At 63.4% G+C, this 57671-nt stretch carries 50 protein-coding genes and 1 tRNA gene (1 of these 51 running past the window's edge); 37 read left to right on the top strand and 14 right to left on the bottom strand.

Going from position 1 to position 57671, the window contains the following annotated elements:
* From AWB66_RS03295 to ftsB, 7 genes are all read left to right on the top strand, one after another.
* Positions 1-1093 carry the 3' portion of a DNA internalization-related competence protein ComEC/Rec2 gene (locus AWB66_RS03295; protein ID WP_159462874.1) on the top strand. It extends 1448 nt beyond the left edge of the window, so only the last 1093 of its 2541 coding nucleotides appear in the window; its start codon lies beyond the left edge, outside the window; its stop codon occupies positions 1091-1093.
* A gap of 40 nt (positions 1094-1133) precedes the next feature.
* Positions 1134-1955, top strand: a complete 822-nt coding sequence (locus AWB66_RS03290) for an alpha/beta fold hydrolase (RefSeq protein ID WP_087628855.1) — start codon at positions 1134-1136, stop codon at positions 1953-1955.
* Between the two features lie 124 nt (positions 1956-2079).
* The gene (locus tag AWB66_RS03285; protein WP_087628854.1) at positions 2080-3789 is read left to right on the top strand and encodes a CTP synthase; all 1710 of its coding nucleotides are present in this window, start codon (positions 2080-2082) and stop codon (positions 3787-3789) included.
* Complete coding sequence (gene kdsA, locus AWB66_RS03280) at positions 3786-4640, top strand: 3-deoxy-8-phosphooctulonate synthase (RefSeq protein WP_087628853.1); 855 nt, start codon at positions 3786-3788, stop codon at positions 4638-4640. Before AWB66_RS03285 ends, kdsA begins: the two co-directional genes overlap by 4 nt.
* Before the next feature lie 83 nt (positions 4641-4723).
* Complete coding sequence (locus AWB66_RS03275; protein WP_087628852.1) at positions 4724-5011, top strand: DUF1330 domain-containing protein; 288 nt, start codon at positions 4724-4726, stop codon at positions 5009-5011.
* A gap of 110 nt (positions 5012-5121) precedes the next feature.
* On the top strand, positions 5122-6405 hold the full coding sequence (gene eno / locus AWB66_RS03270; protein WP_087628851.1) for a phosphopyruvate hydratase: 1284 nt from the start codon (positions 5122-5124) through the stop codon (positions 6403-6405).
* Positions 6406-6493: 88 nt separating this feature from the next.
* A complete protein-coding gene (gene ftsB / locus AWB66_RS03265; protein WP_087628850.1) occupies positions 6494-6949 on the top strand; it encodes a cell division protein FtsB in 456 nt (151 codons plus the stop codon).
* 69 nt (positions 6950-7018) lie between these two features.
* On the opposite strand, the gene AWB66_RS03260 is transcribed toward ftsB, so the two are convergent.
* The 3 genes from AWB66_RS03260 to AWB66_RS03250 form a co-directional block, all read right to left on the bottom strand.
* Positions 7019-7381, bottom strand: coding sequence for a hypothetical protein (locus AWB66_RS03260; RefSeq protein ID WP_087628849.1), 363 nt, complete (start codon positions 7379-7381; stop codon positions 7019-7021).
* Between the two features lie 138 nt (positions 7382-7519).
* Positions 7520-8470: an Hsp33 family molecular chaperone HslO gene (gene hslO, locus AWB66_RS03255; protein ID WP_087628848.1), complete on the bottom strand. Its 951-nt coding sequence runs from the start codon at positions 8468-8470 to the stop codon at positions 7520-7522.
* Between the two features lie 46 nt (positions 8471-8516).
* Positions 8517-9041 (bottom strand): gamma carbonic anhydrase family protein, encoded by a 525-nt coding sequence (locus tag AWB66_RS03250; protein ID WP_087628847.1) that lies wholly within the window; start codon positions 9039-9041, stop codon positions 8517-8519.
* 183 nt (positions 9042-9224) lie between these two features.
* Here AWB66_RS03250 and AWB66_RS03245 point away from each other — a divergent pair, with 183 nt between their 5' ends.
* The 10 genes from AWB66_RS03245 to AWB66_RS03200 all read left to right on the top strand — a co-directional run bounded on the left by AWB66_RS03245 (position 9225) and on the right by AWB66_RS03200 (position 18477).
* Entirely contained in the window at positions 9225-10061 is an 837-nt protein-coding gene (locus tag AWB66_RS03245; RefSeq protein ID WP_087628846.1) for a ferritin-like domain-containing protein, read from the top strand.
* A 60-nt stretch (positions 10062-10121) separates the two neighbouring features.
* Entirely contained in the window at positions 10122-11015 is an 894-nt protein-coding gene (locus tag AWB66_RS03240; RefSeq protein WP_200818919.1) for an alpha/beta fold hydrolase, read from the top strand.
* Between the two features lie 60 nt (positions 11016-11075).
* Complete coding sequence (locus tag AWB66_RS03235) at positions 11076-11906, top strand: 3',5'-nucleoside bisphosphate phosphatase (protein WP_087628844.1); 831 nt, start codon at positions 11076-11078, stop codon at positions 11904-11906.
* A gap of 205 nt (positions 11907-12111) precedes the next feature.
* Positions 12112-12741 (top strand): L-threonylcarbamoyladenylate synthase, encoded by a 630-nt coding sequence (locus AWB66_RS03230; protein WP_087629097.1) that lies wholly within the window; start codon positions 12112-12114, stop codon positions 12739-12741.
* A gap of 213 nt (positions 12742-12954) precedes the next feature.
* Positions 12955-13620 (top strand): site-2 protease family protein, encoded by a 666-nt coding sequence (locus AWB66_RS03225; RefSeq protein ID WP_087628843.1) that lies wholly within the window; start codon positions 12955-12957, stop codon positions 13618-13620.
* A 4-nt stretch (positions 13621-13624) separates the two neighbouring features.
* A complete protein-coding gene (locus tag AWB66_RS03220; RefSeq protein ID WP_087628842.1) occupies positions 13625-14827 on the top strand; it encodes a tryptophan--tRNA ligase in 1203 nt (400 codons plus the stop codon).
* On the top strand, positions 14827-15420 hold the full coding sequence (locus AWB66_RS03215; RefSeq protein WP_235020970.1) for a class I SAM-dependent methyltransferase: 594 nt from the start codon (positions 14827-14829) through the stop codon (positions 15418-15420). Before AWB66_RS03220 ends, AWB66_RS03215 begins: the two co-directional genes overlap by 1 nt.
* 42 nt (positions 15421-15462) lie before the next feature.
* On the top strand, positions 15463-16368 hold the full coding sequence (gene dapA, locus AWB66_RS03210; protein WP_087628841.1) for a 4-hydroxy-tetrahydrodipicolinate synthase: 906 nt from the start codon (positions 15463-15465) through the stop codon (positions 16366-16368).
* Positions 16369-16550: 182 nt separating this feature from the next.
* A complete protein-coding gene (gene bamC, locus AWB66_RS03205) occupies positions 16551-17693 on the top strand; it encodes an outer membrane protein assembly factor BamC (RefSeq protein WP_087628840.1) in 1143 nt (380 codons plus the stop codon).
* 10 nt (positions 17694-17703) lie between these two features.
* Entirely contained in the window at positions 17704-18477 is a 774-nt protein-coding gene (locus AWB66_RS03200) for an MBL fold metallo-hydrolase (protein WP_087628839.1), read from the top strand.
* Positions 18478-18588: 111 nt separating this feature from the next.
* Here AWB66_RS03200 and AWB66_RS34225 read toward each other — a convergent pair whose 3' ends face one another.
* Positions 18589-18843, bottom strand: a complete 255-nt coding sequence (locus AWB66_RS34225; RefSeq protein ID WP_165829915.1) for a hypothetical protein — start codon at positions 18841-18843, stop codon at positions 18589-18591.
* Positions 18844-19076: 233 nt separating this feature from the next.
* Positions 19077-20285 carry a cupin domain-containing protein gene (locus AWB66_RS03185; protein WP_087628837.1) on the bottom strand — a complete coding sequence of 403 codons (1209 nt, stop codon included), beginning with the start codon at positions 20283-20285 and terminating at the stop codon, positions 19077-19079.
* 33 nt (positions 20286-20318) lie between these two features.
* Between AWB66_RS03185 and AWB66_RS03180 the strand changes: the two genes are divergently transcribed.
* Entirely contained in the window at positions 20319-20870 is a 552-nt protein-coding gene (locus tag AWB66_RS03180) for an FKBP-type peptidyl-prolyl cis-trans isomerase (RefSeq protein WP_087628836.1), read from the top strand.
* A gap of 58 nt (positions 20871-20928) precedes the next feature.
* Here AWB66_RS03180 and AWB66_RS03175 read toward each other — a convergent pair whose 3' ends face one another.
* The 5 genes from AWB66_RS03175 to AWB66_RS03155 all read right to left on the bottom strand — a co-directional run bounded on the left by AWB66_RS03175 (position 20929) and on the right by AWB66_RS03155 (position 27993).
* Positions 20929-22200: a hypothetical protein gene (locus AWB66_RS03175; RefSeq protein ID WP_143328346.1), complete on the bottom strand. Its 1272-nt coding sequence runs from the start codon at positions 22198-22200 to the stop codon at positions 20929-20931.
* 1 nt (position 22201) lies between these two features.
* Entirely contained in the window at positions 22202-24907 is a 2706-nt protein-coding gene (gene mutS, locus AWB66_RS03170) for a DNA mismatch repair protein MutS (protein WP_087628834.1), read from the bottom strand.
* A gap of 198 nt (positions 24908-25105) precedes the next feature.
* Entirely contained in the window at positions 25106-25474 is a 369-nt protein-coding gene (locus AWB66_RS03165) for an ElaB/YgaM/YqjD family protein (protein ID WP_087628833.1), read from the bottom strand.
* A gap of 210 nt (positions 25475-25684) precedes the next feature.
* The gene (lplT, locus tag AWB66_RS03160) at positions 25685-26983 is read right to left on the bottom strand and encodes a lysophospholipid transporter LplT (RefSeq protein ID WP_087628832.1); all 1299 of its coding nucleotides are present in this window, start codon (positions 26981-26983) and stop codon (positions 25685-25687) included.
* Positions 26984-27189: 206 nt separating this feature from the next.
* The gene (locus tag AWB66_RS03155; RefSeq protein WP_087628831.1) at positions 27190-27993 is read right to left on the bottom strand and encodes an inositol monophosphatase family protein; all 804 of its coding nucleotides are present in this window, start codon (positions 27991-27993) and stop codon (positions 27190-27192) included.
* A gap of 304 nt (positions 27994-28297) precedes the next feature.
* On the opposite strand from AWB66_RS03155, the gene AWB66_RS03150 reads away from it, so the two are divergent.
* Both AWB66_RS03150 and cysE read left to right on the top strand, forming a co-directional pair.
* Positions 28298-29080: an RNA methyltransferase gene (locus AWB66_RS03150; RefSeq protein ID WP_087628830.1), complete on the top strand. Its 783-nt coding sequence runs from the start codon at positions 28298-28300 to the stop codon at positions 29078-29080.
* 216 nt (positions 29081-29296) lie between these two features.
* On the top strand, positions 29297-30085 hold the full coding sequence (gene cysE / locus AWB66_RS03145; protein ID WP_087628829.1) for a serine O-acetyltransferase: 789 nt from the start codon (positions 29297-29299) through the stop codon (positions 30083-30085).
* A gap of 25 nt (positions 30086-30110) precedes the next feature.
* Here cysE and AWB66_RS03140 read toward each other — a convergent pair whose 3' ends face one another.
* From AWB66_RS03140 to AWB66_RS03125, 4 genes are all read right to left on the bottom strand, one after another.
* Positions 30111-30911, bottom strand: a complete 801-nt coding sequence (locus tag AWB66_RS03140) for a UDP-2,3-diacylglucosamine diphosphatase (protein ID WP_087628828.1) — start codon at positions 30909-30911, stop codon at positions 30111-30113.
* Positions 30911-31405, bottom strand: a complete 495-nt coding sequence (locus tag AWB66_RS03135; RefSeq protein WP_087628827.1) for a peptidylprolyl isomerase — start codon at positions 31403-31405, stop codon at positions 30911-30913. Before AWB66_RS03135 ends, AWB66_RS03140 begins: the two co-directional genes overlap by 1 nt.
* Before the next feature lie 61 nt (positions 31406-31466).
* Positions 31467-32060, bottom strand: a complete 594-nt coding sequence (locus tag AWB66_RS03130) for a peptidylprolyl isomerase (protein WP_087628826.1) — start codon at positions 32058-32060, stop codon at positions 31467-31469.
* A 124-nt stretch (positions 32061-32184) separates the two neighbouring features.
* A complete protein-coding gene (locus tag AWB66_RS03125) occupies positions 32185-32970 on the bottom strand; it encodes a tetratricopeptide repeat protein (RefSeq protein WP_407642259.1) in 786 nt (261 codons plus the stop codon).
* Positions 32971-33256: 286 nt separating this feature from the next.
* On the opposite strand from AWB66_RS03125, the gene cysS reads away from it, so the two are divergent.
* The 17 genes from cysS to tssF all read left to right on the top strand — a co-directional run.
* Positions 33257-34657: a cysteine--tRNA ligase gene (gene cysS, locus AWB66_RS03120; protein ID WP_087628824.1), complete on the top strand. Its 1401-nt coding sequence runs from the start codon at positions 33257-33259 to the stop codon at positions 34655-34657.
* 46 nt (positions 34658-34703) lie between these two features.
* Positions 34704-35750, top strand: a complete 1047-nt coding sequence (locus AWB66_RS03115) for a DNA-3-methyladenine glycosylase family protein (RefSeq protein WP_087628823.1) — start codon at positions 34704-34706, stop codon at positions 35748-35750.
* Between the two features lie 137 nt (positions 35751-35887).
* A complete protein-coding gene (locus tag AWB66_RS03110; RefSeq protein ID WP_087628822.1) occupies positions 35888-36859 on the top strand; it encodes an acetyl-CoA carboxylase carboxyltransferase subunit alpha in 972 nt (323 codons plus the stop codon).
* Positions 36860-36875: 16 nt separating this feature from the next.
* Entirely contained in the window at positions 36876-38303 is a 1428-nt protein-coding gene (gene tilS, locus AWB66_RS03105) for a tRNA lysidine(34) synthetase TilS (protein WP_087628821.1), read from the top strand.
* Between the two features lie 384 nt (positions 38304-38687).
* Complete coding sequence (locus tag AWB66_RS03100) at positions 38688-39938, top strand: aspartate kinase (RefSeq protein WP_087628820.1); 1251 nt, start codon at positions 38688-38690, stop codon at positions 39936-39938.
* A 176-nt stretch (positions 39939-40114) separates the two neighbouring features.
* A tRNA-Ser gene (locus AWB66_RS03095) sits at positions 40115-40208 on the top strand.
* A 387-nt stretch (positions 40209-40595) separates the two neighbouring features.
* The gene (vgrG, locus tag AWB66_RS03090; protein WP_327353521.1) at positions 40596-43016 is read left to right on the top strand and encodes a type VI secretion system tip protein VgrG; all 2421 of its coding nucleotides are present in this window, start codon (positions 40596-40598) and stop codon (positions 43014-43016) included.
* Between the two features lie 5 nt (positions 43017-43021).
* Positions 43022-45331, top strand: coding sequence for a M23 family metallopeptidase (locus AWB66_RS34220; RefSeq protein WP_235020969.1), 2310 nt, complete (start codon positions 43022-43024; stop codon positions 45329-45331).
* A gap of 94 nt (positions 45332-45425) precedes the next feature.
* Positions 45426-46076, top strand: a complete 651-nt coding sequence (locus tag AWB66_RS03080; RefSeq protein WP_200818918.1) for a hypothetical protein — start codon at positions 45426-45428, stop codon at positions 46074-46076.
* A 261-nt stretch (positions 46077-46337) separates the two neighbouring features.
* Complete coding sequence (locus AWB66_RS03075; RefSeq protein WP_143328345.1) at positions 46338-46880, top strand: hypothetical protein; 543 nt, start codon at positions 46338-46340, stop codon at positions 46878-46880.
* 630 nt (positions 46881-47510) lie between these two features.
* Positions 47511-47867, top strand: coding sequence for a DUF2345 domain-containing protein (locus AWB66_RS03070; RefSeq protein WP_087628816.1), 357 nt, complete (start codon positions 47511-47513; stop codon positions 47865-47867).
* 77 nt (positions 47868-47944) lie between these two features.
* Positions 47945-50098 carry a M23 family metallopeptidase gene (locus tag AWB66_RS03065; RefSeq protein ID WP_143328344.1) on the top strand — a complete coding sequence of 718 codons (2154 nt, stop codon included), beginning with the start codon at positions 47945-47947 and terminating at the stop codon, positions 50096-50098.
* Positions 50095-50571, top strand: coding sequence for a hypothetical protein (locus tag AWB66_RS32780; protein ID WP_125469653.1), 477 nt, complete (start codon positions 50095-50097; stop codon positions 50569-50571). The genes AWB66_RS03065 and AWB66_RS32780 overlap by 4 nt, the downstream gene beginning before the upstream one ends.
* Before the next feature lie 19 nt (positions 50572-50590).
* Positions 50591-50854, top strand: coding sequence for a PAAR domain-containing protein (locus AWB66_RS03060; protein ID WP_087628814.1), 264 nt, complete (start codon positions 50591-50593; stop codon positions 50852-50854).
* Positions 50806-52182 carry a hypothetical protein gene (locus AWB66_RS03055; RefSeq protein WP_235020968.1) on the top strand — a complete coding sequence of 459 codons (1377 nt, stop codon included), beginning with the start codon at positions 50806-50808 and terminating at the stop codon, positions 52180-52182. The genes AWB66_RS03060 and AWB66_RS03055 overlap by 49 nt, the downstream gene beginning before the upstream one ends.
* Positions 52148-55849 (top strand): ImcF-related family protein, encoded by a 3702-nt coding sequence (locus tag AWB66_RS03050; protein ID WP_087628812.1) that lies wholly within the window; start codon positions 52148-52150, stop codon positions 55847-55849. The genes AWB66_RS03055 and AWB66_RS03050 overlap by 35 nt, the downstream gene beginning before the upstream one ends.
* A partial coding sequence (gene tssF / locus AWB66_RS03045; RefSeq protein ID WP_125469652.1) for a type VI secretion system baseplate subunit TssF occupies positions 55846-57671 on the top strand: 1826 nt, incomplete at its 3' end. The genes AWB66_RS03050 and tssF, both read left to right, overlap by 4 nt.

Here is a 57671-nt window from a genome sequence, read left to right as displayed (position 1 = left end):
TCCGTGGGTCAGCATGCTCGTCACGCCGACGGTGCTCGCGGGCGTGCTGCTGCCCGCACCGCTCGACGGCTTCGCTTATCAGTTCGCGCACAGCCTTCTCGCGATCATGTGCGACGTGCTCGCGCATTTCACGAGCCTGCCGTGGGCGTTGTGGCGCCTGCCGCAGCCCGGACCGTTCGCACTGGCGGCGGCTGCGGCGGGTGTCGCGTGGGCACTCGCGCCGCGCGGTTGGCCGTTGGGCTTCGCCGCGCCACTGACCTGGCTGCCGCTCGTCTTGCCCGCGCCTCACGCGCCCGCGCCGGGCGCATTCCGGCTGACCGCGCTCGACATCGGGCAGGGTTCGTCGGTCGTCATCGAAACGGCGCACCACACGCTGCTCTTCGACGCCGGTCCCGGACCTGAATCGACGCACGCGGGCGAGCGGATCGTCGTGCCGTACCTTTTCGCCGATGGCGCGACGACGCTCGACGCGCTCGTCATCAGCCATTCCGATTCGGATCACGCGGGCGGCGCGCCGGCCGTGCTGCAATCGATCGCCGTGCGCGAGTTCGTGGCTTCGCTGCCGCCGCAAGACGCGCTCTGGCGAACCGCCGCAGCGCACCACGCAGACGCGCTGCGCTGCGCGGCAGGCCAGCGCTGGACGTGGGACGGCGTGGAGTTCGCGATGCTCTGGCCCGATCCTGCGCCGCTTGCGGGCAAGCCGAACGCGCAGTCGTGCGTGCTGAAGGTGACGAGCGCGGCGGGCCGTTCGGCCTTGCTCGCCGCCGACATCGAAGCGGACGTCGAGCGCACGCTCCTGCGGCGCGACGCCGGCGCGTTGCGTGCCGACGTGCTCGTCGTGCCGCATCACGGCAGCAAGACATCGTCGACCGAGCCTTTCCTCGATTCCGTCAGGCCGCTCGTCGCGGTATTTCAGGTAGGCTATCGCAACCGTTTTCACCATCCGCATCCGACCGTTTTCCAGCGTTATCGCCTGCGCGGGCTCGAACTCTCGCGCAGCGACGAAGACGGCGCCGCGCGCATCGAGGTTTCATCGGCGATTTCGCTCGAACGCTACCGGCAGACGCACGCGCGCTACTGGATGGACCGGTGAACGGAACAAGAAAAACACGCGACAGAGGAGCGCTCACCGCTTGAAGGACATCATTCATTTCTCGCACGCGAACGGCTTCCCGGCATCGACGTACCGGACGATCTTCGCCGAACTCGCCGACGACTACGAGATCCGCTCGGTGGAGCGTTTCGGCCACGATCCGCGCTATCCCGTCACGCGTGACTGGCCGCGTCTCGTCGACCAGTTGCTCGACGACATCGCGAGCACGCGCCACGGCGCGACGGCCGCGCAGGACGAACGCGCGAAGGTATGGCTCGTCGGCCATTCGCTCGGCGGCTATCTCTCGATGATGGCCGCGCTCAAGCGCCCGCAGTGGGTGAAGGGCGTCGTGATGCTCGATTCGCCGGTGATCGGCGGCTGGCGCAGCAGCGTCTTGCGCGTGTCGCAGTTCACCGGGCTCGACGAGCGCCTGTCGCCCGCCGCCGCGACGAAAAAGCGCCGCACGCAGTGGGCGAGCCGCGACGAAGCGTGGCGGCACTTCCACGCGAAGCCGGCGTTCGCGCGCTGGGACGAGCGCATGCTGTCCGATTACATCGACTACGCGATTCCGCAGACGGGCGCGAACGGCGCGCGCACGCTCGCGTTCGATCGCCACGTCGAATACCTGATCTACCGGACGCTGCCGCATACGCTCGGCGCGCGGCTCGCACGCGGCGCGCAGGTGCCGGTCGGCTTCATCGCGGGGACGCATTCGAAGGAAGTGCGGCAAGTGGGGCTCGATCTCACGCGGCGCGTCGCGGGCGAGCATTTCGAGTGGATCGAAGGCAGCCATCTCTTCCCGATGGAGCGGCCGATCGACACCGCGCGCGCCGTGCATCGAATGCTCAACGCGCTCGGCTGATCCGGCGCAAACACGCGCAGCAGGCGCGGAAAAGTGCAACGCTGCACTGCAAAACTCGCGCGGCGCGCGCTGGGTCGGAGGCAGCCTTTACGGTATAATCCGTTTTTCCCGCGAGCACCTAGCGATGACCAAATATGTATTCGTCACCGGCGGCGTAGTTTCTTCCCTTGGCAAAGGTATTGCCGCCGCCTCCCTCGCCGCGATCCTCGAATCGCGCGGCCTCAAAGTCACCCTCCTCAAGCTCGATCCCTACATCAACGTCGACCCCGGCACGATGAGCCCGTTTCAGCACGGCGAAGTGTTCGTGACGGAAGACGGCGCGGAAACCGACCTCGACCTCGGCCACTACGAGCGCTTCATCAGCACGAAGATGCGCAAGGCCAACAACTTCACGACCGGCCAGATCTACGAATCGGTGATCCGCAAGGAACGCCGCGGCGAGTATCTCGGCAAGACGGTCCAGGTCATTCCGCACATCACGAACGAAATCCAGGCTTTCCTCGAACGCGGCGCCGCAGCGGCGACGTGCGGCGAGCCGGATGTCGCGATCGTGGAGATCGGCGGCACGGTCGGCGACATCGAATCGCTGCCGTTCCTCGAAGCCGCGCGCCAGATGAGCCTGCGCCTCGGCCGCAACACCGCGTGCTTCGTGCATCTGACGCTCGTGCCGTACATCGCCACCGCGGGCGAACTCAAGACGAAGCCGACGCAGCACAGCGTGCAGAAGCTGCGCGAGATCGGCATCTCGCCGCACGTGCTGCTGTGCCGCGCCGACCGCCGCATCCCCGACGACGAATGCCAGAAGATTTCGCTCTTCTCGAACGTGCCGGAAGACGCGGTCATCTCCGTGTGGGACGTGGACAGCATCTACAAGATTCCCCAGATGCTGCACGACCAGGGCCTCGACCAGATCATCTGCGAGGAACTCAAGCTCGCGCCGCAGCCGGCCGATCTCGCCATGTGGGCGCAGCTCGTCGAGAAGCTCGAGAATCCGAAGAGCGAAGTGACGATCGGCATGGTCGGCAAGTATGTCGAACTCACCGAATCGTACAAGTCGCTGATCGAGGCGCTGCGCCACGCGGCCATCCATACGTCGACCAAGGTCAACATCGAATACATCGACTCCGAGCAGATCGACGCGGAAGGCGTCGACGGCCTGAAGCATCTCGACGCCGTGCTGGTGCCGGGCGGCTTCGGGCGTCGCGGTACGGAAGGCAAGATCAAGGCGATCCAGTACGCGCGCGAATCGAAAACACCGTATCTCGGCATCTGCCTCGGCATGCAGCTCGCGGTGATCGAATTCGCCCGCGACGTCGCCGGCCTCGCCGACGCGAACAGCACCGAGTTCGAGCCGTCCACGCAGAATCCGGTCGTCGCGCTCATCACCGAGTGGTACGACCGTGCGGGCCGCGTCGAAAAGCGCAACGAGGAATCGGATCTCGGCGGCACGATGCGCCTCGGTTCGCAGAAGTGTCCGATCAAGCCGGGCACGATGGCCGCGCGCATCTACGGCACGGATGTGAACGAACGTCACCGTCACCGTTATGAAGTCAATAACCGTTTCGTGCCCCAGCTCGAAGCGGGCGGCCTTATCATCAGCGCCCGTACCCCGAGCGAGGATCTGCCGGAAATGATGGAATTGCCGCAGTCGATGCATCCGTGGTTCGTCGGTGTCCAGTTCCACCCCGAATTCACTTCGACGCCGCGCGACGGTCATCCGCTCTTCAAGGCGTTCGTCGAAGCCGCGCGCACGCACAGTGAATCGGCCGACGGCACGCAGGCGGCCGATGGCAAGGAAGCGGCCGCGCGCGCCACGGCGGGAGCACAGGCATGAAACTCTGCGACTTCGACATCGGTCTCGACAAGCCGTTTTTCCTGATCGCGGGCACGTGCGTCGTCGAATCGGAGCAGATGACGATCGACGTCGCCGGGCGGCTGAAGGAAATCTGCGCGAAAGTTGGCGTGCCGTTCATCTACAAGTCGTCGTATGACAAGGCGAATCGCAGTTCGGGCAAGTCGTTTCGCGGGCTCGGCATGGACGAAGGCCTGCGCATTCTCGGCGAAGTGAAGAAGCAGCTCGGCCTGCCGGTTCTGACCGACGTCCATTCGGAACACGAGATCGAAGCGGTCGCATCGGTGGTCGACGTGTTGCAGACGCCCGCGTTCCTGTGCCGCCAGACGGATTTCATCCACGCATGCGCGCGCTCGGGCAAGCCGGTGAACATCAAGAAGGGCCAGTTTCTCGCGCCGCACGACATGAAGAACGTGATCGACAAGGCGCGCGACGCCGCCCGCGAAGCGGGTCTGTCGGACGACCGCTTCATGGCGTGCGAGCGGGGCGTGTCGTTCGGCTATAACAACCTCGTCTCGGATATGCGCTCGCTCGCGATCATGCGCGAGACGAACGCGCCCGTCGTCTTCGATGCCACGCACTCGGTGCAGTTGCCGGGCGGGCAGGGCACGAGTTCCGGCGGCCAGCGCGAATTCGTGCCGGTGCTCGCGCGCGCGGCGGTCGCAACGGGCGTGTCGGGGCTCTTCATGGAGACCCATCCGGACCCGGCGAACGCCAAGTCCGATGGGCCGAACGCCGTACCGTTGCATCGCATGGAAGCGTTGCTGGAAACGCTCGTCGCGCTCGATCAGGCCGTGAAGCGCGGGCCGTTCCTCGAGAACGATTTCAGCTGAAAGCGCGTCGCGAACGTCGCGGTCGCGGCGTTCGCATCAAAAAAATCGCTGCACAAAGCAGCATCGGACAGGGGGAGAACTCAGTGGCGAAAGGCTACATCATCGCGAACATGGAAGTGACGAACCCCGAGCAGTACGCCGATTACCGTGCGCTCGCGCCGGCGGCGATCGAAGCGCACGGCGGCACGTACCTCGTGCGCGGCGGCCAGAGCGAAACGCTCGAAGGCGCGTTCCATTCGCGCACCGTCGTCCTCGAATTTCCTTCCTTCGAAGCAGCAAAGACGTTCTATCATTCCGCCGAATATGAAGCCGCGAGGCAGGTCCGCGAAGGCGCGGCGCGGGTGAACCTGATGGTGGTCGAAGGAGTCTGAGCGGAGCGGCACATCCGTGCCCGCGTCTCCGCTTCCTTCGAAAATCTTGAGCAAGGCCGGCAGGAAGCGTCGCCGGCAGCAGGAATTCAACGTCATTTCTTGAGGAAACCATGAGTGCTATCGTAGATATCATCGGCCGCGAGATTCTCGATTCGCGAGGCAATCCCACCGTCGAATGCGACGTGCTGCTCGAATCGGGCACGATGGGCCGCGCTGCCGTGCCGTCGGGCGCATCCACGGGATCGCGTGAAGCGATCGAACTACGCGACGAAGAAGGCAATCGCTATGGCGGCAAGGGCGTCTTGAAGGCCGTCGAGCACATCAATACCGAAATCTCCGAAGCCATCATGGGCCTCGACGCGTCGGAACAGGCGTTCCTCGACAAGACGCTGCTCGAACTCGACGGCACCGACAACAAGTCGCGCCTGGGCGCCAACGCGATGCTCGCCGTGTCGATGGCGGTCGCGAAGGCCGCGGCTGAAGAAGCCGGCCTGCCGCTCTATCGCTACTTCGGCGGCTCGGGCGCGATGCAACTGCCGGTGCCGATGATGAACATCGTCAACGGCGGCGCGCACGCGAACAACAGCCTGGACATCCAGGAATTCATGATCGTGCCGGTCAGCCAGCCGACCTTCCGCGAGGCACTGCGCTGCGGCGCCGAAATCTTCCACTCGCTGAAGAAGATCCTCTCCGAGCGCGGCATGAGCACGGCGGTCGGCGACGAAGGCGGCTTCGCGCCGAACTTCGGCAGCAACGACGAGTGCCTCTCCACGATCCTGCAAGCTATCGAACGCACCGGTTATCGCGCGGGCGAAGACGTGCTGCTCGCACTCGACTGCGCGGCGAGCGAGTTCTACCACGACGGCAAGTACCAACTGGCGGGCGAAGGCCTGCAACTGTCGTCGGCGGAATTCACCGACTACCTGGCGACGCTCGCCGACAAGTTCCCGATCATCTCGATCGAAGACGGCATGCACGAGAGCGACTGGGAAGGCTGGAAGATTCTCACGGATCGCCTGGGCAAGCAGATCCAGCTCGTCGGCGACGACCTGTTCGTCACGAACACGCGCATCCTGAAGGAAGGCATCGAGAAGGGCATCGCGAACTCGATCCTGATCAAGATCAACCAGATCGGCACGCTGACGGAAACTTTCGCGGCCATCGAGATGGCGAAGCGCGCGGGCTACACAGCGGTGATTTCGCACCGTTCGGGCGAAACCGAAGATTCGACGATCGCGGACATCGCCGTCGGCCTGAACGCCGGTCAGATCAAGACGGGCTCGCTGTCGCGCAGCGATCGCATCTCGAAGTACAACCAGTTGCTGCGTATCGAGGAAGATCTCGGCGATATCGCGAGCTATCCGGGAAAGTCGGCGTTCTACAACTTGCGCTAAAGCTTTAGCCGAATTGGACGTTAGTTAATTTTTCAGCCCGCCGCCCTCGCGTTTCGAACGCCGGGCGGCGCTTATTTCGGCTCTCTCAATGCGGCTTGTCACTGTCGTCCTCATCCTCCTGCTGGCGCTGATCCAATATCCGCTGTGGTGGGGACATGGGGGTTGGCTGCGCGTCCACGAATTGCAGGGACAACTCGCGCAGCAGACCCAGAAGAACGCCGACCTCAAACTGCGCAACGAACGCGTGCAGGGCGAAGTCCAGGATTTGCAGAGCGGCACGGCGGCCGTCGAGGAGCGCGCGCGCTATGAGATGGGCATGATGAAGGACAGCGAGGTCTTCGTGCAGTTCGTCTCGCCGAATTCCGCCGCGCCCGTCAACTCGGCGAACGCGCCTAGCGCGAATGCGTCGACGCGCGGTCAGGTGTCGGCGGCGCCCCTGCGGGTGGTGCCGAATCCCGTGTCGCGTTCGAAGGAAGAACGCCGCGCGTTCGAGAAGAAGGCCGCGAAGGAAAAGGAAGACGCGAAAAAGAAGCAGGGCGGCTGAACGGGAAGGTCATCGGCATAAGAACAGCGCGGTCATCGACCGCGCTTTTTTCGTTTCGACGCTTCGTCTTTACCACGAGTAACCGGTTCCGAAACCGATGCCGGTTCCCCAGTACGGACCGCCGCCCCAGCCGCCGCTGGAATACCCGCCGTAGATGCTGACGGGCGCACGGTAATACTGCGACCACGCCTGTGCGGCGGCGTCGGCGGCCATCGCTTGCTTTTGCTCGGCGAGCACTTGCTGATCGATCTGGTTGTAGCGTTGCTGCTCGTCCTTCGACAGCGGCTGCTGCGGCTGGGTTTGAGCCGAAGGCAGGCGGCTATAGATCGGCGACGGGCCGGGCGGGTCCATCGTGCAGGCCGCGAGCAACGCGGCGGCCGACAACGCGCATACCGACAACGAAACACCCCGGAACCACGCAGCTTTTTTCATATCGACCTCCAGCGGGCCGTAGAACCAGACAGACCTGAATCATATCGTGCCGGAACACGCGCTCACGGCGCGCGGTCCACCCGGCACAGACAGCGCCAGCGTGCGCCCGTGCCGATAAAACCTTCGTGAAATCAAGGCTCAATGACGCTGTTGAGACGCCTCGCTCACTCCTTGTGAGAGTTCCTTTGCGACAAAAAGTTGCGCAACGTCGACGGGGTCGAATTCGTAGCGCTGATTGCAGAACTCGCAATGCACCTCGACGCTGCCGCGTTCGTCGATCACGCCATCGACTTCCTCGCGACCCAGCATCTTCAGCATCCCGCCGACTTTCTCACGCGAACAGGAACACTGAAAACGCGTAGCGGCCGGTTCGAAATGCTGCACGTTTTCCTGCCAGAAGAGACGCCGGAACACGGTTTCGGGCTCTTCGCCGAGCAGTTCGTCAACAGAGAGCGTGCTGCCCAGATGACACACGCGCTGCCACGTATCGGCGTCGTGCTCGCCCGGATGCGGGACGATGCCGCCGTCGCCCGGGAGTTTCTGCAAAAGCATGCCGACCGCGCGATCCGTATTCGCCGCGAGCCACATGCGCGTGTCGAGCTGCTCCGAGTGATGCATGTAATGTTCCAGCACCTCGGCCATCGAGCCGAGCGGACCGTGCTCGCCCGACAGCGGCACGATGCCCTGATACGGCTGCTGACCCGGCTTCTTCTCGATCGGATCGAGCGTGATCACGCAGCGGCCGCGTCCGTGCTGGTTGAGCAGGTCCGCGAGCGACATGCCTTCGGTGATGCGCTCGGCGGCGTCATCGGCGAGTTTCGCCGTGGCGCGCAGCGAAAGATCCGAACTGCACTGGACGACCAGCATCGTCACCGGCCCGTCGCCGTAGATCTGCATGATGAGCGTGCCGTCGAACTTGAGGTTCGCCGACAGGAGCGCGCAGGCGGCCGTCATCTCGCCGAGCACGTTACGCACGGGCACCGGATACGAGCGGCGCGCGAGCACTTCCTGCCACGTATTGCGCAGCGAGACGATTTCGCCGCGCACGGGCGCCGCGTTGAACATGAATTTCTGCAACTGGTCGTTCACAACTCTTCCTTTCGATACGGCGCCACGTCGTGCCGCGGATCGCCTTTCAGCCGATCCGCACGAGTTGCGCCTTGTAGTATTCGCGCCGGTCCGCGTAACTGCGCGTAGCCGACTGGATGCGGGCGATGTCCGCCTCGGTCATCTCGCGCACGGCTTTCGCGGGCGAGCCGAGAATCAGCGTGTTGTCGGGAAACACCTTGCCTTCGGTCACCACCGCGCCCGCGCCAACCAGACAGTTGCGGCCGATTACCGCGCCATTCAAGACCACCGCCTGGATTCCGATCAGCGCGCCTTCCTTGATCGTGCAGCCGTGCAGCATCGCCTGATGGCCGACGGTCACGTTCGCCTCGATGGTCAGCGGAAAACCGGGGTCGGCGTGCAGGATCGCGCCTTCCTGGACGTTGCTGCCGCGCCCGACGACGATCGGCTCGTTGTCGCCGCGCAGCGCCGCGCCGAACCAGACGCTCGAATTTTCCTCGAGCGTCACGCGGCCGATGATGGTCGCGGTATCCGCGAGAAACACGCTTTCGTGGATGGTGGGTGCCTCGTCGCCGAGCTTGTAGATGGCCAACTGTGTCTCCTGGTCGGTGGGGACGGTGCGCGCATCGGCGGCTTCGGCACGCGAACCCGGCGCTACAATGCCGGACGGCGGCGTACCTTTTCAGCTTTGTCCGAGGGCGAAGTCCGGTTCGTAAAGCGCCATTTTAGCCTTTTGCGCGCCAAGCCCGTCTCTACTGCCCGAACGTTCCCCGCCATGCCCGACCCTTCCTCTCCGATCGATTCCGATTCGCGTTGCGCCCGCCAGACGGCGCTCGACATCCTCTGCGAACGCGATCCGCAGACAAAAGCCGCGCGCGCCCGTGCGCTCCATGTACGCGTACGGGCCGGCGAGGTATCGGTCGATCCTGCGCTGCGGCTTGCCGAACCCGGCGGCCTGCCGGGCCGGCCCGAGCGGCCGCCGCTCGTCGAACCGGGATCGCTCAAGCGCCGCGGGATGCAGACCGAAGCGGGGCGGGCGGTGCTCCTGCACGCGCTCGCGCACATCGAATTCAACGCGATCAACCTCGCGCTTGACGCCGTCTGGCGCTTCCCGTCGATGCCGGATGAGTTTTATCTCGATTGGTTGAAAGTCTCGGCCGAAGAGGCGCATCACTTTTCGCTGCTGAGCGCGCGGCTTGGCGAGTTCGGCCACGTCTACGGCGACTTTCCGGCGCACGACGGCCTGTGGGAAATGGCCGAGCGTACCCGCGATGACGTGCTCGCGCGCATGGCGCTCGTCCCGCGCACGCTGGAGGCGCGCGGTCTCGACGCGTCGCCGCCGATCCGCAAGCGCCTTATGCAGGCGGGCGACCACGCGTCGGCGGCGATTCTCGACGTGATCCTGCGCGACGAAATCGGCCACGTGCTGATCGGCAATCGCTGGTTCCGGCATCTGTGCGACGCGGCCGGCGCCGATCCGCATCTCACCTACGCGCGACTCGCCGGGCAGTACCGCGCGCCGAAACTGCGCGGCCCGTTCAACTTCGAGGCGCGCCGCGACGCCGGTTTCGACGAAGCAGAACTGCGCGCACTCGCGCAACTCGACGACTAGCGCATCTCAGAATTAGCGCCGCTGGCTATAATCGAACGATCATTCTTTTTGGAGCCGGCGATGCGCACTTCTTTCTCGGAATTCGTCGATGCGCGCGGCGTGCGCCTGCACGTGCGGCGCTGGGACGCCCGATCGCCCGATGCGCCGCTGCTCTTCATGCTGCACGGCTGGATGGACGTGGCGGCGTCGTTCCAGTTCGTCGTCGACGCGCTCGGCGACGGCTGGCAGGTGATCGCGCCCGATGCGCGCGGCTTCGGCCTGTCCGCGTGGCCGGTCGCGGAGCGCGGCGGCGGCCACTACTGGTTCCAGGACTACCTCGCCGACCTCGACGTGTTGCTCGACCACTACGCGCCGCATGGCGAAGTGAATCTCGTCGGGCACAGCATGGGCGCGAACGTCGTCGGCCTGTACGCCGGCGTGCGGCCAGGGCGCGTTCGCCGGGTCGTTGATCTGGAAGGCTTCGGCCTCGCCGCGGGCGATCCGAAGCGCTCGCCCGCGCGCATCGCGCAATGGCTCGACGATCTGCGCGCGCCGCCCGAACTGCGCAGCTACGCGACGCTCGACGAAGTCGCCGCGCGCCTGATCCGCACGAATCCGCGTCTTGCGTGGCCGCGCGCGCGTTTTCTGGCGCAACACTGGTCGAAGGAGGGTGACGACGGGCGCTTCCACCTGCTCGCCGATCCCGCTCACAAACTGCGCGGACCGCTGCTTTACCGGCTCGACGAAGTGATGGCGGTCTGGTCGCAGGTGCGCGCGAAGGTGCTGCACGTCGAAGCCGCGCATTCGCCCACGCTCGCGTCGATCGCAGGCGACGTCCCGCTCGACCAATTCAAGGCGCGTTTTGCCGCTTTTCCCGACTGGCGCGAGGAAATCATCGAGGACGCCGGACATATGCTGCATCACGACCAGCCCGAGCGCGTCGCCGCGCTCATCGCGCAGTTCTGCGAGGACTAGGGCACGCGGCCCGAATCGTGCGTTGCAGTAGAATGTCAGTGAATTCTCAACCTATCCACGATGAACGCCGATCTCCACTGCCACTCCACCGTCTCCGACGGCCAGCTCGCGCCCGCCGAGGTCGCGCGCCGCGCGCACGCGAACGGCGTGACGCTGTGGGCGCTCACCGATCACGACCAGCTCGGCGGCCAGCAGGAAGCGCGCGAGACGGCCGAAGCGCTCGGCATGCGCTATCTCGCGGGCGTGGAAATTTCTGTGACGTGGGCGGGCCGCACGGTGCACGTCGTCGGCCTGAACGTGGACCCACAAAACCAGCAGCTGCTCGACGGCCTCGCCGCCACGCGCGACGGCCGCGCCGCGCGCGGTGAAGCGATCGGCGAGGCGCTCGCGAAGGTCGGCATCCCGAATTGCTACGAAGGCGCGCTGCGCTACGTGAACGACCCGAAGATGATCTCGCGCACGCATTTCGCGCGGTATCTGGTGGAAGCGGGCCTCGCGCAATCGACTTCGGACGTCTTCGCGCGCTATCTCGGCGAGGGCAAGCCGGGATTCGTCGGCCACCGCTGGTCGAAACTGACGGACGCCATGAAATGGATCAGGGAGGCGGGCGGCGAGGCGATCATCGCGCATCCCGGCCGCTACACCTTCACGCCGACCGAATTCGCCGCGCTCTTCGACGAGTTCATCGAATTGGGCGGCAATGCCATCGAAGTGGTGACCGGCAGCCATACGCCGGACCAGTATCGCGAGTACGCGGACGTCGCGCGCCGGTACGGTTTTTACGCGTCGCGCGGCTCGGACTTTCACGGCGCGGGCGAAGGCCGGATCGACCTCGGACTGCTTCCGCCGCTTCCCTCCGATCTCAAGCCCGTCTGGGAGCGCTGGCTCTGAGCGCCTCGCCGCGCGCGCGCGAACGCATCGGCGCACCTGGCACGTTTCTCGCACGTTTGCATCGAGTTCTTCAGACGGTGCTCACATCATGCATTACGCCGTTCGCGTTCTGAATCGAACCGCACCGTCCGCGCTTCGCGAGCCGTGCGGCAACCGCGCTCCCGCTGCGTCGCGCGACAAGCGATACCAAAAACATCACGCCGCCATGTCTCAATTCTTTCGCATTCATCCGGACAATCCGCAGCCGCGCCTGATCAACCAGGCGGTGCAGATCATCAACGACGGCGGCGTTATCGCGATGCCGACCGATTCGAGCTATGCGCTCGCCTGTCATCTCGACGACAAGGACGCCGTCGAGCGCATTCGCCGCATTCGCGGGCTCGACGAGAAGCAACTGCTGTCGCTGCTGGTGCGGGATCTGTCGCAGCTCGCCAATTTCGCGCAGGTCGACAACCGGCAGTACCGGCTGCTGAAATCGGTGACGCCGGGGCCTTATGTGTTCGTCCTGCAGGCGACGAAGGAAGTGCCGCGACGCCTCTCGCATCCGTCGCGCAAGACGATCGGCCTGCGCGTGCCCGATCACGCGATCACGCTCGCGCTGCTGGAAGCGCTCGGCCAGCCGCTCCTCGGCTCGACGCTGATCCTGCCGCCCGACGCCGAGCCGCTCAACGACGCGGAGGACATCCGCGAGCGGCTGGAAAAACAGATCGACCTCGTGATCGACGCGGGCGCGTGCGCCGCCGAGCCTTCGACGGTCATCGACCTGACGGGCGAGGAGCCGGTGCTGGTGCGCCCGGGGCGCGGCAGTCTGGAGCCGTTCGGCCTGAGCGCATGAGTGCGCTTGGGCGCCGTCGCGCGCGCCGCAGATAAAATCGGGCGAAATATTTCAACCGAAGGCATTATTCTCCGGTCGGCGGCGGTTTTCCTGCCTGCGGCCGACAAACGGGTCACAACCCGACCGCACCCACGCTCGCCTCGCGCAACCGTGACCTTGCCCGCCATGAGTGGCGCCCTGAACAGCCTGAGACGCTTGTTACAATAGCGAGCTATGGATTCTTCCCTGATACAGACAATCGCGGTCTACGCGCTCCCGGTGATTTTCGCGATCACGCTGCACGAGGCCGCGCACGGCTATGTCGCACGCCTGCTCGGCGACAACACCGCCTACGTGCTCGGCCGCGTATCGTTCAATCCGATGCGGCACATCGACCCCCTCGGCACCATCGTCATCCCGATCGTTCTCTATTTCGTCACGAGCGGCGCCTTCATGTTCGGCTACGCGAAGCCCGTTCCGGTCGCGTTCGGCAACCTGCGCAATCCGCGCTGGGGCAGCCTCTGGGTCGCCGCGGCCGGTCCGGCCAGCAACTTCGTGCAGGCGCTCGTGTGGGGCGTGATCGCGGTCGCGCTTGCCGGCTTTCACGTCGACGAGGCGTTTTTTACGCGCATGGCGGCCGCGGGCGTCGGCGTGAATCTCGTGCTCGGCGTGCTGAATCTCTTTCCGCTGCCCCCGCTCGACGGCGGCCGCGTGCTGATGGCGCTGTTGCCGATCCGCGCGTCGCTTGCGCTGCAACGGCTCGAACCGTACGGCTTTTTCATCGTGATGGCGCTCGTCGTGACGGGTGTCCTCACGCGGTTCTGGCTGAGTCCGCTCGTGAACATCGGTTATGCGGCGGTGTCGGCCATTCTGAATCCCTTTGCCTCGTTCTTCTTATAAAACCATGTTCCCTGACCGTATCTTCTCAGGCATGCGGCCGACCGGCTCGCTGCATCTCGGCCACTATCACGGCGTGCTGAAAAACTGGGTGCGGCTGCAGTCCGAGTACCCGTGCTTCTTCGCCGTCGTCGACTGGCACGCGCTCACGACGCACTACGAAACGCCCGAAGTGATCGAGAAGAACGTCTGGGAAGTGCTGATCGACTGGCTCGCGTCCGGCATCGATCCGGCGCAGGCGACGCTTTTCATCCAGAGCCGCGTGCCCGAGCACGCCGAACTGTCGCTTTTGCTCGGCATGGCGACGCCGCTCGGCTGGCTCGAACGCGTGCCGACCTACAAGGAGCAGATGGAGAAGCTGAAGGAAAAGGACCTGTCGACGTACGGTTTTCTCGGCTATCCCGTGCTGATGGCCGCCGACATCCTGCTCTATCGTGCGTCGCTCGTGCCGGTCGGCGAGGATCAGGTGCCGCACGTCGAAATGACGCGTGAAATCGCGCGCCGCTTCAATTATCTGTACGGCAAGGAGCCGGATTTCGAGGAGAAGGCCCTCGACGCCGCGAAGAAACTCGGCGGCAAGCGTGCGAAGCTGTACCACGAGCTGCGCGTCGCGTACCAGCAGGAAGGCGACGACGAAGCGCTCGAACAGGCGCGCGCGATGCTGCAGGAGTCGCAAAGCCTGTCGATGAACGATCGCGAGCGGCTCTTCGGCTATCTGGAAGGCGCGCGCAAGCTGATTCTGGTCGAGCCGCAAGTGCTGCTCACGGCCGAATCGCGCATGCCGGGCCTCGACGGCCAGAAGATGTCGAAGTCGTACGGCAACACGATCGGCCTGCGCGAAGACGCGGAAACGATCACGAAAAAGGTCCGCACGATGCCGACCGACCCCGCGCGCGTGCGCCGCACCGATCCGGGCGATCCGGACAAGTGCCCGGTGTGGCAGCTGCATCAGGCCTACACCGACGAAGCCACGCACGAATGGGTGCAAAAGGGCTGCCGCACCGCCGGCATCGGGTGTCTCGACTGCAAGCAGCCGGTGATCGAGGGCATCCTGCGCGAGCAGCAGCCGATGCTCGAGCGCGCGCAAAAATACATGGACGATCCGTCGCTGCTGCGCGCGATCGTCGCAGACGGCTGCGACAAGGCGCGCAAGTTCGCCACCGAAACGATGCGCGACGTGCGCGAAGCGATGGGGCTCTCGTACAACTAATGGAACACGGGGCGGACTTCGCGAGCGCCTGGGTGCGGCAATGGGCGCATCTCGTCGAGGCGGGCGGGGCGGTGCTCGACGTCGCGGCGGGCAGCGGCCGACACGCGCGCTGGTTCGCGTCGCGCGGACATCCGGTGCTCGCCGTCGACCGCGACGAGGAAGCGCTCGGCTCGCTCTCGGGCATCGAGCGGATCGCCACGCGCGCGGCCGATCTGGAAAACGCGCCGTGGCCGCTCCCGGCCGATGAAAAATTCGCCGCCGTCGTCGTGACGCGTTACCTGCATCGCCCGCTCTTTCCGCATCTCGCCGACGCGCTCGCCGCGGGCGGCATCCTGATCTACGAAACCTTCGCGCTCGGCAACGAAACCGTCGGCAAGCCGTCCAATCCGGCATTTCTGCTCGCGCCCGGCGAACTCATCGATGCGTTTCATTCGCGCCTGCGGATCATCGCTTTTCAGGATGGCTTTACGAGCGATCCGCGCGCATCCTACGTGCAACGAATCTGCGCGGTCCGCGAGCCGGACCGATCCTCAACCGGCCTCACCGTTCGTAACACTGCGTCGCTTCCGCCGCGTTACGATCTGGCGGGCTAATCCGCTACAATCGCGGTTTACCGATCAAATTCATAGCGTTTCATGACAAACGGAACACACGGCGGCATCCAGATCCGCGGCAGCATTCCTGCCATCGTCACCCCGATGCACGAGGACGGTAGTCTCGATCTGCCGGCGTTTCGAAAACTGATCGACTGGCACGTCGCGGAAGGCTCGAACGGCCTCGTCGTCGTCGGCACGAGCGGCGAGTCGGCCACGCTTTCGGTCGAGGAACACGTCCTGATGGTGCAGACGGCAGTCGAGCACACGGCCGGCCGCTTTCCGATCATCGCGGGCGCGGGCGGCAATTCCACGGCCGAGGCCGTCGAATTGTCGAAGGCGGCGAAAAAGGTCGGCGCCGACGCCACGCTTCAAGTCGTCCCGTATTACAACAAGCCGACGCAGGAAGGCATGTACCGCCATTTCGTGAAGATCGCGGAATCGGTCGACCTGCCGGTCGTGTTGTACAACGTGCCGAGCCGCACCGTGGCCGACATGAACAACGAAACGATCCTGCGCCTCGCCGGCGTGCCGGGCATCATCGGTGTGAAGGAAGCGACGGGCAACATCGACCGCGCGGCGCACCTGATCAAGCACGCACCGGCCGGCTTCGGCATCTTCAGCGGCGACGATCCGACCGCGATCGCGCTGATGCTGCTCGGCGGTCACGGCAACATCTCGGTCACCGCGAACGTCGCGCCGAAAGCGATGAGCGAACTGTGCCGCGCCGCGCTCGAAGGCGACGCGATCACCGCCCGCAAGATTCATCTGAAGCTTCTTTCGCTTCACAAACAGCTCTTCTGCGAATCGAACCCGATTCCTGCGAAGTGGGCGCTCGAAGCAATGGGCCGCATGGAAGGCGGCATTCGCCTTCCGCTCACGCCGCTCGACGCGCGCTATCACGACATCGTGCGTGATGCCTTGCGCGAAACAGGGCTCCTGGCCTAAGACCCGATCGATGGCAGCGGCGCGCACATGACGCATTAGACCGTGCCGCCGCCATTCATCGGGATCGACCATGCAGCCAGTCCACAACCGTCGCTAGCCGTCTTCATTCATCGAATTCGTTATCGACTCCGTTCCCCGGCATCCGCACGAGGCAACGCGCTTTCAGCATCACGAAGGACCTCATGAAACGATCCGCACTCTCCACTCACGCCGCGCGCCTGAGCGCGCTGTCGCTTGGCCTCGCCACGGTCGTCGCGCTTTCCGGTTGCGATACGCTGAACGACTGGCTCGCACCCGATCGCGTCAACTACAAGGCCGCTGAAACCGCGCCGTCGCTCAACGTGCCGTCCGATCTCTCGACCGCCGACATCAGCCAGCGTTACGCCGCGCCGCCGAAAGTGAATGCGCTTGGCGGCGGCACCGAGCGCGCGCTCACGCCGGCCGGCAACGCCACGCTCGGCGTGCCGACCGCGCAGGATCCCTACGGAATGCACGTCGAGCGTGACAGCGACCGTCGCTGGCTCGTCGTCGACGGTCGCACGCCCGACCAGGTCTGGCCGCAGTTGCAGGAGTTCTGGCAGGAGAGCGGCTTCACGCTCAAGACCGATGCGCCGCAGACCGGCATCATGGCGACCGACTGGGCCGAGAACCGCGCGAACATTCCGGACGACTGGTTTAGAAAGAGCATTGGCAAGCTGGTCGACTTTGCATATTCGTCGGGTACGCGTGACATGTTCCGCACGCAGGTGGATCGCGCGGCGAACGGTTCGACCGACATCTCCGTCACGCACAGCGCGATGGAAGAAGTGCTGACGGGACAGGACAAGACGTCCTCGCGCTGGGAAGCTCGGCCGCGCAATCCGGCGCTCGAAGCTGCGTTCCTCGCGAAGATCATGGAGAAGTTCGGCCTGACCGACGCGCAGGCGAAGCAGCTGATCACCGATGCGCGCCCGGCCGGCGCGAAGGTGGCGGTGGAGACGGCGGGCAACGCGTCGACGCTCGACATCGCCGAGCCATTCGATCGTGCATGGCTGCGCGTCGGACTGGCGCTCGACCGTACGAACTTCACGGTCGACAACCGCGACCGCGAAAAGGGCCTGTATTACGTGCATTACTCGGATTCCATGCAGGAACTGAAGAAGGACGGCCTCTTTGGCAAGTTCTTCTCGAGCAACACGCCGACGCCCACGCGTCAGTTCCTCGTCAACGTTCGCCCGAAGGCGGATTCGATGACGCAGGTCGCGGTCGTCGATTCGAACGGACAACTGGATGGTTCGTCGGATGCGCAGCGGATCGTCTCGCTGCTGCACGCCCAGTTGAACTGAGCGAAGGGCCGTGCGATTCGCGAGTCTCGGCAGCGGTAGTGAAGGCAATGCGTTGCTCGTCGAGGCGCAGTGCGGCACGACGACCACCCGCGTGCTGCTCGACTGCGGCTTTTCAGCGAAGGAAGTGGAGCGCCGACTTGGCCGGCTGGGCTTGAGCGTCGAGGATCTCGACGCGATCGTCATCACCCATGAGCACACGGATCATATCGGCAGCGCGCTGACGCTCGGCCGCAAATGGTCCATTCCGCTCCATATGAGCTGGGGCACGGCGCGCGCGATCGGCGCCGACGAAGCCCCGGTCGATCTGCACGTGCTGTGGGGCGACGAGAGCGTCGCCATCGGCGATCTGTCGGTGCTGCCCTATACCGTGCCGCACGACGCGCGCGAGCCGCTGCAATACGTCTTCTCCGACGGCGCGAGCCGCCTCGGTGTCCTGACCGATGTCGGCGTGTCGACGCCGCATATCACGAGCGTCCTGTCCGGCTGCGACGCACTCGTGCTCGAATCCAATCACGACCTGCAGATGCTCGCGACGAGCCGCTATCCGGCATCGTTGAAGGCGCGTATCGGCGGCACGCATGGGCATCTGAACAACGACGCGGCGGCGGCAATTCTCGCCACGCTCGATCGTTCGAAGCTGCGGCATCTGGTGGCCGCGCATCTGAGCCAGCAGAACAATCTGCCGCATCTCGCGCAGACGGCGCTGGCGACGGTGCTGGGGGCGTCGGCGGTCGATGTGGTCGTCGCGACGCAGGCGGAAGGTTTCGACTGGCTCACGCTATGAGCCATCCTGCGTGAACTGAACAATCGCGGCGATCAAACCGCAGGCGTAAAAAAACCGGCTCGAGAGCCGGTTTTTTTACGCAAGTCCCTTGGCGGGACCCGCATGCAAGCCTTACTGGCTTGCGCCCGATGCCGGAGCAGCAGCCGAAGCAGCCGTGTCCGAAGCAGCAGCAGCAGCCGACGAAGCGTCGCTCGCAGCAGCCGATGCGCTCGATGCTGCAGCGTTTGCGTCCGATGCAGCAGCAGCCGGTGCCGAAGCAGCCGACGTATCGCTTGCAGCGCCCGGAGCAGCCGTATCGCTAGACTTGTTGCATGCAGCCAGAGCAACAGCAGCCAACAGGGATGCTACGAGGAGAGATTTCTTCATGATCACGTCCTTTTATGGTTAAAGGTAAGCAACAGCGCAAATTACCGGTAATGTGCTTGAGACACCGACCAGGGCCGCTCGCGGAGACCCACATTATATTTGAGTGTGAGACTTCCCGCGGCTTGGGCGGAAATTATATGCACTTTCGTATCGACCGTCGATAAATGCAGGGCCAATACGTTGTCTTTCTCATACAAATTTTCACGTTATGGAACAGCCGGACGGGCTTTACGTCAGGCGTAAGCGTCGACCTGAATCCAGCCCGCACGATACCACTCGTGCAGGAGGGATGTCATTGTCGAATCGTCCGCAAGTGTTACAAAGCGTTTCGCCTCCAAATGCCGGTTATTCGCCAATTCAGGGAGCCATTTTCTGAGTTTTGGCTCAAGCAATTCAGGTTCGCCATTGAGAAAATATGAGCGCTTGTCGTAAAGCAACATCGTCTTTCGGTCGAGCCTCAAACCGGACTTCTTCGCTCGTTCAATGAACTTCTGCTCGGTGAGCGGTCGAGCGGGCGGGTCGAAGACTACGTTCGCTTTCGGCTCGCTCAAATAAGACCCGACGAATGACGCAACGTCCTTTTCGTGCCATGTGACGTTCGCAAGGATCGCGCCAACCCGTTCGAGCAGAAGCTGCGGCAGCTCTGCCGGACGGCTCACCGCCGGCTGCTTCGGATCGCGATAGTGCGCGGCCGGGACGTCCGAATCGCCCGAGCGCTCGGCAAGATGATAGAGAAACTGCCCCGTGATCTCTTGCTTGGACGGCGCGCGAAAGCCGATCGAACACGTCATGCATTCGCCTTCGGCGATGCCGTCGTGGGCGATATGCGGCGGCAGATAGAGCATGTCGCCCGGCTCCAGCACCCATTCTTCCTCGGGCTCGAAATGCTGTAAAACTTTCAACGGCACTCCCGGTTTTAGCGAGAGGTCGCGTTGTGCGCCGATTCTCCAGCGCCGCTTGCCGTGGACCTGCAGCAGGAACACGTCATAGGAGTCGAAGTGCGGGCCGACGCCGCCGCCGTCGGTCGCATAGGAGATCATCAGATCGTCGAGCCGCGCATCCGGGATGAACCGAAAGCGGTTCATCAGATCATGCGCGCGATCGTGATGCAGGTTCGCGCCTTGCACGAGCAACGTCCATTCGCGCTTTTTCACCGAAGGCAATTCGTCGGTGGCGAACGGTCCGTGTTCCAGCGCCCAAGTCTTGCGAAAATGCGTGATGAGGCGCGACTCGACGTCGTCGAGATCGGCGAGTTCGAACAGTTCGTCACGCGAAAGCGGCGCCTGAATATCGGGAATCGCCTGGCGAATCAAGAGCGGTTTTTTCTGCCAGTACCGGCGCATGAATTGCGCGGGCGTCCGGTTGCCCAAAAGGGGTGTCACTTCGTCCGGGAGCGGCGCTTTCGGCCGTCCGGCGGTTGCATCAAGGGGCCGCGTTGGCATCGTATAATTGAGACTTGTATCTTGGAGAATCCAATGAAAATCGCAAAAGACACCGTCGTATCGGTCGCCTACAAGCTATCGGATGCGCAGGGCAATCTGATCGAGGAAAGCGACGAGCCGATGGTCTATCTGCACGGCGGCTATGATGGCACGTTCCCCAAGATCGAGGAAGCGCTGGACGGGCAGGAAGCCGGTTATCAGACGCAGATTCAGCTCGAGCCCGTGGACGCGTTCGGCGAATACGATCCCGAACTCGTGAAAGTGGAAGCGCGCAGCCGCTTTCCCGAGCCGCTCGAAGTCGGCATGCAGTTCGAAGGCACGCCGGAAGACGGCGAAGAAGACGTCGACTCGCTGATCTACACGGTCACGGACGTCGCGGAAGACAAAGTCGTGCTCGACGGCAATCATCCGCTCGCGGGCATGGCGCTGCGCTTTGCGTTGTCGGTGCAGGAAGTGCGCACCGCAACCGAGGATGAAATCGAACATCAGCACGCGCATGGCGCCGACGGCCTCGAGATTCTCGACGAGGACGAAGACGACGCCGACGACGAACCCGGCAAGGAATCGGGCCCGACGCTGCATTGAGCGTCACGCCGTTCAAACGCATGAGAGAAGGGCGCAGCGATAATCGCTGCGCCCTTTTTCATTCTCCCGCGCCGCTCGCCGGATTGGCTTTATACGTGCCGTTCTGCACGCCCGAGGCAGGCGTCGGCAGGATCGGCGGCATGCCCTGGGGCGGCGTGAGGATCGGCGGCAGCCCGCCGGGCGCCGCGGGCGGCAAGGCCGGTGGCGGCAACGATGCGGGAAGCTCGTCGCGAGGCTGGGACGCGGTCGCATCGTCCGGCGGCGGCTCGTGGAGTTCATACGGCTTGTCTGGTCGTTCGGACGTCGCCGCGCTGTGTCTTGCGACATCTCTCACGCGCACCCTGAATGGCGGCCGCCAGTTCGCATCCGTCTGCACTTCTAGCCATTGCACCTGCGGTTTTTTCAGCGCGACGGCAATGCGCGTCAGATTCACGACGAGCGATCCTTTTTCGTCGTGCAGCGGCTGGTCGATGAGAAAGCCGCCAGCGACCGGCGTCGCGGCACCGTGAACGACGACCACCGGACCGCGAAACAGTTCGGCCACCTTGACGAGACTGCGCTTGAATTCGACGAAACCGTCGCGTGGCTGATTGCCGCGCGTGAAGCGCAACCACGCGAAGCGGTCGCGTCGCTCGTAACGCGCGAAGTCGGGATCGCCTTCGAGGAAGATGACGAGCGCGCGTTCGCCCGAGCGTCGCGCGGACTCCGCCGCGTGTTCGAGCCAGAATCCGTTCGCGACGGTCCGGTCCTCGAACTCGCCGTTGCGTCCGCCCGCTGTCAGATAGTGATTGTTCGGACCGGGCGCGTTCAGCCCGACGAACGCGACGCCCTGTGCCCGCCAGCGCACGTTCTCGCGAAACGGCCTGAAGCGCGCGACTTCGCTTTCCCGCGCGAGCGCGAATGATGCGGAGCCAAGGGAAGTCGAATCGCCGAAGAAGAGCTGGCGCACGAAGTCGAGTCGCTCGACGGGATCGTAGCCGCCTGCCTGCGCCTCACCGCAATCGGCCCAGTCGTGCTGTCCGGCAATCAATACGAGCGGCGTGCGCGATGCGTCGAGCAGATCGTGACGCGCGTTGTAGATCCTGTCGCGGCAGGGTTCGAGAGGGCCCTTGATATTGCCGTCGTAGACGATGAACGCCATGTCGCGCTCGCGTCCAATCGAGTCGAGCAACTGACGCACGGGGGCTGCGTCCGCGGGCCTCGTCAGCGCATTGGCGATGACGGCGAATTTGAGCGGGCCGTCCTGTGCCGATACAGGCTGCTGCATGAACGCGCCGCACAGCAACGCGGTCGCCAGCGCCCGCGCCGCCAGGCGCGCGGGACGGGTCACGTCAACGCGATGCATCCGGCGCGGGCGTCGCCAGCTCATGCAGTTCGTAGAGCAGATCGAGCGCGTCACGCGGACGCAGGTCGTTCGGGTCGAGCGCGCGCAGCTTGTCGAGCACCGGGTGCTCCTTCTCCAGCGCGGCGTCTTTCGTGTCGGGCGCTTCTTCGGCATAGGGCGCTGCCGCGAACAGATCGAATTGCGGCGAGGGCTGCCCGATCGATTGCTGTTCGAGATGCACGAGGTGCTTCCTCGCCGCGCGGATCACGGCCGAGGGCACGCCCGCCAGTTGCGCGACCTGCAGGCCATAGCTCTGGTTCGCGGGACCTTCGTTGACCGCATGCAAAAACACGATGCCGTGATCGTGCTCGACCGCCGAGAGATGCACGTTCGCCGCCTGCGTGAACTCGTTGGGCAATTGCGTGAGTTCGAAGTAGTGCGTCGCGAAGAGCGTGTAGCAGTGGTTGTGCGTGAGCAGGTGCCGCGCGATCGCCCAGGCGAGCGCAAGGCCGTCGAAGGTCGACGTGCCGCGGCCGATTTCGTCCATCAGCACGAGGCTCGATGCGCTCGCGTCGTTCAGGATCGCGGCGGCTTCGGTCATCTCCACCATGAACGTCGAGCGGCCGCCGGCGAGATCGTCCGCGGCGCCGATGCGCGTGAAGATGCGATCGAGCGCGCCGAATCGCGCGCGCTTCGCCGGCACGTAGCTGCCGACATACGCCATCAGCGCGATCAGCGCGGTCTGGCGCATGAACGTCGACTTGCCGCCCATGTTCGGTCCGGTGATGAGCAGCAGCTTGCGATCGGTGGAAAGACAGCAGTCGTTGGCGATGAACTGCTCGACCTGTGCTTCGACGACGGGGTGCCTTCCATGTTCGATATCGATGCCGGCGTCGGCGGCGAACTCGGGCGCGACCCAGTCGAGTGCGCGCGCGCGTTCCGCGAAGGCGCCGAGCAGGTCGAGTTCCGCGAGCGCCTGCGCCACGCGCTGGCAGTCCGCGATGAACGGCAACAGGTTCTGCAAGAGCGCGTCATAAAGCGCGCGTTCGCGGGCAAGCGCGCGCTCCTGCGCCGAGAGCGCCTTGTCCTCGAACGCCTTCAGTTCCGGCGTGATGTAGCGCTCGGCATTCTTGAGCGTCTGTCGACGGCGGTAGTCGTCGGGCACCTTGTCGGTCTGGCCGCGCGTCACTTCGATATAAAAGCCGTGCACCTTGTTGTACTCGACGCGCAGATTGCCGATGCCGGTGCGCGTGCGTTCGCGCGCCTCCAGATCGATCAGGAACTGGTCGCAGTTCTCCGAGATGTCGCGCAGTTCGTCGAGATCGGCATCGTAGCCGCGCGCGATCACGCCGCCGTCGCGGATCAGCGCCGCCGGTTCGGGCGCGATGGCCGCCGCGAGCAGATCGAGACACGCGCGCGGCGGTTCGAGCGAGGCATCGATGCGTTCGAGCGCGACGGCGTTCATGCGCACCGCGCCCAGCAACTCGCGCAACTTGGGCAGGGCGGCGAAGGTATCGCGCAGGCTCGACAGATCGCGCGGCCTTGCCGATAAAAGCGCGAGGCGTCCGGTGATGCGTTCGATGTCCGAGATGTGCCGCAACGCCGCGCGCAAGGTGTCGAGGCTCGCGCCCGACGGTGCGTCGAGCAGCGCGCCGATCGCCTGCTGACGTCCGCGCGCGATCGACGCGTCGCGCGGCGGATGATGCAGCCAGTGACGCAAGAGGCGGCTGCCCATCGTCGTGCAGCAGGTGTCGAGGAGCGAACAAAGCGTCGGCGATTCGGTGCCGCGCAGCGTTTCGGTGAGTTCGAGGTTGCGCCGCGTCGCCGGATCGAGGCCGATGTATTCCGATTCGTGTTCGACCTTGAGACTGCGCACATGACGCAACTGCTGGCCCTGCGTCGCGGCCGCATAGAGCAGGAGCGCGCCGGCCGCGCCGCACGCGCAGGTGAGCGAGTGCGCGCCGAAGCCGTCGAGGCTCGCGACGTCGAGTTGCTCGCACAGGCGCTGACCGCCCGAGGCGACGTCGAAATGCCACGTGGGCACGCGCGTCGTTGCGCCGATATTCGGCACGCTGAACGACGCGCTGGCGTTCGAGATCGAATCGGCGATCGAATCGGCGATCAGCGTTTCGGCCGGGCGGATGCGTTCAAGCGCCGCGCCCACTTCCTCGGGCGCGACTTCGGCGAGGCGCAGCGCGCCGCTTGCGAGATTAAGCCACGCCAGCCCGACGCTCGTGACCACGCCGCGCCGGTTGTGCGACGGGCAGAGCGCGAGCAGATAGACGTCGCTTTTATCGGAGAGGAGCGCGGCATCGGTGAGCGTGCCGGGCGTGACGACGCGCACGACCTTGCGCTCGACCGGACCTTTGGACGTGGCCGGATCGCCGATCTGTTCGCAGATCGCGACCGATTCGCCGAGCTTCACGAGCTTCGCGAGATATTGCTCGCACGCGTGATGCGGGACGCCCGCCATCTTGATCGGATTGCCGCCCGAGGCGCCGCGCTGCGTGAGCGTGAGATCGAGCAGACGCGCGGCCTTTTCGGCGTCGTCGAAGAAAAGCTCGTAGAAGTCGCCCATCCGGTAGAAAACGAGCGTGCCGGGGTGCTCCGCCTTGATGCGCAGATACTGCTGCATCATCGGCGTATGGTGCGACAGGTCGGCTGTTGCCACGGGGGCGCCAGCCGTATCGGGAGTTGCGGTGTGAGTGCCCATCTTGCGTACGTTCGTGCAGGAGGACCAGTTGCGGAACGAACCGGTCATATAGGGCGAGAGTGTAACCCGTCGCGCGCACGGGTTACCGTCGGCCGGATAGCCAACGAATCAGCCACTGCGCAATCGTGCGGTTAGCGCAAAAGCAAACGCCGGTTCGAAAACCGGCGTCGGTGCGGCAAGCGCGACCCGTTGCAGGCGTTAAGCGCGCCCCGCCAGAAAGCCGACTAGCAACGCCAGCCCCGCGACCGCGCCCAGCGTGTGCCACGGCTTGTCGTGCACGAATTCGTCGGCATAGCCGGCGGCGTCGCCCAGTTTGGCCGTCACTGCTGAACTCGCGCCGTCCATTTGCGAACGCACGGTTTTGAGCTTCGATTGCAGCTCCTTGCGAAGCTTGTCTGCATCGAGATCCTTCGCGTCGCGCAGCGAACTGTCGAGTTCATCCAGCAGACTGCGCAGCTGGCCGCTGGCGGAATCGACCGCGTCGCTTGCGCCGGCCACCGCGCGCTGGCCGAGATCGGCCGCGCCATTGATCTTGCTATCGAGCGTCGAACGTGTGAACAATCCCATTTGCTGCTCCTTTTGACGTGCCGAAAAGTGAAATCGCGGCTCGTTCGGGCAATGGCCGGCTGCGGCGCCGGGGCGTCATGCCAGCCTTGCGCGACGAGTCGTCCTGTAGCGTCGTCGTATCGTTACGACTGCGACCTCGCCTCGTCGTTCCCCGCTTTTCCGGCGCCGATCGACGAGGCGTCGAGGTGAGAGTACACCCTCCAGCAAGCTTCATTCCTCCACCAGCGCGCCGAGGTCGGCGTGCCGCTCGTTATGCGAATAACGGCGCATCGCAAGCAACATCATCAGGCAGACGAAGACCCCGAAAATCACGATGATCCACTGCACCGGCACCTTGACGGTGAGCAGCAGCGCGTATGAGCCGAGCATCGCGAGGACGGCGAGATTCTGGTTGAAATTCTGCACCGCGATCGAATGTCCTGCCGACAGGAGCGTCGCGCCGCGATGCTGGAGGATCGCGTTCATCGGCACGATGAAGAAGCCCGACAGGCTGCCGAGCAGGATCATCAGCGGATAGGCCATCAGGATATAGGCCGGCGCGAAGAGCGGCCCGATGTGCACGCCCGCGCCCGCGGGGAACAAGTCTTTGTTGTAGAACGCCATCGCAACCGCGACCGCGCCCGTCACCACGCCGACGGGCAGCACCTTCAGCGACTGCCTGAGCGGAATGCACGCCGCCGCCGCGCCCGCGCCGATCGCGATGCCCACGCCCGTCACGCCCTGCAGCACGGCTGCCTTCGATAGCGACAGGCCCAGATTCGCATCCGCCCATTTCAGCACCAGCAGTTGCAGCGTGACGGCCGCGCCCCAGAGGAGCGTCGTGACCCAGAGCGCGATCTGTGCGAGCTTGTCCGACCATAGCACCTTGAAGCAGTGCGAGAAGTCGCCGATCAGCTTCGTCGGCTCGGTGAGCCGGTTCGGATAGCGCGCGCCCGTGTCCGGAATCCCGACGTTGATGACGGCCGCCGCGGCGTAGATCAGCATGACGGCGAAGAGGGCGGCGTCGGCGGCGGTGCGCACGAGCGGCAGATGCAGGCCCGACACCCAGCGGTCGACGTACTGGCTCACGAGCGCACCGCCGATCACGGTGCCGAGGATGGTCGAGCCGACCGTCGCCGATTCGAGCCACGCGTTCGCCGCGATCAGCTTCTCGGGCGGCAAAAGCTCGGTGAGGATGCCGTACTTGGCCGGCGAATAGGCGGCGGCGCCGAGACCGACAACGCCATACGCGAGCATCGGATGCACGCCCGCGATCATCATCGCGCAGCCCGCGGCCTTGAACGCGTTGGAGACGAACATGACGTGGCGCTTTTGCAGGGCATCCGCGAATGCACCGACGAATGGCGCGAGCAGCACGTAGGAAATCGTGAAGAAAATCTGCAGGAGCGGCGTGATCCACGACGCCGACTTCATCACGGTGAGCATCGCGATCGCGGCGATCAGGAGCGCGTTGTCGGCGAGCGACGAGACGAACTGCGCGGCGATGATCGTGTAGAAGCCTTTTTTCATGAGAGAGGAAGAGTGGCAGTCGGCGGGCGCCGCGCGAGGAACGCGACGCTCCCGGCAAAGACATGCACTCTAGCGGAGCCGCGCAATGCTTGCAGAGCACGATGCGCGCCCAGCGTGCGGCGAAGGGGGATCGGCGAAAGGTGCGCGTGCCGAAAAGCAAAAGGCGGCCGAAGCCGCCTTTGCCAATCCAGGCATTACACGCGCGTTCAGGCGGCGCTTTGCCGCGTGCGCGTGTACGGATCGAGAATCTTGATCATCTGCGCGTAGACCTTCGGATTTCCCGCGACGATCTCGTTTTCGTGCAGGAAGTTCGACTCGCCCGTGTAGTTGCCGACGAGCCCGCCCGCTTCCGTGACGATGAGGCTGCCCGCCGCGACGTCCCACGCATGGATGCCCTGCTCGAAGAAGCCGTCGAGCCGCCCGGCCGCGACGTTCGCGAGGTCGAGCGCGGCCGCGCCCGGACGGCGCAGGCCCGCGCACGAGAGCGTCATTTCGGAGAAGAGCCGTGCGTAGGCGTCGAGGCCCGCGCCGTCGCGGAACGGGAAGCCGGTGCCGATCAGCGCATCCGCGAGACGGTCGAGCTTGCCGACGCGGATACGCCGCTCGTTCAGATACGCGCCGCGGCCGCGCGAGGCGGTGAAGAGGTCGTTGCGGGTCGGATCGTAGACGACCGCCTGCGTGACGATGCCCTTGTGCGCGAGCGCGATCGACACGCAGTAATACTGGAAGCCGTGGATGAAGTTGGTGGTGCCGTCGAGCGGATCGATGATCCACTGGAACTCGGACTCGCGGTCGTCCTTGCCGGATTCTTCCGCGAGGATGGAGTGGTCCGGATAGGCAGTGTGCAGCGTCTCGATGATCGCGGCTTCGGACGCCTTGTCGACTTCCGTGACGAAGTCGTTGTGCTGTTTCTTGCTGACCTGGACGCGGTCCAGGTCGAGCGACGCGCGGTTGATGATCTGTCCGGCGCGGCGGGCGGCCTTGACAGCGATATTGAGCATCGGATGCATGAGCTTGATCCTTTGGCCGGCGCGTGGCCGGCACCGTTCGGGTGCGCGGGCGAGCCGGAAAGTTGGCGACAACGACTGTCGACGGAAGACGAATTGGATAAGAGCGGGGCGGCCGGCCGAATTTCAACGGAAGCGGTCAGTTGAAGCCGTTAATTGAAGCTTCGAGGCGCGCGAAGGCGGTATTTTACCTGAAGTAAGCCGGCGACAGCGGTTTCGGCTTCGTCCTATTACGTTCGGCCAGTTCAGGCGCGTGACGCGAGGCGCTACCATAGCGTGCTCGAACCTTTCACCGGCGACCGACGCTTTGGATCCACTCGAATTTCCTCATCCCCACGACGGCTTCACGTCGACCCGCTTCGTGCTCGTCGAGCCGAGCCATCCCGGCAATGTCGGCGCGGCGGCGCGCGCGCTGAAGACGATGGGTTTCGCGCGTCTCGTGCTGGTCGCGCCGCGCGTCGCGAACGTCAAGAACGAGCCGGAAGCCGTCGCGATGGCCTCGGGCGCCGACGATGTGCTGGCGTCGGCGCTCGTCGTCGATACGCTCGCCGATGCGCTCGCAGGCGTGCACTGGTCGGTTGCGCTCACCGCGCGCATGCGCGAATACGGCCCGCCGCAACTGCCGCCGCGCGCGGCTGCCGCGCGCGCACACGAATTCGTGCACCACGGCGCGCGTCACGGCGACATCGCGCTCGTGTTCGGCAACGAGCGCACCGGTCTCTCGAACGCGGATGTCGAGCGCTGCAGCGCGCTCGCACATATTCCGGCCAATCCGGCTTACAGCTCGCTGAATCTGGCGCAAGCCGTGCAGGTGCTCGCCTACGAACTGCGGCTTGCCTACAGCGACGACAGCCCGTCGCCGGCGCTCGAAGCCGCGAGCGCGAGCGCGTCGAGCGAGGAAATCGAGGGCATGTACGCGCATCTGGAAAACGCGCTGATCGAACTCGAATTCCTCGATCCGGCAAATCCGAAGAAACTGATGTCGCGCATGCGCCGGCTCTTTGCGCGTTCGGGACTGGAGCGCGAGGAGGTGAACATTCTGCGCGGCATCGCGAAACACATCTTGCTGCGGGGCCGGAAAGCCGGCTAGCGCGACCCGGAGCGACCCGAGCGACCCGAGCGACCGCGTGCGCGACGGGGACATCGAGCAGAGTCGGCGGGCTCATCCTACAATCGCCCGAAACCATCGGCGAAACCCGATATAAGCTTTGCGCGATCCGTGCTGAGGCTGTCCGAATGATCATATCGACAGACCAAAGCGGCGGATCGACGCGGCGCCCGTCCCCTCAATCACCGAGCCATCGACATGTTCAAACGCCTGCGCGAAGACATTGCCGCCATCCGCGAGCGCGACCCCGCCGCCCGCAGCGCCTGGGAAGTGCTCACGTGTTATCCGGGATTCCACGCAATCGTGCTGCACCGGCTCGCGCATGGGTGCTGGATACGGCAGTGGCGCTGGCTCGCGCGGTTCGTCTCGCAGATCGCGCGTTTTCTCACCGGCATCGAGATCCATCCGGGCGCGACGCTCGGGCGGCGCGTGTTCATCGATCACGGCATGGGCGTCGTGATCGGCGAGACGGCCGAACTCGGCGACGACTGCACGATCTATCAGGGCGTGACGCTCGGCGGTACGTCGCTCACGCGCGGCGCCAAACGCCATCCGACGCTCGGCCGCGGCGTGATCGTCGGCGCGGGCGCGAAGGTGCTCGGCGGCTTCACGGTCGGCGAGGGCGCGAAGATCGGCTCGAATGCGGTCGTCGTGAAGCCGGTGCCGGCGGGCGGCACGGCGGTCGGCAACCCGGCGCGGATCGTCGTGCCGGCCACCGAGCGCGCCGCGGACGAATCGCGCAAGACCGAGACGGGCGGCTTCTGCGCCTACGGCATCACGCCGAACGCCGACGATCCCGTGTCGCTCGCGATTCACGGGTTGATCGACCACGCGTCGCGCGAGACGCAGCGGATCGACGATATCGTCGCGGCGCTCGAGCGGATCGGCACGCGCGTGGAAGCGCTCAACGGCATCGACGGCGCCGCGCTGCTGGACCTCAAGCGGCTGTCGGAGGCGATGGAAGGAGAAGCGGCGGCACGCCGCTAGAAGCAAGGGACGAAGCGGCGCGCGTTCAGTCGAGCGGCAATGCCCGGATGCCGGCGGCGTCGAGTCGCAGATAGCCGCCGCGCGGCTCGCCGTGATCGAGTTCCCAGTCGGGAATGACCCAGCGGGTGCCGTCGGCTTCGCGATGGCGCGCCGGCCGGTGCGTGTGGCCGTGGATCATCGTGTGCGTGCCGCTCGACGCGAAAAGTTGTGCGACGGCCTCGCGCGTCACATCGTATTTCGCGGACACGGGCAGCGCGCGCGCGTCCTCGCTTTTCGAACGCATGCGCTCCGCGATCGCCAGCCGCTTCTTCAGCGGCAGGCTCAGGAACAGACGCTGCGCCAGACGGTTGCGCGCGAAACGCCGAAAGCGCTGGTAGCCCGTATCGGCGGTGCAGAGCGCGTCGCCGTGAGCGAGCACGATGCGGGTGCCGAACGCGGTCATCGTGAACGGATCGGGCAGCGGCAGCGCGCCCGCGGCCTTCATGAAGCGCCTGCCGAGCAGGAAGTCGCGGTTGCCGTGCATCACGTAGAGCGCGATGCCGCGTTCCGACAGCGTGTGCATCAGCGCCGTCATGCGTCGTGCGAAGCGCGCGCGCTCGTGGTCGACCGACGCGTCGAGGACATCGTCGCCGATCCAGAATTCGAACAGATCGCCGAGGATGAAGACCGAATCGGCCTCGTTGGCCGTCACGCGCACGAAGCGCTCGAACGCCGCGACCGTGTTCGGAATCGCGTCGCTCAAGTGCAGGTCGGCGATAAAAAACAGCGGGCGCGGCTCCGTGGCCGCGCCCGCTGTTCGCGCGTCGTCAGGCGTCGCGTCGCTCATCAGTCGACGACGACCGCCTTCTCGATCACGACGTCGTCGACGGGCACGTCCTGATGGAAGCCCTTCGAGCCCGTCTTGACCTTGCGGATCTTCTCGACCACGTCGAGGCCGTCGACCACGCGGCCGAACACCGTATAGCCCCAGCCTTGCGGCGTCGGCGACGAATGGTTCAGGAAGTCGTTGTCGTTCACGTTGATGAAGAACTGGGCGGTCGCCGAATGCGGGTCGTTCGTGCGCGCCATCGCGAGCGTGCCCTTGTCGTTCTTCAGGCCGTTGTTCGCTTCGTTCTGGATCGGCGCGTCGGTGCCCTTTTGCTTCATGCCCGGCTCGAAGCCGCCGCCCTGAATCATGAAGCCGTCGATCACGCGATGGAACACCGTGTTGTCGTAGTGGCCCTTCTTCACGTAGTTGAGGAAGTTCTCGACCGACTTCGGCGCTTTCTCGCTGTCCAGTTCGATCTTGATGATGCCGTGGTTCGTATGCAGTTCGACCATGATGTGTTCTCTCCGTTGTTGGGGTGGGGCGAGGCGCCGCCCGCGGGCGGCATGCGCGGTGTTACTTCGAGACGACCGTCGCCGATTCGATGACGACCGGCTTTTGCGGCACGTCGGCCATCGGCCCGCGTGTGGTCGTGGGCGTGCCCTCGATCTTCTTCACGACGTCCATGCCCGCCGTGACCTTGCCGAAGACGGCATAGCCGTTGCCGTCCGGGTTCGGGTAGTCGAGTCCCGCATTATCGACCGTATTGATGAAGAACTGTGCGGTGGCCGAATTCGGGTCGCTCGTGCGCGCCATCGCGAGCGTGCCCGTGGTGTTCTTCAGGCCGTTCTTGCTTTCGAGCGGGATCGGGGCGCGCGTCGGCTTTTCGGCGAAGCTCGTGCTGTAACCGCCGCCCTGGATCATGAAGCCCGGTATCACGCGATGAAAGATCGTGCCGCTGTACTGACCTGACTTCACGTAATCGAGGAAGTTCGCGACGCTCTTCGGCGCTTTCTCGGGATAGAGTTCGACGCGAATGTCGCCCTGCGAGGTCTTGAACAGCACGCTCGGATGCGCGGGCTGCGTACCCGCCTGATTCTGTCCCTGGGCGAAGGCGGGAGTGCCCGCCATCAGGGCGGCGCTGCCGAGCGCCAACATCAGCAATTTCATGAAGGATCGATCCTCTGGTTGGAGTGATGACGAATGCGGCGTCGTGTGGGGCGGCCGAAATCCGCCGGGTCCTGCGCTGCGTCGAATGCGTGTTCGCCCGGACGTGCCGGGCTGAAGTGCGCGTTCAGGGCTGCGCGTTCGGCGCGACGTAGGGCGACGTCGGGAACGGGCCGGTCGGGCCGCCGAACGGCGTGTAAGGGGTGGGCAGTGTCAATGCAGGTACCGTGCCCGTGCCGCTCGCGCCGGGCGTGCCGTATTCGGACGACGGGACGATGCGTTTTTTCTGCGCGGGCGGCGCGATGACCTTCTGGATATCCGCGACGCGCTGGCGCGAGAGCGCGCTCTTCGATCCGAGCGATTGCGCGCGCTTGTACGATTCGCTCGCGAGCCGGAGATACAAATCGCCGAGGTTGTCGTAGGCGAGCGCGTAGCTCGGGTTCGCCTTGATCGCCACTTCGAGTGCGGCGCGCGCGTCTTCGTAGCGGCCGTGCTTCGCATACAGCGCGGCCAGGTTGTTGTACGGCTCGGGCAGTTCCGGATAAGCCTGCGTGAGCTCGGTGAACGCGGCGATTGCTTCGTCGTCGCGGTTCAGGCGCGCGAGGATCGTGGCGCGCTTGAACTTTGCCTGCACGTCGCGCGGATTGGTCTTCAGGTGCTCGTCGAGTTGCGCGAGCGCGTTCGTCCAGTCCTTCTGCGCAATGCTCGCATCGACCTGCGGCGTGCCGTCGGAGGTCGCGGTGGATACCTGCGCGTGAGCCGCACCGACGCACAGAAAGCTGCCCGCGAGACCGAACGCTGCAGTGACGAAGGTGGTCGCGGCAGCCGTTGCGACGAAGCCCGCGAGCCCAGTGGCGACGCGGCTTGCGGCCCGGTTGGCAACGCCTTGTGCGCGACCGTTTGATGGTTTCATAGGCTCAAGTCTGGATGTTATACTCCGACCCATTCTAACAAAAGGTCTGCCCGTTCCGTCGAACGTCGGACTGTCGTTACGCCACTCGTGGTCCTCTCCGTTTTGATCGCAGCGTGAGCAACGTGCGTGCTCAGGCGGCGCGCGAGATCGGGAGCGTTTCGCCGGAGGACCATCGTCCTTCATCGCAACGCGCTTTCGGGTCTTCGCACCGCATCGAACAGCATCGTGCCGACACGTGATTCCAGCGACACCAACACGCGAATGTTCCGACCCAGCATCGCCTTCTATGAATCCACTGCGCATCTACAACACGCTCGCGCGTGACAAGCAATCTTTCGTGCCGCTTCGGGATGGCGAGGTGCGCATGTATGTCTGCGGAATGACGGTGTACGACTATTGTCACGTCGGCCATGCGCGCGTGATGGTCGTGTTCGACATCGTGCAGCGGTGGCTGCGCACGCTTGGGCTCAAGGTGACCTACGTGCGCAACGTCACCGACATCGACGACAAGATCATCCGCCGCGCCGTCGAGAACGGCGAGCCGATCAAGGCGCTCACGCAGCGCTTCACCGACGCGATGCACGAAGACGCGGACGCGCTCGGCGTGGCGCGCCCCGACCTCGAGCCACGCGCGACCGACTTCATCCCGCAGATGCTCGGCATGATCGACATGCTGGAAGCGAACGGCTACGCGTATCAGGGCAAGGACGGCGACGTGAACTACGCGGTGCGGAAGTTCGCGGGCTACGGCAAGCTGTCGGGCAAGTCGATCGAAGATCTGCGCGCGGGCGAGCGCGTCGCCGCGAACGATGCGAAGGAAGATCCGCTCGACTTCGTGCTGTGGAAGCAGTCGAAGGAAGGCGAACCCGCCGACACCGGCTGGAACTCGAAGTGGGGCCGCGGCCGTCCGGGCTGGCACATCGAATGTTCGGCGATGGCTTGCGAGTTGCTGGGCGAACGGTTCGACATCCACGGCGGCGGACAGGACCTGCAATTCCCGCACCACGAGAATGAGATCGCGCAGAGCGAAGCGGCAACCGGCCAGCAGTTCGTGAACTACTGGATGCATAACGGTTACGTGCAGATCGACAACGAGAAGATGTCGAAGTCGCTCGGCAACTTCTTCACGATCCGCGAAGTGCTCGAAAAATTTGATGCCGAAGTGGTGCGCTTCTTTATTGCGAGGGCACACTATCGGTCGCCGCTGAACTACAGTGACGTGCATATCGAAGACGCGCGCGGCGCATTGACGCGTCTGTACACCGCGTTGAAGGACGTGGAGCCGGACGATCAGCCGCTCGACTGGAACGAGCCGAACGCAGAGCGCTTCCAGGCGGCGATGAACGACGACTTCAATACGCCCGTCGCGGTATCGGTGCTGTTCGATCTCGCGACTGAAGTGAACCGCACGCGCGAGCCCGCGCTCGCGCGTCAGTTGAAGCAGCTCGCCGGTGTGCTCGGATTGCTCGGCCGCGAGCCGCGCGCGTTCTTGCAGCAGGCGGTGGGAAAGGGCACGGGCGATGCAGGCATCGCGCCGGCCGAGATCGAATCGATGATCGCCGCTCGCGTCGCAGCGAAGCAGGCGAAGAACTATGCCGAAGCAGACCGGATCCGCGCGCAGTTGCTCGAAGCCGGTGTTGCGCTTGAAGACAAACCGGGTGGGTCGACCGAATGGCGCCGCGTCTGAGCGCGGCCCTTCACACCCTCAATCGACTCACCAGGCAGGAGGCATGATGGCAACGGCCAGGAAGGCGCCGGCTAAGCGAGCCGCGTCCGCAAGAAATGCAGCGCCCGCAACGAAGACCGCGCGGCGCACGCAGGCGAAGGCGCCTGCAAAGGCAGTGAACGGTGCAGCCCACGCGATCGCGCGCAAGAGCCAGGCGAAGCAAGCGGCGTCCGAACAAGTGACGGTCGCGGGCCGCGGCAATGGCGCCGCGCGCGCGGGCAAAACCGTGGCGAGCGCGCCCGCATCGCGAAAACGCTTGCGTGTGACGGCCGTCGATGGCGCTGCGGCGAAGGCGTTGGCAGCGAAAGGCGAAGGCGCTTCGGTCCAGGCGCTCGTGCGCGATCCGCAGCACGAAGGCGAAGTCGTGCGCAAGTCGCGCGCGATCACGCCGGAAGCCGCGGTGCCGGTGCAGATCGGCGGCCTCAAGCCCGAAGTCACGCGCCCCGCCTACTGGGACAAGGCCTGTGCCGACCTCGTGAAGCGCGACCGCATCCTGAAGAAGCTGATTCCGAAGTTCGGTCCGGTGCACCTGATCAACCGCGACGATCCGTTCACCACACTCGCGCGCTCGGTCGTCGGTCAGCAGATTTCCGTGCGCGCCGCACAGAGCATCTGGGAACGCGTCGAATCGGCGTGCCCGAAGCTCGCGCCGCAGCAGTTCATCAAGCTCGGTCACGAAAAGCTGCAGGCGTGCGGACTCTCGAAGCGCAAATCGGAATACATTCTGGATCTGGCGCAGCATTTCCAGTCGGGCGCGCTGCACGTCGATACCTGGACCTCGATGGACGACGAAGCCGTGATCGCCGAACTCACGCAGATTCGCGGCATCGGCCGGTGGACGGCAGAGATGTTTCTCATCTTCAACCTGTCGCGTCCGAACGTGTTGCCGCTCGACGACCTCGGCCTCATCCAGGCGATCAGCGTCAACTATTTCAGCGGCGAGCCGGTCACGCGCAGCGAAGCGCGCGAAGTCGCGGCGAACTGGGAACCGTGGCGCACCGTCGCAACGTGGTACATGTGGCGCAGTCTCGATCCGATACCCGCCGACCATTGAGGATCCACCGGAAACCCGCTGAAAACCAAAAGAAGGCAGGGCCGCTATGGCTATCTTATAATTGATAGCTGCGACCCGAATTTGTCAGGGTGACGCGCGGTTAGAATACGCGCTGCCCAGTTCCTAGGATTCGAACAATGAAGACCACGTTTCTGGATTTCGAGCAGCCGATCGCTGAGCTCGAAGCGAAAATCGAAGAGTTGCGCTTCGTTCAGGACGATTCCGCTGTCGATATTTCGGAAGAAATCGAGCGGCTGTCGAAGAAAAGCCAGCAACTGACCAAAGATCTCTACGCGAACCTGACGCCCTGGCAGGTTTCGCAAATCGCACGTCATCCGCAGCGCCCCTACACGCTCGACTACGTCAGCGAGCTTTTCACCGATTTCCACGAACTGCACGGCGACCGTTCGTTTGCCGACGACCTCGCGATCATCGGCGGCCTCGCTCGCTTTAACGGCCAGCCGTGCATGGTGATCGGCCATCAGAAGGGCCGCGACACGAAGGAGCGCGCGCTGCGCAACTTCGGCATGCCGCGTCCGGAAGGCTATCGCAAGGCCGAGCGGCTGATGCGTCTCGCCGAGAAATTCGCCCTGCCGATCTTCACCTTCGTCGATACACCGGGCGCGTATCCCGGCATCGGCGCCGAGGAGCGCGGGCAGTCGGAAGCGATCGGACGCAACCTTTACGTGATGGCCGAACTGAAGACGCCGATCATCACGACCATCATCGGCGAAGGCGGCTCGGGCGGCGCGCTGGCGATTGCCGTCGCCGACATCGTCATGATGCTGCAGTTCTCCACCTACTCCGTGATCTCGCCGGAAGGCTGCGCGTCGATTCTCTGGAAGAGCGCGGCGAAGGCGCCGGAAGCGGCCGAAGCGCTCGGACTCACCGCGCATCGCCTGAAGGCGCTCGGGCTGATCGACAAGATCGTCAATGAACCGCTCGGCGGTGCGCATCGCGATCCGAAGGGCATGGCCGCGCTCCTGCGCCGGGCGCTCGCCGATTCGCTGCGCCAGTTCCACGGCATGAACGTGAACGACGTGCGCACACGCCGTTTCGACAAGCTGATGGCCTACGGCAAGTTCAAGGAAACGCTGCCGGCCGCGTAAGCCGCGCGCTCATCTCTTGACATCCGGCACCGACACACCCGCGCACCGCCTCGTAACCGAGGCGGTGCGCGCGGCGCTTGGTCGCACGACGGTTTCTTCCCCTCCGTTATTTGCTGTCGCGCTAAGCGGCGGCCTCGACTCGACCGTGCTGCTCGATGCCGCCGTGCGCGTCGCGGGCGCATCGCGCGTCGTCGCGCTGCATGTCCATCACGGCTTGAGCCCGAACGCCGATGCGTGGGCCGCGCACTGCGAGTCGTTCGCCGATTCGCTCGGCGTGCGTTTTGCCGCGCGTCACGTCGAGGTGACGCGCGCGGGCGGCGAGAGCCTCGAAGCCGCGGCGCGCGACGTGCGCTATCGCGCGCTCGATGCGCTGTGCGACGAGCACGGCGCACGTTCTCTCTGGCTCGCGCATCACGCCGACGATCAGGCCGAAACCGTGCTGCTTCAGCTTCTGCGCGGCGCCGGCGTGGCCGGGCTCGCCGCGATGGCGCCGGAACGCGCCGACGGTGCGCTCGCCGTGCCGCGCGTGCGGCCGCTGCTCAATCTGCTGCGCGCGCAGCTCGAAACCTACGCGCACGAACGCGACCTGGGCTGGATCGACGACGAATCGAACGTCGATACGCGTTACGCGCGCAACGCGCTGCGGCACGACGTGCTGCCTGTGCTCGCCGTGCATTTTCCCGGCTTCCGGGATGCGCTTTCGCGCACGGCGTCGCACGCGGCGTCGGCGCAGCGTCTGCTCGACGAACTCGCGCGCATTGATCTCGATGCCGCGCGGCGCGAAGACGGCGCACTCGCGCTCGACGTGCTCCTCGCTTTCGACGACGAGCGCGCCGTCAATCTGCTGCGCTACTGGATGCGATCGCTCGGCCTGGCGGCGGCGTCGACGGCGCGTATCGCCGACATGCTGCGGCAACTGCGCGACGCGCTCGCGACGCGCGACGGCCACGCGTTGCGCATCGATCACGCGGGACATTGTCTGCGCGAATATCGCGGTGCGATCTTTTGGGAGAAGGGCGATAGCGCCGATCCGCCCGATCTCGACGAAGGCGCGGCCGCGCCGAAGATGCCGGTCGAATTGCGGTGGCAGGGCGAGGAAGTGTGGCGCTTGCCGCAGTGGCGCGGCACGCTGGTGTTCGAGCCGTGCGACCGCGCGGACGATACCGACGCAGTCGCGGAAAGCGTCCTGCGTTCGGCGCCGCTTGTCGCACGGTCGCGCTCGGGCGGCGAACGTCTGCGCCTTGCCGCCGATGCGCCGAGCCGCACGCTCAAGAATCTGTTTCAGGAGCGCGGCGTGCCCGCGTGGAAGCGCGATGTGCCGCTCGTCTTTGTCGGCGACGCGCTGCTTTTCGTGCCGCTGATCGGCGCGAACCGCTCGGTGGAACATGACGCTCGCGGTCCGTTTCGACGCATCGTATGGCGGCCGGACGTGATCATTGCGTGATGTGAAACCGGCGACGGGCGACAGCGGCGAAATGGGCGCCGAGCCTCAAGCCAAATGCCGGTTCCGACTTGTATTTTGAGGCCCGATCGGGTAATTTAACTCGTTTTTCCGCCGTGCGTTTTGTGTCGTATCTGCGTCCGTTCACGAGATCCGTGACCCGATCTTCGCCGCCAGCAACCTGCGCAAAGCGTGCAGGTTGCGGCCATCAAGCGGCCATGAAGCGCACCTTCGTGCAGCAGGCTCGGACGAGCCTCGCGCGAGCGGCATCTGCGCTATCCAGACGATGCGCGCCACGATCGTTGCCGAATTCCACGCCACCCTAAGCCGTCGATCGCAACCGCCGTAGCGCTTCGAGCGCGGTTTTTCCTCTAGTTCAAAACGACAATGGCACTCATCGTACACAAATACGGCGGCACCTCGATGGGGTCCGTCGAGCGCATCAAGAACGTCGCGAAGCGCGTCGCGAAATGGCACAAGGCCGGCCACAAGATGGTCGTCGTGCCCTCGGCGATGTCCGGCGAAACGAATCGCCTGCTCGGTCTCGCGCGCGACATCACGCCCGATCCCGACCCGCGCGAACTCGACATGATCGCGTCCACCGGCGAGCAGGTGAGCGTCGGGCTGCTGGCCATCGCGCTGCATGCGGAAGGGCTGGACGCCGTGAGCTACGCCGGCTGGCAAGTGCCGATCAAGACCGACAGCGCGTTCACTAAGGCGCGCATCAGCGAGATCGACGGCGAACGCGTGCTCGCCGATCTCGAGGCGGGCAAGGTCGTCGTCATCACGGGCTTTCAGGGCGTCGATCCGGAAGGTCATATCGCGACGCTCGGCCGCGGCGGCTCGGACACGTCGGCGGTGGCGATCGCCGCGGCGCTGAAGGCCGAGGAATGCCTGATCTATACCGACGTCGACGGCGTGTACACGACCGATCCGCGCGTCGTCGAAGAAGCGCGCCGGCTCGACCGCGTGACCTTCGAGGAAATGCTGGAAATGGCGAGCCTGGGCTCGAAGGTGCTGCAGATCCGTTCGGTGGAATTCGCCGGCAAGTATCAGGTGAAGACGCGCGTGCTCTCCAGCCTGACCGACCCGCTGATGCCGCTCGACGACGAAATGCACTCGGGCACCCTGATTACTTTTGAAGAAGACGAGAACATGGAAAAAGCAGTGATTTCGGGCATCGCGTTCCAGCGTGACGAAGCGCGTATCGCCGTCATGGGCGTGCCCGACAAGCCGGGCGTCGCGTACCAGATCCTCGGGCCCGTCGCCGATGCGAACATCGACATCGACATGATCATCCAGAACCAGAGCGTGGACGGCAAGACCGACTTCACGTTCACGGTCGGCCGTGGCGACTACCATCGCGCGATGGATATCCTGAGCGGCCAGGTGAAGGATCACGTCAATGCCGAGCGCGTGCTGGGCGATCCGAAGGTGTCGAAGGTGTCGGTGGTTGGCGTGGGCATGCGCTCGCATGTGGGTATCGCGAGCACGATGTTCCGCACGCTGTCGGAGGAGGGCATCAACATCCAGATGATCTCGACTTCCGAGATCAAGATCTCGGTGCTGATCGACGAGAAGTACACCGAACTCGCGGTGCGCGCGCTGCACAAGGCGTTCGAACTCGATCGCGTTTGATGGCGCTTGTTTGACGCGACGTGCACGGCTCGCGGGCCGTCGCGTTGTCGCGGGTTGTCGAGTGCAGGGCGTGCGCTGGATGAATGAAAAAATTCGTCTGCGAAATTGACCGGCGCGCTCGAACCCGCTATTATCTTGGCTTCGTCGCGCTGACTCCCTGCGCGACCGAAAGTTTGGGAGACGTGGCCGAGAGGTCGAAGGCACTCCCCTGCTAAGGGAGCATCTGGGCCAAAACCTGGATCGAGGGTTCGAATCCCTCCGTCTCCGCCAGCGATGGCAGAGAGAACCCCGCAGAGTCTAGGCTCTGCGGGGTTTTTGTTTTTTCAGCCGTGTTTCGCCATTGCCCGAGGGGCGATTTTTTGGTGCGGCAGTAACACTGCGCCGACATTTTTCGATCCGTCCGCCATGGCACTCAAGCCACCCCAGCGAAAGCGGGTGTGAGTAGTATCTATCCCGCAGTGTTCCCGAAGACATGCGGCGCACGCCGATATTCCCTTCCGGCAAGCCAGCCCCCTCCCTGGCTACCACTAAATCCAATCTCGAAAAACAGAAATCCCCTGATTTGTCGTCGCGCGACGACGTTTCTGAAAATTTCAAACCTCCCCCGTTCAGTGCAATTGACGCATGACTGTTGGTACCCCTAAATAGAAGGAATAAATGTTGCAAAACGCAGCGACCTTTTATCGTCCCTTTAAACGGAACCGGATGCGTATGAACGCTGTGTCGAAGAGTTTTACGGATGCGCTGCGCCACCCGAGCGCGCGGCTCACCCAGCATCTGAAAATACGGATTGGCGCAGAGGACCTCGACCTCGATGTGCTCGACTTCAAAGTGCGCGGCGGGTTGTGCGAGGACTACAAGGTCGATATCACGGTGACCTCGCCGCGCCTGGCTATCGATGGCAAAGAGTACCTAGGGCGACGAGCGGGCCTGCATGTCGACGAGCAAGCGGCAGTGCCCTCGGCGAGTTGGAGCAGTCCCGTCGACCACGCGGCGGCGACTTTCAACGGCGTGGTCACGCGCTGGAAGCGCATCCGCACGAGCCGCGATGAAGCCGCCTACCAGGTGCGGATCAAGCCGCGCTTTGCCGCCTTGTGCAAGCGCGTCGTCAAATCCGACGTACTGAAGGATGTCACGTTCGAGGAGATGGTCCGCCAGTTGATAGTCGACGGGCAGAACTTCGACGCGTTCGACATCGAGTTCCATCTCGAAGGCCCGCAGGACAAGATGGAGCAGGTGGTCATGTACGAGGAGTCCGTGTGGAACATGGTCACCCGTCACGCGAAACGCAAGGGCATCTTCTGGTTCTACCGGCAGGAACGCGGGGAGAACGGGCTGCTGGATATCCTCGTTTTTGCGAACAACCCACGCGCCTATATCCGCTCCGTCGACCTGCCTCTGCTGGCCGATTCGGGCCTGCACAGCAACTGGCACGAAGCGGCGCAGGCGGTCCACGAGCAGCGCACGCTGGTGCCGGCCACGGTCGAGTTGTGGGAGCGTAACTACCGCACGCCCGAGGAGCCGCTGCGGGCCACGGCGAATGTCTCTGGTGAGGATGACGACCGCTCGGTGTTCGGCCAGATCAGCCGCAGCGCGGAGTTTCATTTGACGCCAACGCAGGGCGAGGCGCTCGCGCAGACCCGGCGCGACGAGCAGATCGCCCGTCAGGTGACGCTCGCGGGCAAGACCGACGCGAAAGGCATCGCACCAGGCGTGGTCGTCAAGTTGACGAACACGACGATGCCCAGCGCGGAATATGGCTTCGTGGTGACATCGTTCAGGATGGCAGGCAGCCGCACGAAGCCGGCCTATACGCGCTTCAAGGCGATGCCCGCGCATCTGACCTACCGGCCCAGTTTTGATTATGAACGGGACTGGCGTTTTCTGAATTCCGTCGTGGGCGTCGTCACAACGCTCGATTCGGCGCCCTACGCGTATCTGGATGAGTACGGGCGCTATCCCGTTTTGCCGAAGTTCTTGCAGGGTACGGGCAACACCGATAACAAGCTGCTGAACCTGCGCCTGCTGCGTTCCTCGTCGTCGGATCAGGGCGGCTTCCACTCGCCCCTGCTGCCGAAAACCGAGGTGATGCTCGAGGCGGCTCATGGGGACGTGGACCGGCTGCACATCAGCGGCGCCCTGCACGATTTTGCACATCGAGATCCGGTACGTGGCACCGATGCATTGTTTAGCTACGCGATCTGGCGCTCGCCGCTGCTCGGCGCGGAGGTCGTGTTCAATGACCTGCAAGGCAAGGAAAGTGCGCGCATCGCGACGGTCTATAGCCAGACGGCGGTGAATCAGGGCTACCTGCTCAACAGTAAAAAGCTCCCGCGCGGCACGGGGTACGAGGCGACGACCCAGGCGTGGGGTACGTTTCGCGCAGCGAAGGGGCTATTTTTCTCGGCCGACGCGGCGGCCGGAGCCGATACCCCGCACCTTGAGATGCCTGCCGCGGTCGCGCAGCTCAAGGCGGCGCTGCAACGCGTGACGGATCTGGCGGCGGCGACCACGCAGGCCAAGGCAGAGCCAGCGGACCGAGCCACGCAGGCGGCGCTCATGGACGGGCTAAACCAGCTTCGCGACGCGGGGCTGCTCGCCAGCGCTCCGGGCGGCATGGCGTTCGTGACGCCGAAATCGGCCCAACACTCGGCCGGCGAGAATGTGATCGTCACTGCAGGGCAGGATATGGACGTGAGCGTCGTCAAGCGCCTGCGCATGGTGGCGGGCGAATTGATTTCGCTGTGCGCACATAAGCTCGGCATCAAGATTTTCTCGAAAGGGAAAATCGAGTTGCAGGCGCAGAGCGCACCCATGGATCTCTTCGCCGATCAGCAGTTGCACGTCTCAAGCGCCAGCGCGAACGTGCTCGTGGATGCCAAAACGAAGGCAATGATGGCTAGCGGCGGCGCCTCGATGACCATCGAGAACGGCAATGTCGTCTTCAACTGCCCCGGCGAATTCCGCATCAAGGCCGCGTCGTTCACCTTCGAAGGACCTGGCAATACGGCGGTCAGCCTGCCGCAACTGCCCGTGAGCCACTACCAGCGCAACGACAGATATAGCCATACACAATAGCGATTATGATCATCAGCCCCCCGTTTCTACCCGACGCCGGTCTTGCGGTCCCGACCGGCACGAACTCCGATCCGATGATGGACGCGGTAGACAAATTCGAATGTGCACACGGCATCTACCCAATCGCTTTCGACCGGCGCTGGCACGGTGGCGTACATCTTCAGCCGGATACAAAGGGGCGCGTGCATGCGATTGCCGATGGCGTGGTCGTGGCGTACCGGGTCTGCCAGCATGCGATTGACGATGGCGCGAGCCATACCGGCTTTGTGCTGCTCAAACACACGACCGAGACCGGCGATGGCCGCACGCTGACGTTCTATTCGCTCTACATGCATTTACTGCCGCTGGCGGAATACCAGCAGCACAGTGCGAACGCCAACGAAATGCCCGAGTTCCTGCGTATGCCGACGGGCGCCCCTGCCGCGCAGGTGCCCCCAGCCGTTTCAGGCGGCGGCAAGAAGGTCCGGCGCAAGGACGTGCTGGGATGGCTCGGGAAGTATGAGGGCATGCCGCACCTGCATTTCGAAATCTTCATGATGCCGGCGGATTTCAACGCCTATTTTGGGCACACACAACTCGGCAACGAGACACCCACGCCCTCTGGAGGGACCGACTGGTGGGGACACGCGTATTTCCTCATTCCGGCCGGCAGCAATTTTCTCCGGCTTTCCACTGGAACCGACGCCGACAACAAGTTGCACGCGATTAAATTCGAGCCGGGACAGGCGGGCCCGAACGCCTTGCCGCTGCTGGTGGAGACGTACTTCAGCAAAGGTGCGAAATACACCAATGTCTGGAGCGTAGCGCAGGACGGCACCCGAACGTTGCTCATGCCGCAACCCGTGGAGGAAAAGGACTACGAGTACGATCTGTATCAGCGCGCCAAGGCGCTCTACGCGACCTGTCCAAGCGACGGCTATGAGCTGCTGCGTTTTGGTCGAATCCTGTCCACCTCCAAAACGCTGGTTGCTGATGCGTGCGTAACGTGGATGAAGGTCACCTGGGCTGCGAGCCAGGTGGGCTACATCGATATCAACGACTCAAACATCCAGAAGTTCTCGGACGCGGATTTCCTATCCTTGATGGGCTGGCGGAAGGTCAGCGACGCCAACACCCCGTTCGATAGCGACGGTCTGTGCGACGTGGACGCGTTGAAGAAACTACTGGCCGATGCCGCGCCGCACGAAGTACCTGCGGTGGCAGGAGAAAGGCCGGAAGCCCATAAGACCAACGTACTCTCGGCGTATGTGAAGGGTAACGCTCAGGTGCGCCAGCAGCTACGCGGTTTTATCTGCAATGCGCCCAGCGAATGGGACAGCACGCACAACGAACAACGCTATGCGAAGCTGCTCGACGAGGGCGGGTTCTATCATGGCAACCAGCAGGGCTATAGCGATTTCCTCAAGTATCTGAAGGAGGTCCAGTTCTGGGACAAAACCGGCTTGCCGGCCGGGCAGAAGCTGTGGTTCTTCCATCCCCTTGCGTTCATTCGGCATTTCAGGAAGTGCAGGTGGATGAGCCTGCAGGAGCAGACCCAACTGCTGCCTCGTACTTCGATATCTGAGGCCGGCGGTCATATCTCATGGGCTGAGAGCCAGAAACGATTTACTGAGGGCAACAACGATGCTAGGGGGCAATCGCCACAACACATGTGGCAGGCACTCAATCACATGCTTCTCAAATATGGATTTAACAACAGTCTCCGAAATGCCCACTTCCTTGGGCAGATTTTCAAGGAGACTGGAGCTTTATGTTCAACGAGAGAGAATGGAAACGCGGATTACTTCCGGAAAATGTATGAGAGCTATACCGCCATTGATGCCGCCTACGATTTCGACAACAAGTACAATTGGCTTAAAAATCTTGGTTTTCTGAAAAACCGTGATCGTGCTACATACATAGCCCAACGTCCCGGTGAAGTTCACAACAAAGCCGTAGCTGGTGAAAACGTGCAGTTGGGCGACGGTGCTCGTTTTTGCGGTCGCGGTTTGATTCACCTGACATGGCGAAAAGGGTATCGCAAGTATGGGGAATATCGCGGCAGGGATTTTACGACCGATCCCAATCCGACGCTTCTACAGGCTGACGCCGAAACTGCGGCGGATTCAGCCGGGTACTTTTGGGTGGGCACGCGTATCAATAAGAAAGCCGACCTGGGTTCCCTCGACACAGATGTTCAGGCTTGTTTTCGCTTGGTGGGTGGTGCGGGCGGCTTGCCTGCGCGTCAGCAGTTTTTTAGGTACACCTATTTCATCCTTGGCGATGCGCCAGTTATGCCGGCAAATAGCACGTTGGAGCGTCAGAAGGAGGGGTGACTGTGATTTGTTTTCAGCCCCAAGAGCGAGACACGTGCGGATACCCGCCGGTCGAAGCATGTTCCAGTAGAATTCAAACAGAGGTTTGGTTGTTATGAATAATCGATGGACTTTTACATTACGTTTTTTGTTTGTATTGCTTGTTTCGTCCTTTGTGCTACGGGCCCATGCAACCGACGCCCTCCCTGCACTTCAGGCTGCAGTGAGTGCTCGCACCGACGCGACCCATAAATTGCAACCACCGATCATTGACGCGGGACCTACCATGGAAGGGGTGTACATCTACTTTGTGATGAACATTTCCGATGTACCTGGCTATACCAAAGAAAATCGGCCTTACATGTTGGATGCACATTTGCTGTTCGCTGACGAAAACCATCTTTGGCACGATGTATTATTCGATCGTTACGTGAAAGATGACGGCATCCCAGAAATTGCTACTGTCTTTTTTGCGAATGCGGATCATGACGCGAAAGATAAGGAGATCGTCATTTTGGTGCATACGACACTCAACCATTACGATTATGGCGGCGAGTATTATGACGGATACATCTACAAGCTAACCGGAAACGCTAAAAAGGGAGCCGTTTTCGCTGGATTGCAGAGCGATGCCAGCGCACCCTTTGTCGATCAATGTGAATGCGGTTTTCGCGACGGTCACTCTACGCATGCGCAGTACAAGGACGCGGTGTCAATTCGAAAGGCACTTGCAAAGATATATCCTGTCACTCCGAAATTGAAGTAAAATGGAATTGTGGCGTCCCTGCTTATGCCGGAGTAGGCGCGATGAAACTAATCGGATCGTTTTTTTTGATTTTGACGTGTATCGCATTTTCGGCAGGTGCGACGGAAATTCGATATACTCAGGGATTAACGACTACGACTTTAACAGACAGCTTGGGTTTGCGGTATGGCTAGGATCGGTTGGAGTTTATTTGCTTTGGCGTCGATTTTTGTGTTTCGGACCGCATATGCGGATGACACCTACAAGGTGGCCAGTTCCTCATTGAAAATCGACAGCTCCAGAATGTGCTTACTTGACAAGCCTCCGCTTTACGCAGTCGAAAGTTTCGATAGATCAGCGGTCATGGTCTCTGAAGCCGGATATGTTGCGAAACAGGAACTGGCTCATTGTCAGGCCGGACGAGCAGTGCATGTCCTCTCGATCCCGCCGAATGTGGGCGTACTGGCCGACATAAATCTCTCGAAGGGTATTTATGTCGCCCTGGATTTTGTTAGCGCGCAGCCATTTACGTATCTGGCTACGGTTGCCCGTATCGGATCGTCACGAAACCTTGTTTCGGTAAAGGGCGCGTATGTTGCGGGCCGGAAGCTCAGTGAACTGAGGAAATCCGCTTTCGGTGGTAGTGGCGAGGCGGGGACGGCGATCATCTCCCTCAACGGACGCTATGTCGCGCCAACTGGACAAATGGACTGTTCGCAAGGCTCCTTTCCGGGAGTATGGGACATCCAGGGCAATCGACGTGTCGTAGCGGACGATGATGCTTGTGCGGCGCTCTTTAATAAAAATGACACCCTCGAAAATTAAGCATCCCATTCTCAAAGGCAACAGGCGCCATGGCCTGAGTTTTTGCGGACAAGGAAAAAAGGATGATATCCAAAATCATTTCTCTGGGAGATGCTTTCTTTTTTTTCTTCTTTCCGTTTTCTTAACTGACGCTCGCGCAGAAGTAGTTAATTCTTGCGATGGAATTTATTCAGCCCAGATCGTCGGAGGTGGTGAAATGCGCGTCACGCGCAATAAAAGGGAAATAGGGCTTGTAAAATTGATCACGAAATTTCCGGGGGAGTGTTCGCTTCAAATGGGGAGCGGCTTGTTGTTTATGGGATGCCAAACAAGGTAGATCTTCGAAGCCCCCAGGCTGTATTTATTTCCATTTATACTTTAAACCCGAGGCCGCGTATGATTATGGAGAAAACATATGGCGGCGGGATATATGAAGCCGCGTTTGGATCCGAATCAAATCTAATATTTATATCCAGTCGATTTGGTTTTGATATTATTGATACTAAAAAAATGAATATTAAGTCGTTTGATCCGGTGTCGGAGCCGCAGTTTTCAAGGCAGCAGTGTCAGAATGGCTAAATATTTCGGGGGGAATTATGAAATCTCCCATCTGCAAAGGCGACAAACTCGAACACGGTGGCGAAATCTCGCATGGAGGGCGAATTGATCTCGCTGTGCGCGCATAAGCTCGGCATCAAGTTTTTCTCGAAAGGGAAAATCGAGTTGCAGGCGCAGAGCGCGCCGATGGATCTTTTCGCCGATCAGCAGTTGCACGTCTCAAGCGCCAGCGCGAACGTGCTCGTGGATGCCAAAACGAAGGCGATGATGGCTAGCGGCGGCGCCTCGATGACCATCGAGAACGGCAATGTCGTCTTCAACTGCCCCGGCGAATTCCGCATCAAGGCCGCGTCGTTCACCTTCGAAGGACCTGGCAATACGGCGGTCAGCCTGCCGCAACTGCCCGTGAGCCACTACCAGCCCAACGACAGATATAGCCATACACAATAGCGATTATGATTATCAGCCCCCCGTTTCTGCCCGACGCAGGTCTTGCGCTCCCGACCGGGACGAACCCCGATCCAATGATGGACGCGGTAGACCAGTTCGAATGTGCACACGGCATCTACCCAATCGCTTTCGACCGTCGCTGGCATGGTGGCGTCCATCTTCAGCCGGACACAAAGGACAAGGTGTACGCGATTGCCGATGGCGAGGTCGTGGCGTATCGGGTCTGTCAGCAGGCGATTGACGACGGCGCGAGTCATACGGGTTTTGTGCTGCTCAAACACACGACCGAGACCGGCGATGGCCGCACGCTGACGTTCTATTCGCTCTACATGCATTTACTGCCGCTGGCGGAATACCAGCAGCACAGTGCGAACGCCAACGAAATGCCCGAGTTCCTGCGTATGCCGACGGGCGCCCCTGCCGCGCAGGTGCCCCCAGCCGTTTCAGGCGGCGGCAAGAAGGTCCGGCGCAAGGACGTGCTGGGATGGCTCGGGAAGTATGAGGGCATGCCGCACCTGCATTTCGAAATCTTCACGACGCCGGCGGGTTTCGACGCCTATTTCCGGCACACACAACTCGGCAACGAGACGCCCACTCCATCTGAAGGGACCGACTGGTGGGGGCATGCGTATTTCGTCATTCCGGCCGGCAGCAATTTTCTCCGGCTTCCCACTGGAACCAACGCCGACAACAAGTTGCACGGGATTAAATTCGAGCCGGGACAGGCGGGCTCGAACGCCTTGCCGCTGTTGGTGGAGACGTACTTCAGCAAAGGTGCGAAATACACCAATGTCTGGAGCGTAGCGCAGGACGGCACCCGAACGTTGCTCACGCCGCAACCCGTGGAGGAAAAGGACTACGAGTACGATCTGTACAAGCATGCCACCGCACTCTACGCGACCTGTCCAAGCGACGGCTATGAGCTGCTGCGTTTTGGTCGAATTCTGTCCGCCACCCCCACGCTGGCTGCTGATGCGTGCGTAACGTGGATGAAGGTCACCTGGGCTGCGAACCAGGTGGGCTACATCGATATCAACGACTCAAACATCCACAAGTTCTCGGACGCGGATTTCCTGTCCTTGATGGGCTGGCGGAAGGTCAGCGACGCCAACACCCCGTTCGATAGCGACGGTCTGTGCGACGTGCACGCGTTGAAGAAACTACTGGCCGATGCCGCGCCGCACGAAGTACCTGCGGTGGCAGGAGAAAGGCCGGAAGCCCATAAGACGAACGTACTCTCGGCATATGTGAAGGGTAACGCTCAGGTGCGCCAGCAGCTACGCGGTTTTATCTGCAATGCGCCCAGCGAATGGGACAGCACGCACAACGAGCAACGCTATGCGAAGCTGCTAGACGAGGGCGGGTCCTATCATGGCAACCAACAGGGCTATAGCGATTTCCTCAAGTATCTGAAGGAGGTCCAGTTCTGGGACAAAACCGGCTTGCCGGCCGGGCAGAAACTCTGGTTCTTCCATCCGCTTGCGTTTATTCGGCATTTCAGGAAATGCGGGTGGCTGAGCAAGAATGAGTTGTCGCAAATCTATTCGGAATCGAAATATACCGTGTTAGGGAAGGCGGGCGAAGAATATCGGGAGAAATACCGGCCTGCTATCAACGGCACGTTTAGAAAATATGGCATTGGCACTCAAGTGCGCGGCTCTCATTTTTTTGGGCAAATTGCGGTTGAATCTTACTACATGATGGTGGTCCGCGAGACTTCCGTTGCCATCTCGGCTGCCGTCAGAAACAACCACGCCTCAATTATGCCAGAGTTGAACGGTTACCTTAACTCTCCACCCGCTATTGTCGCTTATTTTCATAATTATGAACATAACATCGGCTTAGGCAACTCGAGTGTTGGTGACGGGGTAAAATTTCGGGGCCGAGGATTCAAACAACTTACTGGGCGATATAACTATTCCGAATATTGGGTTTTTAGAGGGTGGCTTGATAGTAGTTCGTATAATCACGCTTGGTTCAGCAGTCATCCGCCTGCCGATGGTCCAGTTATAAACAATCCTGAGTTAGTCGGAAACGACGCTTACTCCTGCGTTGATACTGCGGGCTTCTTTTGCACGCGTTATCCCGTCGAGAAGGCTGCGGATGGTGGAATTTCAGAGGCCGCGTCGCGTGCGGTGAGCAGAATTGTCAACCCGTACGATGTGAACAGTCCGCCGTTGCGCTGGACCGAAACTCAAAATGCGTATCGAATATTGGGGGATAAATCGTGAAAAAATATTTTCTTCTTTTTTTGTTGGCATTTTTTCTGGCTGATGCGCGCGCAGAAGTAGTTAATTCTTGCGATGGAATTTATTCAGCCCAGATCGTCGGAGGTAGTGAAATGCGCGTTACGCGCAATGGAAGGGAAATAGGGATTGTAAAAATTGATCACGACATTTCCGGGGGCGTGTTCGCTTCAAATGGTAGGCGACTTGTTGTTTATGGGATGCCAAACAAGGTAGATCTTCGAAGCCCCCAGGCTGTATTTCTTTCCATTTATACTTTAAACCCGAGGCCGCGCATGATCATGGAGAAAACATATGGCGGCGGGATATACGAAGCCGCGTTTGGAACCCAATCAAACTTAGTATTTATATCCGGTCGATTTGGTTTTGATATTATTGATACTAAAAAAATGAAAATTAAGTCGTTTGATCCGGTGTCGGAGCCGCCGTTTTCAAGACAGCGGTGTAAAAATGGCTAAATATTTCGGGGGGGAAATTATGAAATCCCCCATCCGCAAAGGCGACAAACTCGAACACGGTGGCGAAGTGACAGGAGCGTGCTCGCCGTGGGCCACTTTCATGGGCCGTCCGCTCGCCCGCAAGGGCGACGAGGCAGTGTGCGACCAGCATGGTGCGACCGTCATTGACGAGGGCGCTGCCAAGTTTCCCGACCGCGACCGCAAGCTGTTCGCGCTGCACGACCATCGCTGCGCATGTGGCTGCCGGCTGATCTCGTCACTGAAGAACGTCAACTTCGAGTAATGCCCATCGAGCTTTCTCAGGCGGGACGCCCGAGCGCCTATCCACGCCGTCCGCGTTTCTGGCCATGGTGGTTCTGCATCTGGCTGGCCTGCGCCGTGTTCGGCGCTGCTATTGCGCTGCTGTTGTGGCCGAAGGGCGAACGGGCGGGCGGTGCATGGTTTTGGTTCTGTGTCATCGGTATTCCTAATGGGATTTTCGGATTGCTTTTCGCGATCGAACGCACAGGCTACGAGGCCGCGTGGTACCGCGCGTACCACCGCAACCTACATCGCGACCGCTGGCTGGCGCAGCGTATCCGTGTTGCGCAGAAGCCTTTAAGGGTGCTGGGGATCGGTTACTGTCTGCCCCTGAACGGCCAGACGCTTGCACAGGCGATCCATGCCGGCGTGCGCTTGCCCCGACAGCAGCAGCCCCGCTCAGGCGCGGGCGTCATCGAGCATTGCCGCTTTGACGATCTCCCGCAAACATTCGCCGAACCCGACCTGATGGAGGCAGCTGCGGAGAACGGGTCCAATCGCATGGAGCATGCGGCTCCGATCGAGCCCGTTCGCCCGCTCGTGCGCAAGATTGCCGATGCGCTGGAACAGATCGCCGTTAGCCTGAACGCGCTCACGCGCTACGAACTCGTCCACTGGCCGCAGGTGCGCGTGCTGGCCGAACCGGGCGAGGAAGCGTCGCGCGAGCAGGAGATCCGCGGCGCGCTGCAACTGGCCGGTCTACCGCCACTTGTCGTGCAGGCGGTGCCCGCTTCGCACGGCCTGCTCGTGGCCGACGCGTGGCTCGAAGCCCGCGAGGCGCGTCCACTGCTGGTGGTCGCAACCGCATGGCACGACAAACAGCCTCCCTCGGGTAGCACGGAGGGATGTCTCGCCGTGCTGCTCGATGCGGGCTTCTACCGTCTGCCCGAAGACGTGCCCGTGATGGCCCGCCTGCATCGGCCCGTCGAGGGCAAGGCGGAAGAGATCGAATACTGCTTCGCCAATGCCGTGATCTGGAGCCGGGCCGATTTCGATGCCGTGACGCGCGCGTGGATTACGCGTGCCGTCGAGCGTTGCAACCGGGGACTACGCATCGCGAACCTGGATGCGATTGCGAAGAGCGAGGCGCAATGCGAGCCGGCCCGCATCGTTGGCGATTTTGGCAGCGCCAACGGCTGGCTGTCCGTCGCGGCCGCCGTTGAATGCGGCGCGGTGCAAGGGCCGCAACTGATCATCGATGGTGTGCAGTCCGCCATTCTTCACGTCCTTCCAGGCATCGCCGGGAAGGTTCCTTCGTCGCCTGAACAGTCCCTGCATGACCGATCCGAAACTGAATTTACGACCGCTTGACCCGGCTCCCGTGGCGGAGTCCGCGCCGTCCGGACGCCTCGCGCTCTGGGGACTGTTGGTCGCGGCCCTGATCGCCGCCACTATCGCGGCTGGCGTTGTGTGGTTTCGCGGCGACCTCTTCGATCTCGCGCCCGGCGAGGCGCGCATGCGGGTGGTGATTGCCATCCTTGTCGCCGTGATTGTCGTTGTCGCCGTCCACCTCCTCCTGTTTTTTATCGGCGCATATGCCGTCGCCGGACGGTTGTTTCGCCGCGAGACTGGCGACCAGACAAAGGCGCCGAAACCGCTCAAGCGCGATGCACGGCTGCAACGCGTCTATGACGACCTGCGCGTCTCGCAAGGCTGGTTCTGGCGCCGGCGCCTGCGCTGGCTGTTGGTGAACGGTACGGACGAACGCGTCGATCAGGTCGCGCCCGGGCTGAAGCAGGCGGGCGTCATGCACGTGGGCGAAACCGTTCTGGTCCATGCGTCGCCGGACGGGGTTGAGGCGGCGAAGTGGCTGCGCCAGATCCGACAGTTGGGTCGCCGTTGCGCGGTCGATGGCCTCGTACACGTGGCGCGCGCCGATGAGGCCGATACCGATCTACCCCGCACGCTCTCGACGCTCTGCACCGCGCTCGGCTGCGACGCACCCGTTACGTTCCTGCATCTGGTGCAAGCACACGGCGGCCCGCCGGAGCGGTTCGACGCCATCGGTACCTTCATGCCGAACGCCGCGCGCGGACAGGCGCAGAACGCCGCGGCGAGGCTGGCGCAACTGCTCATGGAGATCGAGCAAACAACGGCGGACGCCGGTGTGCGCCTATGTGGTGAGCCGCATCGAACGCCCTGGATGCTGGAGATCTCGAAGTACGTCGGCGACCATCGCGAACGGATGGCCGAGAGCCTGCGCGCGCTGGCTGCGTCGAACTGGCTGCGCGCGCCGCTCGCGGGCGTCATGTTCGCGCCGGTCTTCCCGAGCGCGGCCGTTGTACCGGTGCCGCTCATCGACACGGACGGTACACCCGGCCAGCCTGTCGACGCACCAGCGATGCAGACGGTGACGCGCGAACAGCCTGCCGCGCTGTTGCCGGTATGGCGGGAGATCGCAGCAAGGTCGCCTCACTATCGGGGCCGGCGCACCGGCTTTTACTGGCCAGGTGCGCTGGCGATGTGCGTTCTCGCCGGGGCGATTGCATGGACGGTCGCCCTGATCGTGTCGGGCCTCGGAAACCGGGCACTCGTGCAGGAGGCGCAAACGACCGCCGCGGTGGCGCTCGCGGCAACACCGGGAACGCCGCAGGCGCCCCGCGCGCAACTCGCCTTGCAGCGGCAGATCGAGACACTCGAATACCGCCAGCAGCACGGCGTGCCGTGGTATCTGCGTGCGGGCCTGTCGCACAACGCCGACCTGCTCGACGCACTCTGGCCGCCCTACGGGACCGTCGCCGTGCGTAACCTGCAGCAACCGGTCGTGCAGGCGCTGGAGGACCAGCTCGGCCAGCTTGCGCAGGTGCGCGCCGACGAGCAACAAAGCCATGACGCGCAGCAGACAGCCTACAACCGGCTCAAGGCGTACCTGATGCTCGCCACGCCCGCGCGCGCCGACGCCGCGTTCCTCAAGGCGCAACTGCTGGACGTGTGGCCCGCGCCTGCCGGTATGCGCCCTGGGGAATGGCTCGATACCTCGAAACAACTCGCGGGCTTCTGGTCCGGCCACCTCAGGGCACATCCTGACTGGCGGGCCGGCACGTCGATGCCGCTCGTCACCCAGATGCGCTCGACGCTCATCAACCAGATCGGGCTGGCGGCGAGCGACGATGTGCTCTATCAGAGCGTACTCGACGAGGCGCGTGGCAAATACGCCGACGTATCGCTCGCGACACTGCTCGCCGGAGCGGATGCGCACGGGCTTTTCACGACCACGCAGACGGTGCCGGGGCTGTTCACGCGTGCCGCGTGGGAAGGCGTGATCGAGAAGGCCATCGACGACGCCGCGAAGCAGCAGCACGTCGAGGGAGACTGGGTGCTGACCGATGACGGTCCGTCTGCCCAGGTCAACGCAACCACGGCGCAGGGAGCGATCGGTTCGGCGGGAGCCGTCCTCGATGCGAAGCGCGACACGGACGATCTCAGGCAGCGCTTGCGCACGCGCTACTTCACCGACTATACGGCGGCATGGTCGACCATGCTCAACAGCTTCCAGTGGATTGCGTCGACCAATTTCTCGGGCGTGATCGACCAGCTTACGCGCCTGACCGATGCGCAGACTTCGCCGCTGCTGGCGGTCATGAAGTCGGTGCAGTACCAGGGTGAGGCGGGCCGTCCTTCGCAGGCGCTCACCGATACGCTGGTGCGCAAGGCGCGGGGACTGCTCGCAGGCGCCGACAGTGGCGAGACGCAGCCGGTGGCGCTCAACCCGCTGGACAAGTCGTTCGGCCCGCTGCTGGCGCTAGTGGGCGACGTGAACCCGCCCGCCGCCAGCAGTAATGCGGGCAACGCCCCGAGGGCGAATGCCGCCGCACTCGCCGGCGTCAGCCTCTCGCGCGTCCTGACCGCCGACACGACCGTGCGGCTGAAGCTGCGGCAGATCCAGTCGAGCCCGGATGCCCAGGCGATGGCGCGGGGCCTCGCGCAGGCGGTATTTCAGGGCAAGCTCTCGGACCTGTCGCAGGCGCGCGACGACGCGGCGCTGACTGCGGCGAGCCTCGGCGCGCAATGGGCAGGTTTCGGGCAGACGATGTTCGTGCAGCCGCTCGACGCGGCGTGGCAGGCCGTGCTCCAGCCGGCCGCCGCGAGCCTGAACGACGCGTGGCGCGCGGGCGTTACGGCACCTTTCGCGTCGACGTTCGCCTCGCGCTATCCGTTCTCGCCGACCACGGCGGACGCTTCTTTCGCGGAGTTCGGCCGTTACGTGCGGCCCGATACCGGGCTGATCAACCGCTTTATCGAAGTCGAGCTGTCCGGCGTGCTCAAGCGTCAGGGCGACCAGTGGGTACCTAACGAACTCGCCCCGCAGTCGCTGCAGTTCGACCCGAAGTTCCTCGCTATGTTGCGGCTGATCGGACCGATGGCGACGCACCTCTATGCGCAGGGCCAAGCGGGGTATCGCGTCGAGATGATGCCGCTGCCGACGCCGGATGTGACGCGCACCGAACTGACAGTCGATGGCCAGCAGATCGTGTATTTCAACCAGCGAGAGACATGGACACCGCTCGCGTGGCCCGGCAACGGGCTGAACGGCCACGCGTTGCTGACCTGGCAGACGCTCAACGGAGGCCTGCGGGTCGCCTCCGACGCGACCGGCGACTGGGCGTTCCTGCGGATGCTCGAGCAAGCCCGGGTGAAGCCGCTCGACGATACGCGCTTCGAACTGGTTTGGCACGGCGCAGCGGTCGCCGCCGACTCGAAGGCAGCTTCGACCGTGAGTAGCACCGCGCGCGGTGACGATTGGACCGTGGCCAGCGGCGACACGAAGGCAGCTTCGGCCGTGAGTAGCGCCACGCACGGTGACGACACCGCGGCGCCGCTGCACTACCTGCTGCGCGTGCAGGCGGGTGCCGGGCCGCTGGATTTGCTGAAGCTGCGCGGCTTCCGGATGCCGGAGCGCATCTTCGTGACGGGCCGCGCGGGAGTGATATCCGGATCGCCCTCCCTGCCACCGTTGCCACCGGAGTTGCAGCCATGACTGCGCCGTGGAAATCGCTCCAGCAGGAAGGCGGGAATCCGTTCCTGAGATATTTCGACGCCGAGATGCGCTACCTGCGTGAGGCGGGCCGCGAGTTCGCCCGCGACCAGCCCGACACCGCACGCCGTCTCGGCATGCTTTATGGCCAAGAGGACCAGCAGGTCCGGGCGGTCAACGAAGCCTTTGCGTTCCTCGTGGCGCCCAAGCGCATGAAGCTCGACGACGCGATGCCGGAACTCACCGAGGGATTGCTCGACCACCTCTATGAACACATGGCGCGGGCGATTCCGTCGCTGTCGATTATCGAATGCTCGCCCCTGAGCCGCCAGCGTTCGGCCACGGCGCAGATTCCTGCCGGGGCCGTGGTGCGCTCGGCGCCGGTCGGACCCGACGGAGTGCAGTGCCCGTTTCGCACCACGCAGGCGGTCGAACTGCTGCCGCTGTCGGTCGAGGACGCCGCGCTGGCGGTACGCGCGGACGGGCGCACCGTCATCCGCCTTACCCTGGGCCTCTGGTTCGGGGAACAGCGCGATCACGCGGACCTGTCGCGCATTCGCCTGTATCTGCATGGTGACCGGCCCGCGGCTGCCGCGCTGTATGCGGCGCTCACGCGCCAGGTGGCCGCGATCGGGCTGCGCCTGCCATCGATACACGACGGCGCGCTGCAGCCGCTGGCGGGGGTGTACTTCGAGGCGGCGGGGTTCGGTCCGTCGACACGGCTGTGGCCCGTCACGGACGCGGAGCGCAACCAGCAGCTCGATCGCGAGCAGACGCTGCTGGAGTATTTCGTGTTCCCGCAGAAGTTTCACTTCGTCGATCTGTGCGGCTTCGATAGCGCGACGGTGCCGGCGGGGGAAACGCGGATGACCTTCGAAATCGAACTGGATTCCCGCATGCCCGGCGACCAGCCGGTGGGAAAGGAGAGCTTTCGCCTGTTCTGCACGCCCGTGATCAATCTGTTCGAAGTCGATGCGCAGCCGGTGAAGCCCGCCGACTGGCATGACAAGGAGCACCGCGTGCGCGTGCAGCCCGTCCTCGCGGATCACGTCGAGCCCTACGACGTGCTGGCGGTGACCGCCGCCGATCCGGACGGCAGCGCCCGGCACGCCTACCACGCGTTCACGAGCTTCCGGCATCGCGGCTGGACGCCGCGCTACGAGAAACCGGAGCGGTACTTTCATACCGCGATGCGCTACGGCGTGGTGGGCCGGGAGCTGTGGGTCACGCTGGCGGGGCAGCGGTGGGCGGGGACGTATCGCCCTGCGCAGGATGACGAGGGCCGTGTGCTGCTGGACCGCCATTTGACCGTGCGCGCGCTGGCGAACAACGGACGCCTGCCGCGCCTGGCGCTTTCGGAGGCGACGATCACCGAGACGGTGCCGGGTTTCACCGGCATCGCGTCGGTACGCAACCTGACGGGACCGAGCCTGCCGCAGTATCCGCCGCGGTATTACCCGGGCTACGAGCACCGCGCGCTGGGTCATTTCACGGCGAACGGCGCGAACGAATTCAACCGCATGCTCGGGGAAGGTGCGCCCGTACTGCGCGAGGTGCTCGAACTCTACGACTGGACCGTGGACGACGCCGTTCCCCGGCGCATCGACGCGATCCGCGCGGTGCGCTTCTCGCGGGGCCAGGTCCTGCAGCGCGGCTATCTGCTGCGGGTCGTGCGCATCCACGTTGAGCTTGACGCGGGTGGCTTCGACGGACCGGGCGACGCCGTGCTGTTTGGCGACGTGCTGAACGTATGCGATCCACGAACGACGCCCCTCGGAGTAAGGTGGAGAGCGCGTGATGTGTGTCAGCAATGCGGGTCAGCGGA

The sequence above is a fragment of the Caballeronia telluris genome (genome assembly GCF_001544495.1).
Taxonomy (GTDB): domain Bacteria; phylum Pseudomonadota; class Gammaproteobacteria; order Burkholderiales; family Burkholderiaceae; genus Caballeronia; species Caballeronia telluris.
Note: the sequence above shows the minus strand (reverse complement) of the source record. Positions and strands in the feature narration are given on the sequence as shown.

Excerpts from the sequence above, each read along its gene's own strand:
- AWB66_RS03285 (WP_087628854.1), top strand. The coding sequence starts at position 2,080 with ATGACCAAATATGTATTCGTCACCGGCGGCGTAGTTTCTTCCCTTGGC.
- kdsA (WP_087628853.1), top strand. The coding sequence starts at position 3,786 with ATGAAACTCTGCGACTTCGACATCGGTCTCGACAAGCCGTTTTTCCTG.
- eno (WP_087628851.1), top strand. The coding sequence starts at position 5,122 with ATGAGTGCTATCGTAGATATCATCGGCCGCGAGATTCTCGATTCGCGA.
- ftsB (WP_087628850.1), top strand. The coding sequence starts at position 6,494 with ATGCGGCTTGTCACTGTCGTCCTCATCCTCCTGCTGGCGCTGATCCAA.
- AWB66_RS03260 (WP_087628849.1), bottom strand. The coding sequence starts at position 7,381 with ATGAAAAAAGCTGCGTGGTTCCGGGGTGTTTCGTTGTCGGTATGCGCG.
- AWB66_RS03245 (WP_087628846.1), top strand. The coding sequence starts at position 9,225 with ATGCCCGACCCTTCCTCTCCGATCGATTCCGATTCGCGTTGCGCCCGC.
- AWB66_RS03240 (WP_200818919.1), top strand. The coding sequence starts at position 10,122 with ATGCGCACTTCTTTCTCGGAATTCGTCGATGCGCGCGGCGTGCGCCTG.
- AWB66_RS03235 (WP_087628844.1), top strand. The coding sequence starts at position 11,076 with ATGAACGCCGATCTCCACTGCCACTCCACCGTCTCCGACGGCCAGCTC.
- AWB66_RS03230 (WP_087629097.1), top strand. The coding sequence starts at position 12,112 with ATGTCTCAATTCTTTCGCATTCATCCGGACAATCCGCAGCCGCGCCTG.
- AWB66_RS03225 (WP_087628843.1), top strand. The coding sequence starts at position 12,955 with ATGGATTCTTCCCTGATACAGACAATCGCGGTCTACGCGCTCCCGGTG.
- AWB66_RS03220 (WP_087628842.1), top strand. The coding sequence starts at position 13,625 with ATGTTCCCTGACCGTATCTTCTCAGGCATGCGGCCGACCGGCTCGCTG.
- AWB66_RS03215 (WP_235020970.1), top strand. The coding sequence starts at position 14,827 with ATGGAACACGGGGCGGACTTCGCGAGCGCCTGGGTGCGGCAATGGGCG.
- dapA (WP_087628841.1), top strand. The coding sequence starts at position 15,463 with ATGACAAACGGAACACACGGCGGCATCCAGATCCGCGGCAGCATTCCT.
- bamC (WP_087628840.1), top strand. The coding sequence starts at position 16,551 with ATGAAACGATCCGCACTCTCCACTCACGCCGCGCGCCTGAGCGCGCTG.
- AWB66_RS34225 (WP_165829915.1), bottom strand. The coding sequence starts at position 18,843 with ATGAAGAAATCTCTCCTCGTAGCATCCCTGTTGGCTGCTGTTGCTCTG.
- AWB66_RS03185 (WP_087628837.1), bottom strand. The coding sequence starts at position 20,285 with ATGCCAACGCGGCCCCTTGATGCAACCGCCGGACGGCCGAAAGCGCCG.
- AWB66_RS03180 (WP_087628836.1), top strand. The coding sequence starts at position 20,319 with ATGAAAATCGCAAAAGACACCGTCGTATCGGTCGCCTACAAGCTATCG.
- mutS (WP_087628834.1), bottom strand. The coding sequence starts at position 24,907 with ATGGGCACTCACACCGCAACTCCCGATACGGCTGGCGCCCCCGTGGCA.
- AWB66_RS03165 (WP_087628833.1), bottom strand. The coding sequence starts at position 25,474 with ATGGGATTGTTCACACGTTCGACGCTCGATAGCAAGATCAATGGCGCG.
- lplT (WP_087628832.1), bottom strand. The coding sequence starts at position 26,983 with ATGAAAAAAGGCTTCTACACGATCATCGCCGCGCAGTTCGTCTCGTCG.
- AWB66_RS03155 (WP_087628831.1), bottom strand. The coding sequence starts at position 27,993 with ATGCATCCGATGCTCAATATCGCTGTCAAGGCCGCCCGCCGCGCCGGA.
- cysE (WP_087628829.1), top strand. The coding sequence starts at position 29,297 with ATGTTCAAACGCCTGCGCGAAGACATTGCCGCCATCCGCGAGCGCGAC.
- AWB66_RS03140 (WP_087628828.1), bottom strand. The coding sequence starts at position 30,911 with ATGAGCGACGCGACGCCTGACGACGCGCGAACAGCGGGCGCGGCCACG.
- AWB66_RS03135 (WP_087628827.1), bottom strand. The coding sequence starts at position 31,405 with ATGGTCGAACTGCATACGAACCACGGCATCATCAAGATCGAACTGGAC.
- AWB66_RS03130 (WP_087628826.1), bottom strand. The coding sequence starts at position 32,060 with ATGAAATTGCTGATGTTGGCGCTCGGCAGCGCCGCCCTGATGGCGGGC.
- AWB66_RS03125 (WP_407642259.1), bottom strand. The coding sequence starts at position 32,970 with ATGAAACCATCAAACGGTCGCGCACAAGGCGTTGCCAACCGGGCCGCA.
- cysS (WP_087628824.1), top strand. The coding sequence starts at position 33,257 with ATGAATCCACTGCGCATCTACAACACGCTCGCGCGTGACAAGCAATCT.
- AWB66_RS03115 (WP_087628823.1), top strand. The coding sequence starts at position 34,704 with ATGGCAACGGCCAGGAAGGCGCCGGCTAAGCGAGCCGCGTCCGCAAGA.
- AWB66_RS03110 (WP_087628822.1), top strand. The coding sequence starts at position 35,888 with ATGAAGACCACGTTTCTGGATTTCGAGCAGCCGATCGCTGAGCTCGAA.
- AWB66_RS03100 (WP_087628820.1), top strand. The coding sequence starts at position 38,688 with ATGGCACTCATCGTACACAAATACGGCGGCACCTCGATGGGGTCCGTC.
- vgrG (WP_327353521.1), top strand. The coding sequence starts at position 40,596 with ATGTTGCAAAACGCAGCGACCTTTTATCGTCCCTTTAAACGGAACCGG.
- AWB66_RS34220 (WP_235020969.1), top strand. The coding sequence starts at position 43,022 with ATGATCATCAGCCCCCCGTTTCTACCCGACGCCGGTCTTGCGGTCCCG.
- AWB66_RS03080 (WP_200818918.1), top strand. The coding sequence starts at position 45,426 with ATGAATAATCGATGGACTTTTACATTACGTTTTTTGTTTGTATTGCTT.
- AWB66_RS03070 (WP_087628816.1), top strand. The coding sequence starts at position 47,511 with ATGGAGGGCGAATTGATCTCGCTGTGCGCGCATAAGCTCGGCATCAAG.
- AWB66_RS03065 (WP_143328344.1), top strand. The coding sequence starts at position 47,945 with ATGGACGCGGTAGACCAGTTCGAATGTGCACACGGCATCTACCCAATC.
- AWB66_RS03060 (WP_087628814.1), top strand. The coding sequence starts at position 50,591 with ATGAAATCCCCCATCCGCAAAGGCGACAAACTCGAACACGGTGGCGAA.
- AWB66_RS03055 (WP_235020968.1), top strand. The coding sequence starts at position 50,806 with ATGTGGCTGCCGGCTGATCTCGTCACTGAAGAACGTCAACTTCGAGTA.
- AWB66_RS03050 (WP_087628812.1), top strand. The coding sequence starts at position 52,148 with ATGACCGATCCGAAACTGAATTTACGACCGCTTGACCCGGCTCCCGTG.